Raw genomic sequence first — 54,360 nt, 5'->3', positions numbered from 1 at the left:
TCGACGTCGATGCCCTCGAAAGAGGCATCGGTCTTCTGGAAGCTGAAAGGCTTGTAGTCGCCCGGCGTGCAGATGCGCAGCACCGCGGCCTTCTGCACCGCGTCCAGGTGCGAGCTGGCCGCCGGCGTCGCCGCCTGTGGCATGGCGCAACCCGAAAGAACGGCGGCAGCCGCCGCGATGAAGGTCAGACCGATCGAAAACGTGCTGCGCATGCCGGGCTCCTGGAGCAATGAAGAGGCGCTTATTTTGCGGCGCTCAGCACGCCACGGCGCATCTGATCAAGCTCGATGCTCTCGAACAGCGCCTTGAAGTTGCCGTTGCCGAAGCCGTCGTCGCCCTTGCGCTGGATGAACTCGAAGAAGATCGGGCCGAGCTGGTTCTCGCTGAAGATCTGCAGCAGAAGGGCGTCCTTCTTGCCGTCGATCAGGATCTTGCGCTTCTGCAATTCGGCAACGCTCTCGCCGTGCTCCGGAATGCGCTTGTCGACCAGTTCGTAATACGTGTCGATGGTGTCGAGCAGCGTCACGCCCTTGGCGCGCAGCGCGTCGACGGTCGTGTACAGGTCGTCCGAGCCCATGGCGATGTGCTGGATGCCCTCGCCCTTGTACATGTCCAGGTACTCCTGGATCTGGCCGGCCTGCTCCTTGCCCTCTTCGTTGATCGGGATGCGGATCTTGCCGCAGGGGCTGGTCATGGCCTTGCTCTTCACGCCCGTCACCTGGCCTTCGATGTCGAAGTACTTGATCTCGCGGAAGTTGAAGAGCTTTTCGTAGAAGCCGGCCCAGACGTTCATGCGGCCGCGGTAGACGTTGTGCGTCAGGTGGTCGATGTAGGTCAGGCCGTTGCCGAACGGCGAAAGTGCCTGCTCAGGTGCAATGCCGGGCAGGGCCTCGAAGTCGACGTCGTAGAAGCCGATGTTGCCGATGTCGCCGGGCTTCGCGCCGTTCTTGCCGGGCCAGCGGTCCACCAGATAGATCAGGCTGTCGCCGATGCCCTTGATGGCGGGAATGTTCAGTTCGCCAGGGCCGGCCTTGTCGGCAAAGCCCCAGGCGCCGAGCGACGTGGCGCGTTCGTAGGCTTGCTTGGCGTCCTGCACGCGGAAGGCGATGGCGCACACGCTCGGGCCGTGCTCGCGCGCGAATTTCTGCGCAAAGGAATCGGGCTCCGCATTCAGGATGAAGTTGATCGTGCCCTGGCGGTACAGCAGCACATTCTTGTGGCGGTGCTTGGCCACGGCCGTGAAGCCCATGCGCTCGAACACCTTGCCCATGGCGACCGGGTCCGGTGCCGCGTATTCGATGAATTCGAAGCCATCGGTGCCCATGGGGTTGTCCCAGGGGGTGAAGGCGGGTGCGTCGGCTTGGCTCATGTGCGGTCTCCGAAAAGGTGGGGAATTTCAATGAATAAGGCGCGAAATCGGCCAGTGCTGCAATGTAGGGTGGATGGCTCTCAAGTTTTCAGCGTCTTTGGGCGCAAAGAGTGGCTCTCGCGCAGTAAAACTGCAAAAATAGCGAAATGGAAGCACTGGACAAGATTGATAGGCTCATTCTGCGCACGCTGCAAGCAGACGGGCGCGCCACCTACGACCAGCTCGCCGAGCAGGTCAGCCTGTCGCCCAGTGCCGTGCTGCGGCGGGTCAAGCGGCTCGAAGAAAGCCGCGTCATCGACCGCTATGTCGCCCTGGTCCAGCCCGAAGCCATCGGCCTGGGGCTGACCGCGTACCTCAACGTTCGGCTCGAAAAGCACACCGAGAGCCACAAGCGCAACCCGATGGACCTGTTCCGCGCCAGCGTGCAGACCTGGCCCGAGGTGGTCGAATGCGCCGCGCTCACCGGCGACATGGACTACCTGCTGCGCGTCGTGGTGGCCGACATGGCGCACTACAGCCGCTTCATCATGGACACCCTGCTCAAGCACCCCAGCGTGCAGGACTGCAAGACCAGCTTCGTGCTGGACCGTGTCAAGGCCACAACAGCTGTGCCCGTTTAGCCACAAAGCGGTTGCGCGGGCGCCACGGGCTCTGGTATTGAGTCACGAATGTGTCCTGGAAGTGTCCCTGCTGGCTTGTTGATTAAGGGAAAACCCTTACATTTGAGCCATGCTTACCGCCAAGACCCTTCTCAAAGCGTCTCTCGGCCTTGGCTCTTTCCTGAAAGCGCCAATGGTTGAGACCCAGCCACGCGCTACGCCTGCGCCCCAGCCCGTCATGGTGCCGATCCGCTCGATCGGCCCCCGTGAACGCGAGCGCATCGCGGCCCACCTGCTGGCGCTTACGCCGCACGACCGTTACCTGCGCTTCGGCTACGCAGCCGCCGACGAGCAGGTCCAGCGCTATGTCGACGGCCTGGACTTCGACCGCGACGAGCTGTTCGGCATCTACAACCGCCGCCTCGACCTGATCGCGATGGCGCACCTGGCCTTTGCGCCCAGCGACCAGCACAGCGATTGCGCTGAATTCGGTGTTTCCGTATCGGCGCACGCACGTGGCCGAGGCTACGGCGCCCGCCTGTTCGAGCGCGCCGTGGTCGTCGCCCGCAACGAAGGCGTGGGCATGCTCTTCATCCATGCGCTGAGCGAAAACGCCGCCATGCTCAAGATCGCCCGCAACGCCGGCGCGACCGTGGTGCGTAGCGGCTCCGAAGCCGAAGCCCATCTGCAACTGCCCAGCGCCACCTTCGACAGCCGCATGAGCGAGATCGCCCTGGAGCACTACGCCGCGGTCGATTTCCATCTCAAGAGCCGCGCCAAGCAGTTCTGGGCTTTCCTCGCGAGCGTGCAGGAAGTGCGCAGCGGCATCCGCGAAGCCCGCAACAAGTCGGCCCCCTGAGCGGCCGGACGGCCTATGCCGGCCGCGTGGTGGAGCCTGTCACACGCAATCCGGTATCCTTGCCCTTCCTCAACTCCGCCCTCCCGCAGTGGCCGACCCTCACCCTGAACGCGCACCCGTAGAACGGGAAGACAAGCGCGGCTTTCTCCAGAAGCTAGCCGAATTCATCCACCCCGGTCCCGACTCGCGCGACGAGCTGATCGAAACCCTGGCGGACGCCGAGGACAACGAGGTGATCGGCGCCGAGTCGCGCGTGATGCTCGAAGGCGTGCTGCGCATGGCCGACATGACGGCCGGCGACGTGATGGTCGCGGCGCCGCGCATGGATGCGATCAACATCGACGCGCCCTTCGACGCGCTGCTTCACCTCATCATCGACACCGCGCACTCGCGCTTTCCGGTGTACGAGGGCGAAAAAGAAAACATCATCGGCATCCTGCTCGCGAAAGACCTGCTCAAGCTGCAGCGCGCGCCGGGCCTGAACATCCGTGCGCTGCTGCGGCCCGCGACCTTCGTGCCCGAAAGCAAGGGCCTGAACGACCTGCTGCGCGAGTTCCGCGGCAACCGCAATCACCTGGCCATCGTCATCGACGAGTTCGGCCGCGTGGCGGGGCTCATCACCATCGAGGACGTGCTCGAGCAGATCGTCGGCGAGATCGAGGACGAGTTCGACATTGCCGAAGACGAGGGCGACATCTTCGGCCTGGCCGATCACACCTACCGCGTCTCGGGCGACACGCCCATCGAGCGCGTGGCCGAGGCCTTCGGCATCGTCTTCGACGAAGAACAACTGAGCGAAGACTTCGACACCATCGGCGGCCTGATCGCGCACGAGATGGGCCACGTGCCCAAGCGCGGCGAGCACCATGCGATGGGCGGCTTCGACTTCGTGGTGCTGCACACCAAGGGCGGCGCGGTGCGCTGGTTCAAGGTGTCGCCGGCCCGCGGCGGCGACGCGGCCGATTGATGCCGCTGTCCGCAGCGGCGACGCAACGCGTTTCGCCTTTCTCTCCCGTCAATCTGTTCCGCCTGCTGGGCTTCGGTATCGCCGGCCTGGCGCAGGCGGTTTCCATGGCGTCGCCAGTCGGGGGCAAGCCCCTGTGGTGGCTGCAGCTCCTGTCGCTGGGCGCATTCGTCTGGCTGCTCGACAGCCTGCGCGTCCAGGGCGCGGGCTGGCGCCGCGCCGGGCTGCATGGCTTGGTCTTCTCGACTGCCTGGCTCACCGGCAGCTTCTGGTGGCTCTTCATCTCGATGCACACCTACGGCGGGCTGCCTGCACCGCTGGCGGCCATCGCGGTGCTGGCACTGGCTGCCGCGCTCGGGCTTTATTACGCGGCTGCAAGTGCGTGGTTTGTCGTGCGCGGGCCGAAGGGGCGGGTGACGGGTGCGCTGGTCTTCGCGGCGCTCTGGACGCTGGCCGAACTCGTGCGCGGGAGCTGGTTCACCGGTTTCCCGTGGGGTGCCGGCGGCTACGCGCATGTGGAGGGCCCGCTGGCCGCGCTCGCGCCGTGGGTCGGTGTCTATGGCATCGGCGCCGCGGCCGCGCTGGTCGTTGCGCTGGTTGCATTGCATCGGCCTGTACGCGCCAGTGAGATCGCGCCGGGGCTGGTGCTGATCGCGCTGGTCTTCGTCGCGCCGAACCTCATCGCGCCGCTTCGTGCCGACGTGCAAGGCGTCAAGGGTTCGAGCGGCAATCTTCAGATCGCGCTCCTGCAGGGCAACATCCCGCAGGACGAGAAATTCGTTCCCGGCGGCGGCATCGAAACCGCGTTGCGTTGGTACGGCGAACAACTGCGCGATGCCAAGGCTTCGCTGGTGGTGACGCCCGAAACCGCCTTGCCCTTGCTGCCGCAGCAGTTGCCGGTCGGTTACCTCGAAGCAATCCAGGCGCGCTACAGCCAAGGCACGCAGGCCGCCATCGTCGGCTTGCCCATGAACGGGTCCGGCGGCCCGGGCACGTACAGCAACTCGGTGCTCGGCTTCCAGCCCGGTGCGTCTCGGGTCTACCAATACAGCAAGCACCACCTGGTGCCCTTCGGCGAATTCATTCCCACGGGCTTTCGCTGGTTCATCCAGATGATGAACATCCCGCTCGGCGACTTCGAGCGCGGCGGGCTCGCGCAGGCGCCCTTCCTCTGGCAGGGCCAGCGCATCGCGCCGAACATCTGCTACGAAGACTTGTTCGGCGACGAGATCGGCGCGAACTTCCGCGACGAGGCGACCGCACCGACCATCCTGCTCAACGTGAGCAACATCGCGTGGTTCGGCGACTCGGTCGCCATCGACGAGCACCTGTCGATCTCGCGCATGCGCGCGCTCGAATTCGCCCGGCCGATGGTGCGCTCCACCAACACCGGCGCAACCGTCGTCATCGATGCCGAAGGCCGCGTGACGCACGAACTGCCGCGCCTCACGCGCGGCGTGCTCGAAGCGAGCGTCGAAGGTCGTCGCGGCCTCACGCCTTATGCGCGCTGGGTGGCACAGTTCGGCCTGTGGCCGCTGTGGATACTGGCGCTCGCCATCGTGGCCGCCGCGTTCCTGCTGCGCCGCCGCCAAGGCTGAAGCCGCGCGCAGCGCTCGCAGTCAGGCAGTTACCGACTCGGCCTTCACAGGCCAGTCGCGCAACTTGCCGGGGTTCAGCAGCCCCAGCGGATCGAATCGCTTCTTCACCTCGATGACCTCCGGTGGCAGCGGCCCACCGGCCTTGCCGTCCTCGACGATGTTCACATGCGGGTTGTTGATGTGCACCTGGTGCGCGCGGTGGATGTCGATGATCTCCGCGAGCCGCTCTTCCGTGCTGAAGCGCACCAGCTGAAGCCCGCTGCAGGTCATCAGGCCTGCCACGTTGCGGATGAACTCGATGTGCATCATCACCTCGCCGCCCAGCAGTTGTTCCATCTCGATGATCTGCTCCACATGCTTGCCGGGGATGAAGCCGCTTTGCAGGTAGGTCAGTGAAGGATCGATCTTCAGCGCGTGCAGCGTCGTGTGGTTCCAGGTGAACTCCATCAGCGTGCGGTTGCTCTTCTGCACTTCGGCCGCCGTCTTGCGGTAGCCCACCGTGCCGCCATGCGCCTCGACCAGCTGCAGCAGCGCCGGCTCGCACGATTCGGCCGCCAGCGACAGCACCGTGTGGCAGCCCTTGGGCAGGTGCGCGGCCAACTGCGCCAGATGGTCGGAGATGGGCGCGGCAAAGAACGAAATCTCGCGCTTCACGATGCCCGGTGCGTTCGCGAGCTTGTCCGCGAAGTGCAGCGCATCGGTGAAGCTGTCGAAGGTCACCAGCGTTTCGAGCCACGGGTGCGCGGGCGCCAGTGCGATCTCCAGCTCCAGCACGAGGCCGTTCGTGCCCCACAGGTGGTGCATGCGCATTGCCTCGGCGCCGCGCAGCTCGACCACCTGGGGCTCGGCCTCGATGGTCATCGCGCGGATGCCGAGCACATTGCCCGGCGCGCCGAGCGGCCCGTAGTTGATCGAACCCACGCCGCCGAAGCCGCCGCCGAACAGGCCGCCCAGCGTGGCGCTGCGGTAGGTGGAGGGCACGCAGCGCATTTCCTGCCTCGAGGGTTTCGTCTGCTTTTCGAGTTCGCCCAGGCGGATGCCGGCCTGCGCGCGCGCCACGCCGGGCTGCACCCACAGGAAGGCGTTGTAGCCCGTCATGTCGAGCACCACGCCGCCGGCCAGCGGTGTGGTCTGGCCGTAGTTGCCGGTGCCGCTGCCACGAATGGTGATCGGCACGTTGCGCCGCGCGCAGGCGCCGACCACCGCGCGGATCTCGTCCTCGGTGCGCGGACGCACGACCACGTCGGCGCGCTTGTCCTTCAACTGGCGGTTGAGCACCGGGCTGAACCACGAGAAGTCTTGCGACAGCCGCGTCACGCGGCCCTCGTCGGTGATCCAGTCGAGGTCGGGCAATTCGAGCAGCAACTGCTCGATGGAAGAAACGGGAGCGTTCATGGTCAAGTTCAATCCTGGGAAAGTTCGCTCGCATGCCACGAGCCGAGCGCCACCTTGGTCAGCCACGCCATCAGCACGAAGAGCGCGACACCGGTCAATGAAATCAGCAGCAGCGCGGCGAACATGCGCGGAATGTTCAGCTGGAAGCCCGCCTGCAGGATCTGGTAGGCCAGCCCCGCGCCCGAGCCGCCCGTGCCCGCGACGAACTCCGCCACTACCGCGCCGATCAGCGCAAGGCCGCTGGAGATGCGCAGCCCGCCGAAGAAGTAAGGCAGCGCGCTCGGAATGCGCAGCCGCACCAACTGCTGCCAGCGCGTCGCGCGGTTGAGCTTGAAGTAGCTCTGCAGGTCGGGGTCGATGCTGCGCAGGCCCAGCGTGGTGTTGCTGATGATCGGGAACAGCGCCACCAGCGCCGCGCACACCGTCATCGCGGCCACCGGGTTCTTCACCCAGATGATGATGAGCGGCGCCACCGCGACGATGGGCGTCACCTGCAGCAGCACCGCATACGGAAAGAGGGCGGTCTCGATGCGCTTGCTCTGCACGAACAGGAACGAGATCAGCACGCCCGCCACCGTGGCCAGCGCGAACGACAGCACCGTGATCTTGAGCGTGACCAGCAGCGCGCTGCCCAGCGGCGCCCAGTCGGTCACCAGCGTCTGCATCATGAGGAAGGGCGAGGGCACCAGGTAGGGCGGCAGCTCCATCGCCACCACCAGCCATTGCCACAGCGCAACCAGCACCACGCCGATCAGCACCGGGTACAGCACGCGCTGCACGCGCGGCTGGTTCAGAAGGGGCGTGCGTTTCATCGCGTGGCCTCCTCGTCGGCATGGCTGCTGGCGCGCAGCAGGCTGTCCTGCAGCCGCTTGGCATGGCGGGCGAACTCGGGCGTCACCATGAAGTCGGCGCTGCGCGGATAGGGCTCGTCGATGTGGAACTGCTCGACCACGCGGCCTGGCCGCGCGGCCATCATCACCACGCGGCTCGACAGGAACACCGCCTCGTGGATCGAATGCGTCACGAAGATCACCGTGAGCTTCTTCTTGCGCCACAGCTCCAGCAGATCGGCGTCGAGCTTGTGGCGCGTGATCTCGTCGAGGGCGCCGAAGGGCTCGTCCATCAGCAGCAGGTCGGGTTGCGTGACGAGCCCACGTGCGATCGACACGCGCATCTGCATACCACCCGACAGCGCACGCGGCAGCGCGCCCGCGAACTTTTCAAGGCCGACCAGCGCGAGCGATTCCATCACGCGCGCGTCGGCCTCCTTGCGCGGCACGCCGGCCAGGTCGAGGGGCAGCCGCACGTTGGTCTGCACGCTGGCCCAGGGCATCAGCGTGGGCGACTGGAACACGAAGGACAGCTTGTGCGGGCAGTCGTGCAACTGCGCCACCGGCTTGCGCCACACCAGCAGCCGGCCGTCGCTGGGCTCCAGCATGCCGGCCACCATCTTGAGCAGCGTGCTCTTGCCGCAGCCCGATGGGCCCAGCAGCGTGACGAACTCGCCTTCGGCGATCGACAGGTCCACCGGCAAAAGCGCCTGCGTGCCGTTGGGATAAGTCTTCTCGGCCGAGAGCACTTCGACGGCGGGCACCGAAGGCGCGAGTTCAGGCGGTGGGGCCAGGGTGTGGGGTTCGATGCGATTCATGCGTGATGCCTTTCGAGAACGGCCGCAACGCGCGGCCGCCTGGTTTCAGGGCTGGAGGGGGTCAGGGCAAGACCTTGGCGTCTTTCACGAACTCGGTCGTGTAGGTCTTCGCCAGCTCGACCTTGGCGGGGTCGAGCAGCTTCGCGCTCACGAGGAAGTCGTAGCTCGCCTTGGAGCGCGCATCGGTCATCACGCCGATGCCCAGCTTGGCCGCGTCGCCGCCGGTGACCATGCCCATCTCCTTGAGCTTGGCCACGCTGTAGGCGAGCTGCTCGTCGGTCATGTTGGGGTTGTCTTTCTTGATCAGCGCATTGGCGGGCGCCGGGTCAGCCAGGTAGCTCTTCCAGCCTTCGGCCGATGCCTTCACGAAGGCGGCCACCTGCTTGTTGCGGTCTTTCAGCGTCTTCTCCATGCACGACACCGTGGTCGCATAGGCCGGGAAGCCGTGGTCGCTGAACATCAGCACCGTGCTCTTCACGCCGGCCTTCTGGATGGCGTAGGGCTCCGAGGTCAGGTAGCCCTGCTGGGCCGTGTTCTTGTCCGCCACGAAGGGCTGGATGTTGAAGGTGTAGGGCCGCGTCTGCTCGTCGGTGAAGCCGAACTTGGCCTTGAGCCACGGCCAGTAGCCGCGGTTGGCCTGCGCGCCGATCAGCAGCGTCTTGCCCTTCAGGTCCTCGAACTTCTTCACGTCGTCGTGCGCGATCAGCACCTGCGGGTCTTTCTGGAAGAAGGCCGCCACGTTGACCACCGGCACGCCGCCTTCGCGCACCTGCATCATCTGGATGTCGCTCGAACCCATGATGCAGTCGGCCTGGCCGGCCGCCATCATCTGCGTGATGTTGACCTGCGGGCCCCCCATCTTGATGGTCACGTCCAGGCCGTACTTCTTGTAGATGCCTTGCGCCACGGCCTGGTAGAAGCCGCCGTGCTCGGCTTGCGCGTACCAGTTGGTCATGTAGGTGAACTTGTCCTCGGCCTGCGCGGGCGCGGCGGCGGTGAGGAAGGCGATGGCGGCGGCGCCGGCCATGGACAGGGCGAAGGAGCGCATGAGAAGGTCCTCTCGAGGGGCTGGATTGAAAAAGGAAAAGGGTGAGCGCGTCGGTCGATGCAAGGAGCGGGCCGAAGCCAACTCAGGCCGGCACGAACGATTGCTGGATGAAGCCCTGCTGGTGCCCGCGCTCCCAGGTGGCTTCCTCGCGCACGACCCAGCGCAGCGCATGCAACTCGGTCAGCGCCTGCACCCAGCTGTCGGAGAGCGTGTCCAGGATCTCGTCGCCCTGTTCGCGCGTGGCGCTGGTCGGGTCGCCGATGACGCCGCTGGGGCCGAAGTCGCGCGCGGTCCAGGCGCAGGCCGGGCGGCCATCGGCCGACAGCAGCTTGATCGGAAAGGGCGGCGGAAAATTGGCCGCCGCGCGCTCCATGTGCACCGTGTCGGGCGCGAGCGCGAGCATCAGCGCGGTTTCGGAATGGCCGGCGTGCATCGACAGGCGCTTTTCTTGTTCGCCAATCTGCTTGCTCGATGCGTTCGGCAGGCGCGACACGCCATGCGGCACCACCACGAAGTCGCCATGCCGCAACCGCAGTTCGCGCGCGGCCATCTCCAGCACCTGCGGCTGGCCGCCGTGGCCGTTGGCGAACAGCAGCTTGCGAAAGCCCGCGCGGTAGACCGACTCGCCGATCTCGGTCACGGTCGACAGCAGCGTGGTGCCGGTCAGCGTCATCGTGCCGGGGAAGTGCAGGTGCTCTTCCGACTTGCCGTAGGTGATGGTCGGCAGCGCGAAGGCGCGCACCTCGGGCGGCAGTTTCTCGAGCGCCTTGCCCATCACGCCCGAGGCGATCACGCTGTCGACCGAGCAGGGCAGGTGCGGCCCGTGCTGCTCGATGGCGCCGCAGGGCAGCACGATGACCGTGTTCTCGCGGTCGGGCAGCGCGGCAATTTCGGTCCAGCTCAGGTAGGGCAGGAAGCGATGGGGCGGGATGTAGCCGTGGAGCATGGGAGTCCTTGCGTGTTCTTTACCGGGGGAAGAAAGGCGTTGCGTCGCCGTGCGTCACACGGCCGTCGCGCAGCACCACGCGGGTGGCGGTGCGCGAGGGCCAGCCGTGGCGGTCGGCCTGCGTGAACAGCACGAGGTCGGCCTTGGCGCCGATCAGCGTGGGCGTCGTCGTGGCAGGCGCGCGTAGCAGCCAGTCGCTGCGGCACAGCGCCTGCGACCAGTTGTCGAAAGGTTCGTCGAGCTGCGCCACCAGCGCGGCTGTGCCCAGCGCCTCGACCGGATCGAAGCTGCCGAGCCGGCAGAACGGGTCTTGCACGTTGTCGCTCGCGAACAGCAGCGGAATGCCGCGCTCGCGTATTTCCTTCACGAGCGTGATGCCGCGCATGCGTGGCGTGCGGCCCGTCACCGCGTCCTGCAACAGCAGGTTGGTGGCCGGCAGCGACACCACGGTGATCGGCGCACGCGCCACCGCATCGAGCGTGGCGAAGGCCTGCGCCTCGGGCTGGGCCGCGAGCGCGCAGATGTGGCCGCAGACCACGCGGCCTTCGTAGCCGATCTCGCGCAGGATGCGGGCCGTGGTCTGCAGGCCCACCGCCGAGGCGTTGAGTTCTTCGTCGACGTGCAGGTCGATGTCGAGGTCGCAGGCCTGCGCCGACAGCAGCAGGTTGCGCAGTGCGTTCTCGCTCCAGTTGGTGGAGTGCACGAAGCCGCCGAGCAGCGCATGCGGGCCCGTGGCCTTCACCTGCTTGGCCAGGCGCATCGCCTGCGCCGCGTCTTCGAACAGCGGCAGCTTGATCAGGCTGACCTGCTCCAGCTTCACCTTGCCGGCCCATTCCTGTGCGAGTTCGGCCATCACCGGCCAGGCCAGCGGCACCGCATCGGGCTCCCACCAGTCGGCGTGCGTGCGTACATGCGTGGTGCCGCATTCCCAGGCCCACTGCAGGCCGCGCGAGGCGCGCTCGTGCACGTCGGCGGGGCTCCAGTGAACGCGATCGGCCAGCATCGCGTCGATGGCGCCGAGCAGGCCGGGCTGCACCTGCTTCATGCGCGGCAGGGTGAAGGCTTTGTCGAGGTGCGTGTGGGCGTCGACGAAACCGGGCAGCACCAGCGTGCCGGCCAGGTCCCAACCAGCGGTGGGGCGTTCGGCGTGATCGGGCGCGGGGCGCACCGATGCCACGCGGCCGGCTTCGACGGCGATGCGTGCCAGCACCGGCACGCCATCGCGCTGGGGCCAGTCAGTGGGCAGCAGCCAACGCGGCAAACGCGCGTTGTCGAGCAGCACAGGCGCCTTCATGCGAAGCGCGCCATCGCCTGCCCCACACGCGCCATGAAGCGCTTGAGCTGGGGCTCGGTCGCCACGTTCATGTGGTAGTGGGCGTGGTAGTCCACCTTGGCGCGCTGGCCGGTGAGCCGCTTCATGTAGCGCGTGACGATCTTGCGCGGCGGGTCGCCCATGTACCAGGCCATCCAGCGTGGCCGGCCATAGGTGACCACGGCGCTGATGCGCTGGATGTGCGTGAGCATCGGCTTCACGTTCGCCGGGTCGCTGATGTCGAAGGCCACGCCCGGCATGAAGAGTCGGTCGAAGTAGCCCTTGAGCATCGCCGGCAGGCCGAAGCACCACGTCGGAAAGCAGAACACGATGCCTTCGGCCCACTGCAGCCGCTCCACATAAGGCTTCAGCGGCAACTGATTGGCCGGCACCTCGTGGTAGCCCAGCCGCTCCTCGCGCGACAGCACCGGGTTGAAGCCCTCGGCGTAGAGGTCGCAGTCGTCCACCTCGTGCCCGGCGGCGCGCAGGTTCTTCAGCACCTCCTGGTGCAGGGCGGCATGGAAGCTGGTTTCAACCGGATGGCAGTAGACGACGAGCACGCGCATGGTGTGTTTGACCGCTTAATCAGAGCAAGTGGTCAGGTTATGCAAATGACGTGCCAGTCTTGATGCACCGGATTGGATTGCAGTCGTGCGGGCGCAACGCGCGTGTCTTTACACGACCGATTCGTTACATAAAGGTACGTTTCTAAAGACTGTTAACTAAAATCAACATTTCCAAAGTTGTGCACTTTGGATCTACTTTGGCCCGTCAACTCATCCGAAACACCGAGAGTTCCTCTTGAAAAAACTACTTTTGATTGCAGCCATCGCAGGCGCCCTCCCTTTCGCTGCGCAAGCAGAGTCCAATTTCACGAGCGCGGCCTCGGGACAGTTGACCGCCACCGCGCGCCTGAACTTCACGGTGACGATTCCGCGCGTGATGTACCTGCAGGTCGGCACCGGCACCAACTTCACCACCGTGGGCTCGGTCGACGCCCTGACCTTCACGGTGCCGGGCGCATCGGTCGGCGCGGGCGGCACCATCGCCGGTACGAGCGGTGACCTGACCGGGGGCGCGGTCACGGTCCGCGTGCTCGGCAATGCCGGCAACCTGTCGCTCAACTCCGGCGTGACCGGCCAACTGAGCAACGGCTCCAGCACCATTCCCTGGAGCGCCATCACCGTGACGGCAGCGCCGCTCACCACGGGCACGACGGGCTTCACCAACGCGGCCATCACCCACCCCGCCTTCAGCACCACGACCGGCGCGGGCCCGACCCCGACGACCTTCACCGCCGTGAACACGGTGGTGCGCCAGGAAAGCAAGTGGACCTTCGCATACGACAACACCGGCGTCTACGCGCCCGGTACGTACGGTGCCACGGTGGCCAACAACGGTGTGGTGACCTACACGCTCACCTCGCCCTGACCCTGTGTCATCGCCACGGCAGGAAGGCGGCCTGGCGCCGCCTTTTTTCCGTCGCGGGAGAAGCCCCTTGAAATTGCGTCGTCCTTCGCTCGAACATCTCTGCTGCGCGGCCGCTCTCTACGCGCTGGCGCCTGCGCACGCCTACACGGTTGGCATCAGCTCTGCATCGCGTTCGCTGTACCTGCAGGTCGGCGTCGGCAACATGACGACCGGCAACGTCAACACCGCCGGCAACAACCCGACGCAAAACAACGTGACCGTGACCGTGCCCGTGGCAGCGCTGTTCACCGGCGCCGCACAGACGATGAACACCGACAGCACCGTCACCGCCAGCCCGATCGACGGCGCGGCCTACTGCACGCCCGCGGGGAAGGTCTATATCGGCAGCTTCTTCCGCACCACCGGCTCGTCCAACAACAGCGCCACGCTCACCGTGAGCACGCCAGCGAACCTGTCCAACGGCAGCGCCACCATTCCGTTCAGCACCATCGCGTGGACCAGCCCCGGCGCCGCGCCATACAACTCGGAGATTCCGGCCGGCTCGTTCAGCAGCACCTTGCTCACGCTGGTCACTGTCGCCAAGAACACCTGGTCGGAAAGCTGCCTGCTGTTCACCTACAGCAACCCGGGCATCATGCCGTCGGGCACTTTCACCGGCACCGCCACCTACACGCTGACGGCGCCATGACAAACGCATGCCGCTCGCTCGCGGTCGCCTTGCTGGCCCTGCTCGCCGTACAGGCAGGCGCCGCCACCTACCGCGTGGACGACACCGGCACCGTGGTCGGCCAGCCGGTCACGCCGATGCGCTGGCGCCAGCCCGTGCCTGGCCGCATCGCGGACAACACCGTGGACGGGCAGGTCTCCGTGGCGCTGCGCCTGAACCTGTCGCAATGGGTGATGCGCCAGGCCCGCATCTACATGCTGCTGGCCCCGACCGAGAACGACCGCCTGGTCGCCACCTGGCGCACCCAGGGCCGGCTGCTGCCGGGCACCATGCGCGGCGGCGGCCGTGTGCTGGTCTACGAGGGCGTGGTGCGCGAACCCTTCCTGCAGGAAACCATCCTGCTGAACCTCACGGCCGACGGCCGCGCCCTCGAGCGCGCCCAGTCGCTGCAATTCAACTTCGAGATCGAGATGACGCCATGACGCGCGCGATCGGACTTTCTTTTCGCCTGCTGCGCGCACTGGCGCTGGTGGCAATCCCCGCGTGGGCCGCTTTCGCCGGCACTGACGCGCAGGCCCAGTTCGCGCTGGCCGTCTCGCCCCCGCGCCTGGAGCTGACCGGCAAGCCCGGCGAACGCGTGCGCGACGTGATCGAGCTCACGCACTCGGATGCGCGCCAGGGCGAGTACACCTTCAAGACCGCCGACTGGACGCTCAAGCCCGACGGCTCGGTCGACTTCAGCGACGAGCTGGTGCCGGGCAGCTGCCGGCCCTGGGTGGCCATCGAGCGCCGCGAACTCAGCATCGCCGCCGGCAAGCCCTACCGCTATCGCTTCGAGGTGACGCCGCCGCCCGACACGCCGCCGATGGAGTGCCGCTTCGCCGTGCTGATCGAGGGCAAGGAACACGCCACCGCGCCCGGCACGCCGGTGGCGATGGCCGCGCGCATCGGCGTCATCGCCTATGTGGCGATCGGCGACGTGCAGCCCGTGCTCGATATCGCCGGCAGCGCCGTGAAGGCCGTGAACGGCCAAAACCAGCCGGTGCTGCGCATCCGCAATACCGGCACGGCGCACGGCCGGCTCGCAGGCTTTCTGAACGGCACCGACGCCAGCGGCGCGCGGCTCGAGTTCCAGCCCGCCACCACGCCGATCATGCCGGGCGAGACGCGCGACATCGCGCTCACGGCGACCCGGCCCGGCGACACGGATGCCGCCGTCGCTGTGCGCTTTCCGGTCACCGTGACCGGTTCGCTCGAATGGGGCAAGAGCGGCTCCTTCAAGGTCAACGAACGCTTCGCTCAATGAAGAGACGGGCCCTGCGAACCGCGCTCGGACTCTGCAGCGCAGGCACGGCCTTGGCCGGCGCCGGCGCGTGGGCCCAGGTGCCGGCCTCCGCAGGTGCTGCGCCAGCCGCCGCCTACGTGGACCGCGTGCTCGAAGAGGGCCCGGTGGTGCCCGAAGCCTCGCAGGTCGAAGAGCCCAGCACCGGCTGGCCGCGCGGCTGGAGCACCGAGCTGCAGTCCACCCAGCAGCACAGCGGCACCGTCAAGACCCAGAGCCAGACGCTGAATTTCTCGGGCTTTCTCGACACGCCCAACTACGGCGCCTTCTCCGCCAACCTCAACCTGAACCGCAACCCCGCGCCGGTGTACGGCTACGGCGTGTTCGGCAGCAGCGGCTCGCCCTACAGCGTCGTGCCCTTCAGCGCGAGCAACAACAGCACCTGGCGCATCGACCAGCGCGCGATGCCCTTCGACGGCGGCTGGTTCGGCAACAGCGCCATCGGCAACATCAACATGGCCAACACGCCGCTCGCGCGGGGCGTCGGCCGGGTGTTCCTGCCCAGCCTGCCGATCGAGGGCGCCTCGGTGAGCGTCGAGCAGCCGGGCCGCACGCAGCTCAATGCCTCGGCCGGCCGGCTCGGCTACTTCAACGGGCTGGCCTTCGAGGGTTTCTCGACCGGCCGCGGCACCGCCGCCAGCGTGGGCGCGCAGACGCAGATCGCCGGCGGCGACGGCCCGCTGGCACTGGGCCGCACCGACGCCGCGGTGCAGTTCGTCGAGGCGCGCAACGTCAACACCAACGGCGTGACCGGCTACGCGCGCGACACCCGCACGCTGTGGGGCGCCGTCTCGTGGCAGGGGCTTGCACCCTGGGCCGATGCGCTCGGCAGCGGCACGGGCGGCGTCGGCGACCGTGTCGGTGGCATGCGCGTGCAGGCCAACCTCGTGCACAGCGCGGGGCGGCCGTCGGACGCAACCTCGCAGGCCGCCTCCGACTCGGCCACCGGCGGCTGGCTCGACGCGGCATGGCGCACCGACTGGCTGCAGCAGAACGCCTCGGTGTTCTATTTCCAGCCTTCGCTGCGCTGGGGCTCGGACACGCTGCCCAACAACCTGCGCGGCGCCTCGTGGCGCGGCGACGTCTCCACCCGCCAGTGGCAACTGGGCGGCAATGTCGAGCTGAGCGACAGCGTGAGCGGTGCCCCGCAGCGCTCGCTCTATGCCAACGCGTTCGGCCGCTACCGCTTCGATTCGCGCGACGCCATCTCGGGCAACCTGGCGGTGCGCAGCGGCAGCTATGCCGCGCAGTCGGCCCAGGTGACGTGGGAGCACCAGTCCGACTGGGGCTACACCCAGTGGCGCACCGACGCGGCCCACGGCGTCGACCTGCGCGTGCTGCGCACCGGCGTCGATCACGCCTGGCGCGTCGGCGAAACGCAGACGCTCTCGACCTCGCTGGCCGTCGAGCAATCGAGCCGGTCGGGCACAAGCCTGCGCAGCGTGTACTGGGGCGTGCTCGGCACCACGCCGTTCGTGGCGGGCGCCCGGCTCGACCTGAGCCTGCGCGGCAGCAACGGCATCGGCGGCAACAGTTCGCGCTTTCTCAGTGCCAATGCGCGGCTGGCCTGGCCGCTGGGCAGCGGCTGGTCGTTCATCACGCAGGTCACCGCCTCGCGCGGGCAGGAGGCGCTCGACCCCACCGTGGTGTCGGCTCTCACCACCGCCACGCTGCAGCCGACGCTGATCGTGCCTTCCACCCGCTCCTTCATGCTGGTGCTGCGCTACGAAGGCCGAGCCGGCATGGCCAGCGCGCCCATCGGCGGCGCGCCGGGCGTGGGCGACGGCCGGCTCGAAGGCCATGTGTTCTTCGACCAGAACAACAACGGCCGGCGCGAAGCGAACGAAGGCGGCGTTGCCGGCGTCACGGTGCGCATCGACCGCCGCTACGTCACCCAGACTGACGCCCAGGGCTTCTACAGCTTTCCGTCGGTGGCCGGCGGCAGCCACGAGGTCGAGCTGGTCCAGGACAACCTGCCGCTGCCGTGGAGCAGCGCCGGCTCGCCCACCCAGCGCGTCGACATCCGCGTGCGCGGCACCGCCCTGGCCGACTTCGCGATCCAGAAGGACCGCTGAAACGGGCGCTGGCCCGCGCGCGCCCGGCGCCCTACACTTTTCCGCCTTGCTGCCGATATCCGGAGATCGGGTGCCCATGCCGCGCCCGAACCTCATGTTCTTACGGATCGGGCCTTATGACGGGAACTTGGCTTCAACCGGGCCGCGGCGCGTACCGTCGTGGTTTGCGGGGCTTTGCGGTCGCGCTGTGCCTGGCGCCGATGCTGTGCGTCGCCGAGTCGATGCACGGCGTCAACTCCGCGACCAGCCAGTTGCGCATCACCGTGATCGTGCCGCCCGTGTTCCGCGTGCTGCAGATCACGCCGAACGGCGAGGGCTACGACTACCGCGTGTGGACCAACATGAAGTCGGTCGTCCTGGGCGGGCGCGAATTCCGCTTCGACCGGATCGGAGAGACGACGCTGCATTTGCGCGCATCGCCGGACAACGTGTGGATGGTTCACGGGTTGTAGGTCCCGATCACGCTGGTCGAGGCCGGGGCTGACCAAGTTAAGTGCGCAACCGAACAGAACTCCCGGGCCCGGCGGGCTAGAGTGGCCCACGCGGTTCGTCCGCGTTCCATCACTCCAAAGGCCCCCGATGTCCGACGCTCCCTTCTTCCATGACGCCTCGGGCACAGTCCGCTTCTCGGTGACGGTGGAGGGCAATCCGGTCAGCGCCAGCATCGGCAGGGAAGCCTTGCGCTATCACTTTCGCACCGGAGAAAGCGCCGACCCGATGGAAACCTATGCCCAGCATGCCGATGAACTCGATGCCGCCGTCCGCCGGCGCATTGCCAAGGGTTCGATGGAACCCGTGATGCTGCGCGAGAACGACCTGCAGCCCGTGGCCTGAAGGCCCGCCGGTCGGCACCAGGTCAGGCGATCAGGTCCGCATAGCTCCTGCGATTGGCCCGGTAGCAGTCGCAAGCGGCGTTTTCCAGCCCCGCGCGATCCGTGATGGTGATGACGCCGCGGCGGTAGTCGATCAACCGGCGCGTGTGCAGCGCCGTCGCCGCATTGGTGATGCCGACCCGGCGCACACCCAGCATGCGGCCCAGCACTTCATGGGTCAGCGCCAGGTGCGGCGAATGCGCGCAGTCCTGCGTGGTCAGCAGCCAGCGCGCCAGGCGTTCTTCGATCTGGTGGAACTGGTTGCACAACCCCGAGCGGCCGAACTCCATCAGCAGCACGCAAACATAGCGATTCAGAACGCGCTTGAGCGTCGAGCTTTGCAGCAGCTCCTGCTCGAAGGACTGCGCGGTCAGGCGCCAGGCCAGGCCCGCGCCCTGCACGAGGGTTCGCAGCGGCGCGCTTTGCACGTCCAGCGAAAGCTCGTAGCCCAAGGCGCCTTCGTTGCCCACCATGCCGGTCTGCAGTCCATCGTGGCCGTCGGCGGTGGACACCAGCGACACAAAGGCGCTGGTGGGAAAGTGGATGTGCCGGATCGCGTCGCCTGGCTCGTACAGAACCTGCGTTGCCAACAGGGACACGCTCTCGCAGCGGTCGAGCAGGCGGGCCCTGTCCAGGATCGGCAGCGCCTCCAGAAGGCGGTTCAGAACGGGGGCGGTCGGCTCGGTGGTCACGGGTCCGCCTGTTGGGAAGAAAGCACGGCCGCACGAAAGTGCACGGACGGCGCATTGTTGCCGAGGGGGTTGCACGTGTCTGTGCGGCGGCGTACCGAGAGCGGTATGCCGTCGCCGTGCGATCAGGTCGCCAGCCGGTGCGGCAGCAGCCGGTCGGTCTCGCGCTTCACGACTTCATAGCATTCGCAGACCTGCCGCTCCAGCCCCGGGCGGTCCAGCACCGTGATGTGGCCGCGCGAATACTTGATGAGGTTCAGGCGCTGCAGCTTGCCCGCGGCCTCCGTCACGCCTTCGCGCCGCACGCCGAGCATGTTGGCGATGAGCTCCTGCGTCATCACCAGCTCGTTGCCGGGCAGCCTGTCGAGGCTCAGCAGCAGCCAGCGGCACAACTGCTGCTCCAGCGAATGGTGCCGGTTGCACACCGCCGTCTGCGACATCTGCGTGATGAGCGACTGCGTGTAGCGCAGCAGCAGGTGCAGCAGCGGCCCGCCCTTGTCCGTCAGTGCCTTGATGTGGCTTGCGCTCAGGCGATATGCATGGCCTGCGCTCTGCACCACCGCACGGTTGGGCGTGCTGCCCCCGCCCATCAGCAGCGACACGCCGACCATGCCCTCGAAGCCCACCACGGCGATCTCGGCCGATTGCCCGTTTTCCAACACATAGAGCAGCGACACGATGCAGTCGGTGGGAAAGTACACATGCAACTGGACCACGCCCGATTCGTAGAGCACCTCGCCCAGTTGCAGCGGCACCAGCTCCAGCAGCGGCTGCATGCCGTCCATCACCTGCGGCGGCATCGCCTCCAGGAGGCTGTTGCGCGCCGGGACTGCGCGCGAGGAAGACGAGGTTGGGGACGGTGCCATGACGGAGGGGAGAGTCCAAATTGCAGATCATTTTGCAACCGATACCCCTGCGTCTGTGCGGTGACGCACACATGAAGATGTCTATTTTTCCGATGCCAACGTGCGCCACCGAACGGTGGCCGCTGCCCATTGGCGCTAGCGTGAGTTTCCAGCCCTTCATCGGGCGGAGAAACACCATGACCCCCTTGATGAGTCCCTCAGAGCTTGCTGCCGACGTGCTGGTTCGCGCCTACCTGCACGGGCGCACGCTGCCCAAGATATTGCATGGCGCGGTGGTGTGGGTCGCGGAAACGCGGCTCAGTAGCGGCAAGCATCCCGTGCTCGACGCCACCTTGTGCGCCGACATCGACAACCAGGCCCTGCCGCCGTCGCAACCCGGCCCCGTGGCTGCCAAAGGAGCCTGAATGCCCATGGAACTGCTCGGAAGGTTGTGCTGCGCAAAGCTCCCGCTGCAGCTCGACGACCAGACCGACATCTACAAGTGCGACGTGCTTCGCACCGCGCAACTGATCGAGGCCGAACTGCCGCCAGTCTTGCATCAGCGTGGAAGCACCGTCTATTCGGGGCAGGCCACGGTGATGCGTGTCACGGCCAAGGGACTGTCGGTCGCGAAGCAGCACAGCGGCGGCGGCTGACCGACCGCCCCCTGCCCGCAAGGCGCCGGCGTCAGGCCTCTACCGGCGAGGCCGCAACCAGGTGCTCGGTGAGAAACCACACCTGAAGCTCGTTGGTGCGCAGCACATTGCTCACGAACACGTCGTTGCTGCCGGCATCGCCCGACTTGTCGACTTCCTCGGCCGCCTCGCGCGCCGCAATGATGATCTGCTCGTGCGCCTGCGCAAGCCGCCGCAGTTGCACCGCGGCCGGCTCGCGCCCGCGCGGCGGCCTTGCGATCTTCGTGGTCTCGGCAATGTCGGCGGCCATGGCCAGCGCGATGCCGCCCAGCAACTGGATGCGCTCGGCCACGATGTCGACCAGCAGCACCTGCCCTTCGTAGTGCTGGTCGTACATCAGGTGCAACTGGTTGAAGGTCGGCCCCACCACCTGCCAGTGGTGCTTCTTGTACATGTCGCGCAGGGTGATGGTGTCGGCCAGGCACTGGTTGAGCAGCGCCACGCTCTGCTTGCAGACTTTTTCCGAAAGACCGTTCGGCAGCTTGACGATCTCGCCGTAGCGCTGGGTCTCGTGGCTTTGCTGATGCAGGTCCGGCTGGACGTCCCGCTTCGACGGACTCGGCGGGGCGGGGACTTTGGATTTGCTGGCCATGTGTGTGCTCCTGGGTTGAGGAAAAGGGACGCGGAGAGAAAAAAGGAATTGAATTTCTAGCACCCGCACATCGCACCGCATGTAGGCGAGACGGCCCTGTTGTCGCGGTGCCGAACGCTTGTCCTACTCAGGGTCGCGCCCGTTGATCGCAGCTTCCCCGGCGCCCGGGTGTTGGGCTGAAAGGCAGCAACCCGGAACACGACCATGACCACACTCATCACCTACCTTGCCGAAGACAACGAGACGATCCGCGACAACCTGATCGAGACGCTGCGCGAAATTGCCGATGTGCGCGTTGTCGCCCACTCCGCCACCCAGGCCGAGACGAGCCAGTGGCTGACCATGCACGACGGCACCTGGCACCTGGCCATCGTCGATCTCTTCCTCAAGGGCGGCAGCGGCCTGGGCGTGCTGGCGGGATGCCGGCGCCGGGAGCCCCACCAGAAGGTCGTGGTGCTGAGCAACTACGCCACCCGCGAGATCCGCCTGCGGGCGGCCGAGCTGGGCGCCGACGCGGTCTTCGACAAATCCACCGAGCTCGACGAACTGCTCGCCTACTGTGCCGAGCAGACGCGCCAACTGGCACAGGACGAGGGCGCGCAGCCCTGACGCGAACAGGCTACGCGCCCGCGGGCAAACGTGCTGAAATGTCCCGGCGCACCCCTCAAGGAACCCAGGCCCCATCCATGCGCAGACTGCGCTTTCTCACCAGCCGCCACCGCGCGCCCTCCACCAACAGGGCGCTGGGGTTGCTGCTGGCCTTCAATGCCGGCGCGGTCAATGCAGGCGGGTTCCTGGTGCTTCACATGTACACCTCGCACATGACCGGCTTCGCGTCCCAGCTCGCCGACGGGCTGGTGCTGGGCAACACGAAGCTGCTGCTCAATGCGCTGGGTGCCGTGCTGGCGTTTCTCTCGGGCGCCGCGGTCTGCGCGGTCCTGGTGAACTGGGGCCGCCAGCATCATCTGCACAGCGTCTATGCATTGCCGCTGTTGCTGGAAGCGGCATTGATGTTCCCCTTCGGCCTCATGGGCGCCGTGACGCTGACCTGGGCCACGCCGTTCGCGGTGCCGCTCACCGTGCTGCTGCTCTCCTTCATCATGGGCCTGCAGAACGCAGTCGCCTCCAAGACCTCGGGCGGCAGCATCCGCACCACCCACATGACCGGCAACATCACCGACCTGGGCATCGAGCTGGGCAAGATGCTCTATTGGAACGGGCGGGCCGCGCCCGCAGCCTCGGCGGTTCGTCACGACCACGGCCGCATGCGAAGGGCCGCCGGGCTGATCGGCATGTTCGTGTTCGGTGGCGCCGTGGGAGCGCTGGGCTTCAAGTACGTCGGATTCGTCTGCGTGATCCCGCTCGCCGCGCTGTTGCTGGCGTTGTCGATTCCGCCATTCATGCGCGACATGCCGCGCTCCGGCCTTTTGTTGCGGCGGCAACCCCGAAGCTGACGCGCCTTCAGGTTGCGCTGCCCCAAGTCCAGTTGCGGATCTCGGGCATGTCTTGCCCATGCCGCACGATGTACTGCCGGTGCGCCGCCAGCTTGTCTTCGAGCTGCCGCCGCAGGTAGAGGCCCCGTTCGCCGGTCTGCGGCAGGCGGTCGATCACGTCCATCGCCAGGTGAAAGCGGTCGATCTCGTTGAGCACTGTCATGTCGAAGGGCGTGGTGATCGTGCCCTCTTCCTTGTAGCCGTGGACGTGGATGTTGTCGTGGTTGGCGCGGCGGTAGGTGAGTTGGTGAACCAGGCGTGGGTAGGCATGGAAGGCGAAGATCACCGGCCTGTCGCGCGTGAACAGCGCATCGAAAGCCATGTCCGTCAGGCCGTGCGGATGCTCGGTGTGCGGCTGCAGTTTCATCAGGTCGACGACATTCACCACGCGCAGCTTCAGCTCGGGCAGGTGCGTGCGAAGGATGGAAACCGCGGCCAGCGTCTCCAGCGTGGGCACGTCGCCGCAGCAGGCCATCACCGCATCGGGCGCCTCCTCGGGCGCGTTGCTGGCCCAGTCCCAGATGCCGATGCCGTCGGCGCAATGCCGCGCGGCGGCGTCCATCGTCAGCCACTGCGGCGCCGGGTGCTTGCCCGCGACGATCACGTTCACGTAATGGCGGCTGCGCAGGCAATGGTCCATCACCGACAGCAGGCAGTTGGCGTCGGGCGGCAGGTAGACCCGAACGACTTCGGCCTTCTTGTTGACGACCACGTCGATGAAGCCCGGGTCCTGATGCGTGAAGCCGTTGTGGTCCTGCCGCCAGACATGCGAGGCGAGCAGGTAGTTCAACGAGGCCAGCGGACGCCGCCACGGAATGCGCGAGGTGACCTTCAGCCACTTGGCGTGCTGGTTGAACATCGAATCGACGATGTGGATGAAGGCCTCGTAGCAGTTGAAGACGCCGTGCCGCCCGGTGAGCAGGTAGCCTTCGAGCCAGCCTTCGCACTGGTGCTCGCTGAGCATTTCCATCACCCGACCGGTGGGCGCGAGGAATTCGTCGCCGGGCACGGTCTGGGCGTTCCATTGGCGCTGCGTCACCTCGAACAGCGCCTCCAGCCCGTTGGAGAGCGTCTCGTCCGGCCCGAACACACGGAAGTTGCGCTGTGCGTCGTTGAGCTTCATCACGTCGCGCAGGAAGGCGCCGAGCACATGGGTGTCGCCGATGCCGCGCACGCCCGGCGTGGGCACGTCCACCGCGTAGTCGCGGTACGAGGGCATGCGCAGGTCGCGCAGCAGCAGGCCGCCGTTGGCGTGCGGGTTCGCGCCCATGCGCCGCTGACCCTGGGGCGCCAGCGCGGCGAGTTCCGCCGCAAGGCGGCCCTGGGCGTCGAAGAGTTCTTCCGGCCGGTAGCTTTTCATCCAGCTTTCCAGCAGCTCCAGGTGGCCCGGATGCGTGGACGGGTCGGAGATCGGCACCTGGTGCGCGCGGAACGTGCCTTCGATCCGCTGGCCATCGACCACCTTGGGGCCGGTCCAGCCCTTGGGCGATGCGAGCACGATCATCGGCCAGCGCGGCCGCTCGGTGCGGCCGTTCGTCCTGGCGCCATGCTGGAACGCGCGGATCTGCTCGATCGCCGCATCCAGCGCCGTCGCCATCGCCTCGTGCATGAGAGCGGGGTCGTCGCCTTCGACGAAGCAGGGCGTCCAGCCATAGCCGCGCAGGAGCTGGTCCAGTTCCTCGCGGCTGATGCGCGCCAGCACTGTCGGGTTGGCGATCTTGTAGCCGTTCAGATGCAGGATCGGCAGCACCGCGCCGTCGGTGACCGGATCGAGAAACTTGTTCGAGTGCCAGGCGGTGGCCAGCGGGCCGGTCTCGGCCTCGCCGTCGCCCACCACGCAGGCGACGACCAGCGCGGGGTTGTCGAACACCGCGCCGAAGGCGTGGCTGAGCGAGTAGCCCAGCTCGCCGCCTTCGTGGATCGAGCCGGGGCATTCCGGCGAGGCGTGGCTCGGAATGCCGCCGGGGTAGGAAAACTGAAGGAACAGCTTCTGCAGCCCTTCCGTGTCCTGGCTGATGTCGGGGTAAACCTCGCTGTAGCTGCCTTCGAGGTAGGTGTGCGCCACCACCGCCGGCCCGCCGTGGCCGGGGCCGCTGACATAGATCATGTCGAGGTCGTATTTCTTGATGACCCGGTTCAGGTGCGTGTAGATGAAGTTCTGCCCCGGCGTCGTGCCCCAGTGCCCGAGCAGCATGCGCTTGATGTCCGTCAGGGCCAGCGGGCGCTTGAGCAGCGGGTTGTTGCAAAGGTACATCTGCCCCACCGCGAGGTAGTTGGCGGCGCGCCAGTAGGCGTCGATCTGCTGCAGCGATGTGGGCGTGAGCGTGCGGGTGTGTGGCGTCATGACGGCAGTCTGGGCGCGTGCCCGATGCCCGTCCGTCCGTCAACGCACAGAGCGGGCAATCCGCTGCCTGCCCTGGACCTTTGCACCGGCGCCTGTCTGTTCGCTGGCGCACATCGGGTTTTTCCCGATCCCGATAAGGTTCCGCAGACTGGCTTCCCCCTGGAAGCGGCGGACTTCAAGCACCATGCCCAAGCTCACCATGCACACCGCGACCGTCACCATCAGCCTGCCGACCGACATCGGCCCGGACGATGAGATCGCCGCATTGCGCGTCGCCGGCATCCCCGTCGATGCGCTGGGCAACGCCCAGTTCGGATATCTCTTCGTGAGAAGTGGCGGTGGCAGCAACAGACGGAACATCTTCCGATGGTTCGCCGGCGTGCTGCCGCCAAAGCCGGTCTTGCCCTGAATGGCACTCCTCGCCAGGGACGGCGGCAAGCTTCCTTCCTAAGCCTTGATGCCGCAGCCGCCCAGCACGAACGCCACCAGTTCGCGCGCGATGGGTTCGCGCTCGATCGGTGCGTCGGGCGGCAGGCCGAGCATCACGCGCGTCTGTATCGCGTAGTCGGCGTAGCTCTGGGTCATGGCCCAGATGTGCATGAGCAGGATGCGCGCGTCGAGCGGACGCATCAGGCCGCGTGCGATCCAGCCGTTGATGACGTCCACCTTCTTCTGCGTCCAGGCCCGCGCGTTGGGCCAGTAGCGCTCGAGGTTGCGGCCGCCGTCGAGCACCTCGCGCGTGAAGATGCGCGAGATCTCGGGGTTGTCGAAGGCGTGGTCCAGCTTCTTGCGGATGTAGTCGCCGAGCACCGTGGCCGGGTCGCTGGCGTCCTCGAACGAGAACACCACCTTCCAGGCGTGCAGCACCTGCATCAGCAGTTCTTCGTACAGCTCTTCCTTGCCCGCGATGTAGTAGTGAAGCTGGGGCTTGGTGAGGCCGGCGCGCGCGGCGATCGCCTGCGTCGACGTGCCCTTCAGGCCATGCAGGCTGAACTCGGTCACCGCCGCGGTGCGGATCGCGGCCATGATGCGTTCGCGGCCCGGGCGTGCACGCGACAGCGGGCCGTCGGGTGCGGGCATTTCCTGGGCTGTCGAGGGGGTGAGGGCGGCGGGGTCGACGTTCATGGCGGTGAGGCGGGTGAGCCCGGCTGATGGTAATCCCTAGGGTGAATCGGCTTTCGAAGCAGCCCGCATGCATGCCGATTCGCCCCGGCGCATGACCGCATGCCTTGCCCGCATGCCGATGCCGTGCATGCGGGCACGGTTCATGTATCTTCCTCGCCGCCTCGAAAAATTTCCTCAAACCAAGGAGCCTTTCATGTACCTCTCTCCCCGTTTCCGTGCCTTCGCGGCCGGTGCCGCACTGCTCGCGGCCAGCGCCCTGGCGCAGGCCCAGCAGGCACTGCCCAATGTGGTGATTCTTGCCACCGGCGGCACCATCGCCGGCGCCGGCGCCTCGGCCGTCAACAGCGCCACCTACGCGGCCGCCAAGGTCGGTGTCGAGAAGCTGATCGCCGGCCTGCCGGAACTCTCGAAGGTCGCCAACGTGCGCGGCGAGCAGGTATTCCAGGTCGCATCGGAAAGCCTCACCAACGACAACCTGCTGACGCTGGCCAAGCGCGTCTCGGCGCTGTCCAAGCAGGCCGATGTGGACGGCATCGTCATCACCCACGGCACCGACACGCTCGAAGAAACCGCCTACTTCCTCACGCTGACCGTGCACACCAACAAGCCGATCGTGGTGGTCGGCTCGATGCGTCCGGGCACCGCGTTGTCGGCCGACGGCGCGCTCAACCTGTATGACGCCGTGAACGTGGCGGGCAGCAAGGACGCGATGGGCAAGGGCGTGCTGGTGACGATGAACGACAACATCGACAGCGGCCGCGACGTGAGCAAGAACGTCAACATCAAGACCAACGCCTTCTCCAGCCAATGGGGCGCGCTGGGCATGATCGTCGAGGGCAAGAACTACTGGTTCCGCGCGCCGGTCAAGCGCCACACCATGAACTCGGAGTTCGACATCGACAGCATCAATGCGCTGCCGCCGGTCGAGATCGCCATGGGCTACGAAGGCGTGTCGTCCATCGCCATCGACGCCATCGCCAAGAGCGGCGCCAAGGCGCTGATCCACGGCGGCACGGGCAATGGCTCGGTGGCCGACCGCATCGTGCCGAACCTGCAGAAGGCACGCGCCGATGGCGTGATCGTCATTCGCAGCTCGCGCGTGCCTGACGGCTTCGTGATCCGCAATGCCGAGCAGCCCGACGACAAGTACGACTGGGTGGTGGCGCACGACCTGCGCCCGCAGAAGGCGCGCATCCTGGCGATGGTCGCGCTGACGAAGACCAGCAACACGAAGGAACTGCAGCGCATCTTCTGGGAATACTGATCCGCCGCAGGCGATTTCAGCGACCTGAACAGGGCCGCGAGGGCATCAGCCTTCGCGGCCTTTTTGCTGGGCGAAGGCCCGGCTACCGCGTTCGGCGATGGTGCCGCGCGTACTCGATGCTCGCGATGCAGATCGCCAGCCACGCCCCGCCCGAGCACAGCCCCGCGAGCACGTCGGTCGGAAAGTGCGCCCGCACGAAGATGCGGCTGCTGGCCACTGTGACGACCACGGCTGTCGCAGCCATCACCGAGTGCACGCGCCAGCGCGGCGGCAGCATGCGCAGTCCCAGGTAGCCCAGCATGCCGTAGAGCACCATCGAGCCGGAGCTGTGGCCGCTCGGAAAGCTGAAGCCCGACACCAGCGCGAAGCCGTTCTCATGAATCGGCCGCGCACGCTCGAAGATGTGCTTGAGCACATGGTTCAGCCCCGCGTTGCCGACGCTGGCCGCCAGCCACCCGGCGGCAAAGCCGCGATGCCCGCGCAGCCACAGCAGCACGGCGACCACCACGCAGATCGAGCCCATGAACCACGGGTCGCCCAGGTGGGTGAGCCACATGAACACTTCGCGCACGGCCGCCGGCGTGTGGGCGCCGACCGCGTTGCTGATCGACTCGTCCAGCAGTCCCATCGGCCGGCCATTGCCCAGTCCTTCGGCCACCTCGGCGAACGCATGCGCCAGCCCGAGCACCGCGACAAGGCCGATGGCCAGTCCGCCGAACACCAGGCGCGCGCCCGGTTCGGGCTGCGCCGCATGCCGGCGCCGAAGGTGCTCGAAACCCCAGGCCGCGAGGCCGGCGCCGGCGGTCAGCACGGCCAGCAACACCAGGAAACCGGGCCAGGCCTGGGCGCCGATGCGCTCGCCCAGGGCGGTCAATGCGGTGGGATCAACGGGCATGGAAGAAGGAAACGGGTGGCAGGGGCAGGCGAATCACGATGTAGCGGTGGCGGTTCCAAAAGGGGCATCGAGCATAGCGGTGCGTTCCTGACCGCCCACTGCCTCGTAAAATAGCCGGTTCGTTGCGCCGCGGGGTTCTCCCACCGGGCGGCCGCCTTCACGCAGAGCCATGCTGACCTTCCAACAAATCATTCTCAAACTGCAGTCGTACTGGGCCGACCAAGGCTGTGCGCTGCTGCAACCGTACGACATGGAAGTGGGCGCGGGCACCTCGCACACCGCCACCTTCCTGCGCGCCCTCGGCCCGGAACCCTGGAAGGCCGCCTACGTGCAGCCCAGCCGCCGGCCCAAGGACGGCCGCTACGGCGAGAACCCCAACCGCGGCCAGCACTACTACCAATACCAGGTGGTGCTCAAGCCCGCGCCGTCCAACATCCTCGAGCTGTACCTCGGCAGCCTCGAAGCCCTGGGCTTCGACCTGAAGAAGAACGACATCCGCTTCGTCGAAGACGACTGGGAGAACCCCACGCTCGGCGCCTGGGGCCTGGGCTGGGAAGTCTGGCTCAACGGCATGGAAGTGACGCAGTTCACCTACTTCCAGCAGGTCGGCGGCCTCGACTGCAAGCCGATCACCGGCGAGATCACCTACGGCCTCGAACGGCTGGCGATGTACCTGCAGGGCGTGGAGAACATGTACGACCTGGTGTGGACCGAAGGCCATGGCGGCAGCAAGCTCAGCTATGGCGACGTGTTCAAGCAGAACGAGGTCGAACAGTCGGCCTACAACTTCGAGCACAGCGACGCCGAGTTCCTGTTCACCGCCTTCAATGCGCATGAAAAGCAGGCCAAGCACCTCATGACCGAGCAGCTCGCGCTGCCGGCCTACGAGCAGGTGCTGAAGGCTGCACACAGCTTCAACCTGCTCGACGCGCGCGGCGCGATCAGCGTGACCGAACGCGCGGCCTACATCGGCCGCATCCGCAACCTCGCGCGCAGCGTGGCGCAGAGCTACTACGAAAGCCGCGAGCGTCTCGGCTTCCCGATGGCGCCGCGCGAATGGGTCGCGCAGATGCCGCCGAAGAAGGCCGCCTGACCCTGCCGAGCGCCAGCCCGCCATGCCAACGATCTTCACCCACGTCGCCGTCCCCGTCTGCGCAGCCATTGCGCTGGGCACGCGGCGCGTGCCGGTGGCGGCGTTGCTCGTGGGCATGCTCGCGGCCATCGTGCCGGACTTCGACGGCCTGGCCTTCAAGCTCGGCATTGCCTACGGCGGCATGAGCGGCCACCGCGGCTTCACGCACACGCTGCTGTTCGCATTGGTGTTCGGCCTCGTCGGCTGGTGGCTGGCGCCGCGCTGGGGCATGCGCCGCGCGACCGGCTGGGCGTGGATCGCGCTGTGCACCGTGTCGCATCCGCTGCTGGACATGCTGACCAACGGCGGCATCGGCATCGCCTTCTTCTGGCCATTCAGCGACCTGCGCTACTTCAGCCCGTGGCGGCCGATCGAGGTGTCGCCGATCGCGCTCAAGCGCTTCTTCTCGCCGCGCGGCGCGCAGGTGCTGCTGAACGAGATGTTCACCGTCTGGGCGCCGCTGCTGGTGGTGGCGGTGCTCGCGCTCGTGGCGCGCCGCAGCGTGGAGCGGCGCAACGACGCCGTTGCCGCATGAACCGTTTTTCTTTTTCTTCTTTCCCTTCCACGGTGCCGCATCGCTGCGTGCCCGTGACCGGCGCCGCTTGCGGTGCAGTTTTCGTCCTATCCCTCTGAGCCATGTCGTCTGCCAGCCTTCTTGTCGAACTGTTTGTCGAGGAATTGCCACCCAAGGCTTTGAAGAAGCTCGGTGACGCCTTTGCCGGCGTGCTGCGCGACCAGTTGGTGGCGCAGGGGCTCGCCGAAGCGGGTGCGGTGCTCACCGCCTACGCTTCGCCGCGCCGCCTTGCCGCGCACCTCACGCATGTGGCCGAGCGCGCTGCCGACAAGGCCGTGTCGCAAAAGCTCATGCCCGTGGCCGTGGGCCTCGATGCCTCGGGCCAGCCCACGCCGGCGCTGCTCAAGCGCCTGGGTGCGCTCGGTGCCGACGCCTCGGCCGTGCCGGGCCTCAAGCGCGCGATGGACGGCAAGGCCGAAGCGCTGTTCTACGAAAGCACCGCCAAGGGCGCGACGCTGGCCGAAGGCCTGCAGAAGGCGCTGGCCGAGGCCATTGCCAAGCTGCCGATTCCCAAGGTCATGACCTACCAGCTCGAAGAAGGCAGTGAGCTGCCCGGCTGGACCAGCGTGAGCTTCGTGCGCCCCGCGCACGGCCTCGTCGCGCTGCATGGCGATGCCGTGGTGCCCATCGAGGCGCTGGGCCTGAAGGCCGGCCGCGAGACGCACGGCCATCGCTTCGAGGCGGTGGTCGATCCGGTCGTGCTGCGCGATGCCAACAGCTATGCGCTGCAACTGCAGGACGACGGCGCGGTCATCGCGAGCTTCGAGGCGCGCCGCGCCGAAATCGCTCGCCAGTTGGCGGCGGCTGCAGTGAAGGTCGGCGGTGGCTCCGTGCCCATCCATGACGACGCGCTGCTCGACGAAGTGACCGCGCTGGTCGAGCGCCCCAACGTGCTGGTCTGCAGCTTCGAGCGCGAGTTCCTCGAAGTGCCGCAGGAATGCCTGATCCTCACGATGAAGGCCAACCAGAAGTACTTTCCGCTGCTCGACGCACAAGCCAGGCTCACCAACCAGTTCCTGGTGGTCAGCAACATCAGCCCCGACGATGCGAGCGCGGTGATCGGCGGCAACGAACGCGTGGTGCGCCCGCGCCTGGCCGATGCCAAGTTCTTCTTCGACCAGGACCGCAAGAAATCACTGGCCTCGCGCGTCGAGTCGCTGGGCAAGGTGGTCTATCACAACAAGCTCGGCACGCAGGGCGAGCGTGTGCAGCGTGTGATGCACATCGCGCGCGGCATCGCCGAAAAGCTGGGCGATGCAAAGGTCGCCGCGCAGGCGACGCAGGCCGCGCAACTGGCCAAGGCCGACCTCGTGACCGACATGGTGGGCGAATTCCCAGAGCTGCAAGGCATCATGGGCCGTTACTACGCACTGCACGACGGCCTCGACGCCGCGGTGGCCGATGCCATCGAAGACCACTACAAGCCGCGCTTTGCCGGCGACGAGCTGCCGCGCAACACCGTCGGCCTCGTGGTCGCGCTGGCCGACAAGCTCGAAACGCTGGTCGGCATGTTCGGCATCGGCAACCTGCCCACCGGCGACCGCGACCCGTTCGCGCTGCGCCGCCATGCGCTGGGCGTGATCCGCATGCTGATTGAAAAAGACCTGCCGCTGGGCCTCGACGCGTTGCTGCAGGACGCCGCCGCGCAGTTCAAGGACATCGCCGGCTTCGAGAGCAGCAAGGCCACGGTCGAGCTGCAGGACTTCATCCTCGACCGCCTCGCCGGCAGCCTGCGCGAGCAGGGTGCCAGCGCGCAGGAAGTCGATGCCGTGCTGGCACCGCGCCCGCAGCGCCTGGGCGAAGTGCCCAAGCTGCTGGCGGCCGTGCGCGCCTTCGCGGCACTCCCCGCCGCCGCCGCGCTGGCCGCTGCCAACAAGCGCATCGGCAACATCCTCAAGAAGGCGCCCGAGGCCGACGCGCATGTCAGCGAACTGCTGCTGCAGGAGCCCGCCGAGAAGGCGCTGCACGCAGCCATGGCGCAGGTCGTGCCCGCCGCCAATGCGCAGTTCGACGCCGGCGACTACACCGCCTCGCTGCAGACGCTGGCCGCGTTGCGCGAGCCGGTCGATGCCTTCTTCGACGGCGTGATGGTCAATGCCGAGCAGGCCGACCTGCGCCTGAACCGGCTGGGCCTGCTGATGTCGCTGCACGCCGCGATGAACCGCGTGGCGCAGCTCGAGCGGCTGGCCGTCTGATCTTCCGGACAAGCTCACCATGGGTGGTTCTGCCATGAAACTCGTCATCCTCGACCGCAACGGCACGATCAACGTGCACCGCGAAGATTTCGTCAAGAGCGACATCGAGTGGACGCCGTTGCCCGGCGCGCTGGAGGCGGTGGCGCGGCTCAACCATGCGGGCTGGCACGTGGTGATCGCGTCCAACCAGTCGGGCCTGGGGCGCGGCCTGTTCGACATGGCTTCGCTCAACGCCATGCACGCCAAGATGCACAAGATGCTCGCGGCCGTGGGCGGCAAGATCGACGCCGTGTTCTATTGCCCGCACAGCCCCGACGAAGACTGCGACTGCCGCAAGCCGAAGTCGGGCCTGTTCCTGCAGATCGGCGACCGCTACGGCATCGATCTGAAGGGCGTGCCGACGGCCGGCGACAGCCTGCGTGACCTGCAGGCCGGCGCCGCCGCCGGCTGCGAGCCGCACCTGTTGCTCACGGGCATGGGCGCGGCCTGCATCGGTGTCGATCCGCTGCCACCCGAATATCCGGCGAACACGATGGTTCACGAGAGCCTCGCCGCCTTTGTCGACTTCTTGCTTGTGCGCGAAGCACAGGCTGCACTGCAGGTAGCTGTCTGATGGCGTTTTTCCGTTCCGTTCTCCACGCGCTGTGGATGTTCGTCACCGTCGTGCCCTGGGGCATCATCATGTGCGTCAGCTCGATCTGGAAGCGCGGCATTCCGCTCTACTGGATGGCCGAGCGATGGCTCAGTTGGGCCATCGGCGGCGCGCGCGTGCTGCTGGGCATCAAGACCCGCGTGACCGGCATGGAGAACCTGCCGACCGACCAGCTCGCGGGCGCGGTGCTGCTGGTCAAGCACCAGTCCACGCTCGAAACTTTCTTGATGCCCACGCTGATGCCGCACCCGCTGGCCTACGTGTTCAAGAAGGAACTGATCTACGTGCCCTTCTTCGGCTGGGCGATGGCGCGGCTGGACATGATCCACATCGACCGCAGCCAGCGTGCGCAGGCTTTCAACAAGGTGGTCAACCAGGGCCGCAAGCTGCTGGCGCAGGGCATCTGGATCATCATGTTTCCCGAAGGCACGCGCATTCCGCGCGGCCAGAAGGGCACGTACAAGAGCGGCGGCACGCGGCTGGCCTGCGAGACGGGCGTGCCGGTGATCCCGATTGCCGTGACCTCGGCCAAGGTCTGGCCGCGCAAGGCATTCATCAAGCGCCCGGGCGTGGTCGATGTGTCCATCGGCCCGGCGATCTCGAGCGTGGGCCGCAAGCCCGATGAGCTGATGCGCGAGGTCGAAGCCTGGATCGAGGCCGAGATGCGCCGCCTCGACCCCGAGGCCTACGTCGACAGCCCACAGCAGCCGCAATCACTCCCGTCATCGCCATCGGATGCGCGCTGAACAAGGAATCCGACATGCAGGGGCTGCTGCAGTTCACGATGGACCTGTTCGAGGGGCTGGGGAGCGAGTTCGCGCCGCAGCCGCCCGCCGCGCCCAAGCGGGTGAGAAAGTCCAAGCCGCCTGCGTTGCCACCCGTTGCCGCACCGTTCGTGCCGCCTGCACCCATGACGCAGGCCGACAGGGACGCACCGCCAGCGGTCCCGTTGTCCGACACCCTGACCCTTGCGAACTTCGCGCACCCGCAGGCCACGCGCGAAGTGGTGTTGGGCTCGGCACGCGTGGCGTATGAATTCAAGCGCGGCAAGCGCAAGACCATCGGCTTCCTGGTGGGCGCCGAAGGCCTGTCGGTGCGTGCGCCGCGCTGGGTCGCGTTGCGCGACGTCGATGCCGCGATCCGCGAGAAGGCCGACTGGATCCTGCGCAAGCTCACCGAGACACAACAGCGCCACGCGCGCGTCGAGGCCACGCGCATCGAGTGGAAGAACGGCGCCGAATTTCCCTTCATGGGCGAGCCGGTCGTGATCCAGCTCGATCCGAAGCACGGCTTTGCGAGCGTCGGCGGCACGCTCGACGCGGCCGTGGGCGACGGGCCGCGCACCCTGCGGCTGGCGGTGGCGCAGAACGCCGAGCCCTCGCAGATCCGCGATGCAGCGCAGGCCTGGCTCATGCGGCAGGCGCGGCGCCTGTTCATCGAGCGGCTCGATCACTTCGCGCCGCGACTGGGTGTCAGTTGGCAGAAGCTGTCGCTGTCGAATGCGGCAACGCGATGGGGCAGCGCGAGCGCAGACGGATCGATCCGCCTCAACTGGCGGTTGATCCATTTCGGGCTGCCGGTGATCGACTACGTGGTCGCGCACGAGCTGGCCCACCTGCGGGTGATGGACCACTCGCACCGCTTCTGGGAAACGGTCGAGAGCGTGGTGCCCGACTACGACGTCCTGCGGCAGAAGCTGAAGGACGAAGCCGTCCCTCGCTGGTCGTAGAAGAAGAAAGAAAGCCTCAGCGGGCGTGCGTGACGCCGCCGTCGACCACCAGCGTCGAGCCCATCACGTAATCACCAGCGCGCGACGCCAGGTAGATGGCGGCGCCGGCCATGTCTTCGGGCACGCCGATGCGCCCGGCCGGAATGCGTTCCTTGACCTCGTCCGCGTGGTCGCGCGCCACCTTGTTCATGTCCGAGGCAAACGCACCGGGTGCGATCGCGCTCACCACGATGCGGTCTTGCGCGAGGCGCAGCGCCATGCGCCGCGTGAGCTGGATCAGCCCGGCCTTGCTGGCCGCATAGGAGTAGGTCTCCTGCGGGTTCACCGAGATGCCGTCGATCGACGCGATGTTGATGACCTTCGACAGATGGTCGGTCGCGGCCTTCTTGAGCATCGGCGTGAGCGCCTGGGTCAGGAAGAAGGGCGTCTTCAGGTTCAGGTCGACCACCTTGTCCCAGCCGCTTTCCGGAAACTCCTCGTACGGTGCGCCCCAGGCCGCACCGGCGTTGTTGACGAGGATGTCGAGCGAGCCTTCATGCTTGGCATAGGCCTCGACCAGCGCCTGTGCGCCTTCCACCGTGGACACGTCGGCCGGCAGCGACACGCAGTGGCCGAAGGCCGACAGCTCCTTGGCGGTCTGGTCGCAGGCCGCGGCCTTGCGCGCCGAGATGTACACGCGCGCGCCCTGCGCCAGGAAGCCCTCGGCGATCATGCGGCCGATGCCGCGCGAGCCGCCGGTGATCAAGGCGCTGCGGCCCTTCAGCGAGAAGAGTTGGGTGGTGTCCATGGTGCAGGTGTCTCCTGAATGAGAAAGAAGGGTTTCAGGAAACGAGCTTAGTGCGCGGCGCGTCCGCGCTGCGTCACCTTGGTGCCAGCGACAGGCTGCGGAGGCTCGTGAAACTGCGCAGGTCGCCGGTGATCGGGTCGAGAAAGGCCACTGACTTGGCCAGCAACTGCAGGGGCTTGTCGAAGTCGTCGGTGTTCTCGGGCAGCAGCGTGGGGTAGATCGGGTCGTTCACGATCGGCATGCCCAGTGCCATGCAGTGCACGCGCAACTGGTGCTTGCGGCCGGTGACCGGCGAGAGCTTCAGCAGCGCCTGGCCGTCGCGCGCCTCTTGCAGCACGATGCGGGTTTCGGAGTTGGGCTCGCCCGCTTCTTCCTTCACACGCATGAAATGCTCGTCGTCGACCAGCCGGCTGCGATAGACCTCGGGCACCGACGACACGCCGTCGTGCCACGGCACCACCGCCTCGTAGTGCTTGGCGATGCGGCGCTCGGGAAACATCGCCTGGTAGGCGCCGCGCGTTTCGGGGCGCACCGAGAACAGCACCAGCCCCGAGGTGCTGCGGTCGATGCGGTGCAGCGGCACGAGGTCGTCGATCTTCAGCTTGCGCTTCAGCCGCACCAGCAGGCTTTGCTGCAGGTACTTGCCGGTGGGCGTGACGGGCAGGAAAGGGGGCTTGTCCACGACCACGAGCTGGTCGTCCTGGAACAGCACCTGCTCCTCGAACGGAATGGGCACCTCGGCATCGAGCGTGCGGTAGTAGTAGACGCGCAGCGGCGATTGATAGCGGCGGTCGGTGGTCACCGGCACATGGTGTTCGTCGATCACGTCGCCGGCCGCGATGCGTTCGAGCCAGGCCTCGCGCGTGATGGCGGGAAAGCGCTCGATCAGGAATTCGGCGATGGTGGGCCAGGGGCCTTGCGACAGACCTACGCAGCTCGGGCCGACGCCGTCGCGCGTGGGCAGCGGCAGCCGGGGGCTTGTCATTGCGCGAGTTCTCGCTGCAGCAACGGCAGGGCTTCGGCGAACGAGGGGCGCGTTGCCACGTCGGGGTGCATGCAGCGGTCTTTCAGTACCACCACGGCTTGCGGCGGTGCATCGCTGCAGCGTTCGAGCAGTTCTTCCAGCAGGCAGCCGAAGGCGCGCATCTCCAGGCGTTGCAATGCCAGAGCCTGTTCGGCATGGAGCGAGCGAGTCATCCAGCCCGCGCCGAAGTCGCCGAGCCGTCCGCCGCCTTGTGCGTTCCACAGGATGTTGTGCGCGTACAGATCGCCGTGCAGGATGCCTTGCGCGTGCAGGTGCTGCATGGCCGAGGCGATGTCGTGTGCGATGCGCAGGGCCACGTTCGAAGACCAGCGCGCGTCGCCTGCATAGACATCGCGCGTGCACGACGCCAGGCTCGGCGGCCCTGCGAGCGTGATGAACGATGGATCGACCAGCGCCATCACCAGCCCTTCCGTGCCATCGGGATGCCCGTCGATGCGGCTCTGCGCGGCGATCAGCGTGGGGTGCTCGCCAGCCGCGATGCAGGCGGCCATTTCGCTGTGTGGCCATCCGTCGCTGGTGACCGCACCCTTGAACAGCTTGACTGCCACCTGCTGCTGCGCCGCGCCCAGCGTCGCCTGGTGGATCACGCCCGAGGCGCCTTCGCCCAGCTTCCTGCCGAGCGTCAGCTCGCGCCAGTCGACATGCGGCACCGATTGCGCGGTGATCGCTGCATCTTCCGTCTGCGTGTCGAAGGGATTGCCCGCGGCAGCGAGCCACGACAGGCGCGGCAACGAGAGCAGCCATTCGGGCAGCGCCTCGAAGCGGTTGGCGGAAATGCGCAGCAGTTCGAGCTGCCGGCAGGCTGCCACCGATTCCGGCAGCGCGCGCAGGCGATTGCCCGCCAGCATCAGCTTCTGCATCCGCGTGCACTGGCCGAGCGTGTCGGGCAGTTCCTCGATCTGGTTGTCGGTGAGGATCAGCCAGCGCAGAGAAGCCGGTAGCGCTGCCGCCGGCACGCTGCGGATGCGGTTGGCCTTGAAGCCGACGATGTCGAGTTCGCGGCACTGGCCGATGGATGCGGGCAGCTCCGTGAAGCGGTTGTCCGAGCAGAACAGCACGCGCAGCCGGTGCAGCCGGCCCAGGTCGCCGGGCAGCGCGCTCAGCGCATTGCCCGAGAGGTTCAGTGTTTCGAGTGAATCGGAAAGGTCGAAAAGCTCGCGCGGAAACTCGGTGAGTCCGCACGAGAGATCGATTCGTTTTGCGCCTGCCAGCCGGCCTGCGCGCAGCTGAGCCAGCGTGTCGTCCATCCGGCGAGTCTAAATCGCCAGGCGGTGGTGCTTCAGGCGCCGAAGCGGTAGATGCCGTCTTTCCCCAGCTCGCGCTTGACCTGGCCCGAGAACCACAGCAGGTGCAGGTGGGCCACCGTCTCGCCCATCGCGAAGGTCATCTGGTGCAGGTCGAGTTCGCGCTTGAACAGGATCGGCAGGCCTTCGGCGGCGGTCAGCGGGCGCACGGTGCAGGCTTCGAGCAGTTCGGCCAACCGGTCGCGGTGGTGCTCCTGGAGCTGGTCGACGCGGCGGTGGATGCCGGTGAACGGCTTGCCGTGCGAGGGCAGGCCCAGCGTGTCGGCCGGCAGCGCCTTGAACTTGTCGATGCTGTCGAGAAAGAGCCGCAGCGAGTTGGCCTCGGGCTCGCCCGCGTGCACGCTCACGTTGGTGGAAATGCGCGGCAGCATCATGTCGCCGCCCAGCAGCAGCTTCAGTTCGTCGCAGTACAGCGCGATGTGTTCCGGCGCATGGCCGTAGCCGCTGATGCAGCGCCAGGCGTGGCCGCCGATCATGACGGTGTCGCCATCGAGCATGCGCGTGAAGTTGTCAGGCACCGAAGGCACCATGCCCGCGTAGTAGTTGGTGCGCGCGCGGATCTTGGCGACGGCTTCGGGGTCGGTCAGGCCGTGGGAGGCGAAGAACTTGGCCGCCAGTTCACCGCCCGCCGCGCTGTCGCCGGCGGTGGTCAGCACGCGCGCCACGTGGTAGTCGGTCGAGCTGATCCACAGCGGCGCATTCCAGCGCGTGCAGAGCCAGTCGGCCAGGCCGATGTGGTCGGGGTGCATGTGGGTGACGATCACGCGCAGGATCGGCATGCCCTGCAGCTGCGTCTTGAACACCTGCTCCCACTGCGCGCGCGCTTCGTCGCGCGCGATGCAGCAGTCGACCACCGTCCAGCCCTCGACGCCATCGATGGTGTCGCGCAGCAGCCAGAGGTTGATGTGGTCCAGCGCAAAGGGCAGCCGCATGCGGATCCAGCGCACGCCGGGTGCCACTTCCAGTGCGGTGCCGGGCTCGGGCAGGGTGTCGCCCATCGGGTAGTGGAGTTCGCGTTCGAGGAGGTTCATGTAAGATTGACGTTTACGTAAACGTCATGTGTGGATGGCATCATTGTAGGGAGCGCGGCAAGAAGCTGCTGTCGCCCCCGTAACGCCCCTCCCGACGTTCCCGAGCCGTCCTGCCACCGATGCCCACGCAAACCTTCACCATCAGCGAGCTCGCGAAGGAGTTCGACCTCACGACGCGGGCCATCCGCTTCTATGAGGACATGGGCCTGCTCACGCCCGAGCGCGCCGGCCTGCAGCGCGTGTACAGCGCGCGCGACCGGGCGCGGCTCACGCTCACGCTGCGCGCCAAGCGCCTCGGCCTGAGCCTGACGGAGGCCAAGGACATCCTCGACATGTACGACAGCCCGCAAGACACGGTGCCGCAACTGCAGCGGTTCCTGGGGGTGCTGGGCGCGCACCGGGCGCAGCTCGAAGCGCAATTGGCCGAGCTGCAGGCCAATATCGCGGAAGTGCGCGCTCACGAAAAAAAGGGCCGGGCCACGCTGGCACGTGCCCAGAAGGCGGCCAAGGCGGCCTGAAAGCCGGGCCAGAAACACGACTCACCGACAATAGGTTCCTATGTCCGACAACCTCGACGACCTCTTTGCCCACAACCGTGCCTGGTCAGCACAGATGGAACGCGACAGGCCCGGCTTCTTCACCGGCCTGGTGAAGCAGCAGACGCCACGCTACATGTGGATCGGCTGTTCCGACAGCCGCGTGCCTGCCAACCAGATCACCGGCCTGGAGCCTGGCGAGGTGTTCGTTCACCGCAACGTCGCCAACATCGTGGTCCATTCGGACCTGAATGCGCTGTCGGCGATCCAGTTCGCGGTCGAACACCTGAAGGTCGAGCACATCATGGTGGTCGGCCACTATGGCTGTGCCGGCGTCAAGGCAGCCCTCAGCGGCAAGCGCATCGGCCTGGCCGACAACTGGATCCGCCACATCCAGGACGTGCGCGACCGCCACAGCGTGATGCTCGAAACCCTGCCTGAAGACGTGCGCGCCGATGCCCTGTGCGAGCTCAACGTGGCCGAGCAGGTGGTCAACGTAGCGGTCAGCACCGTCATGGTCGATGGCTGGGCGCGCGGCCAGAAGGTCCGCATCCATGGCTGGACCTTCGGCGTGCACGACGGCCTGTTGCAAGACCTGGGCTTGAGCGTCGACGGCGACAAGCCGCTCGACGCCATCTACAAGGCCGCGGTGCAGCGCATCCGCTACAAATGGAGCAAGCCGCAGGGCCTGTCGCCCAGCGCGCTGGCCGGGGCCGACGGAACCGAAGGCAGCGAAGAAAAAACCGGCTGAGTCCATGTTCCCGCAGCGCCTCGATTCGCCGCTGGCCTACGACATCGCCAAGGCGATGATCGACGGATTCAACCGGCACTACCGGTTGTTTCGCGCCGAATCGGCGCGTGCCAAGCACCGTTTCGAGACCGCTGACTGGCATGGCCAGCAGCGCGCGCAGCGCGAGCGCATCGAGTTCTACGACCTGCGCGTGAACGAGGCCGTGGCCCGGCTCGAAAAAGAGTTCAAGGCCGGCGACCAGCCGATGGACGTGTGGCACCAGGTCAAGCTGCACTTCATCGGCTTGCTGGTGGACCACCACCAGCCCGAGCTGGCCGAGAGTTTTTTCAACTCGGTCACCACCAAGATCCTGCATCGCGCGTACTTCCAGAACGACTTCATCTTCGTTCGCCCCGCGATCAGCACCGAGTACATCGAGCCGCGCGGCGCGCCCACCTACCGCCCGTACTACCCCGCGCACGACACGCTGGCCGACACCATCGAGCAGATGCTCGATGACTTCGCGCTGCAGGGCAGCTATGCCAACAAGCGGCGCGATGCCGAGCGCGTGGCGCACGTCATCCTGAACCGCTTTCACCAGGTCAAGCTGCGCGCCAACTTCCAGTTGCAGGTGCTGTCGGGCCTGTTCTTTCGCAACAAGGGCGCCTATGTGGTCGGCCGCATCCTGAACGGCTTTACCGAGATTCCGTTCTCGCTGCCGATCCTGCACGACAGCCACGGCAGGTTTTATATCGACGCCGCGCTGTTCGGCGAAGACGACCTGCAGATGCTGTTCAGCTTTGCGCGCGCCTACTTCATGGTCGATATGGAAGTGCCCTCGGCCTGCGTGCAGTTTCTGCGTTCGCTCATGCCGCGCAAGCCGCGCGCCGAGATCTACAACGCGCTCGGCCTGGCCAAGCAGGGCAAGACGCTGTTCTACCGCGACTTTTTGTCGCACCTGAACTACTCGAGCGACCGCTTTCGCATCGCGCCCGGCATCAAGGGCATGGTCATGCTGGTGTTCGACCTGCCGTCGTTCCCGTTCGTGTTCAAGGTCATCAAGGACTTCTATCCACCGCAGAAGGACACCACGCGCGAGCAGATCAAGGGCAAGTACATGCTCGTGAAGCAGCACGACCGCGTGGGCCGCATGGCCGACACGCTGGAGTACAGCGACGTGGGTTTTCCGCTCGACCGCTTCGAGCCCGAGCTGATCGAGGAGATCCGCAAGTTCGCGCCCAGCCAGCTGGAGATTGGCGACCGCGACGGCAACGGGGAGATGGAGCTGGTGGTCAAGCACGTCTACATCGAGCGCCGCATGATCCCGCTCAACATCTACCTGCAGGAAGCCTTCGACACGCTGGCGCACCCCGAGAGCCCGGCGCACGCCCGGCGCGCGAAAGACCAGCTCGAACACGCGGTGGTCGAGTACGGCAACGCCATCAAGGACATGGTGGCCGCCAACATCTTTCCGGGCGACATGCTGTGGAAGAACTTCGGCGTCACGCGCGGCGGCAAGGTCGTGTTCTATGACTACGACGAGATCGAATACGTCACCGACTGCAAGTTCCGCAAGGTGCCCACGCCGCGCAACGAAGAGGACGAGATGAGCGGCGAGGTCTGGTATTCGGTCGGCCCGAAGGACGTGTTTCCCGAGACCTTCGAGCCCTTTCTGCTTGGCAACAGCGACGTGCGCGCGGCCTTCATGGCGCACCACGCCGACCTGCTCGACGCTGCCTTCTGGCAGCACCACAAGGAACGCATTCAGGCCGGCCAGATGCTCGATGTGTTCCCGTACGAAGAATCGCAGCGCTTCCAGCACGAGGGGCACGCGACGCATTTCTGACACTGGCCGCGGCACGCGCCGCGGCCGACTGCTTCAACGTCAACGCTTTTTGCTTTCACATTCCAGAAGGAGACCTCCCATGTCCGAATCCATCGTCATCGTCGGCGCCGCCCGCACCCCCATGGGTGGCTTTCAAGGCGACTTTTCTTCCCTCTCCGCGCATGACCTGGGCGGTGCCGCCATCAAGGCCGCCGTCGAGCGCGCGGGCATTGCACCCGAGAGCGTGGGTGAAGTGCTGTTCGGCAACTGCCTGATGGCCGGCCAGGGCCAGGCGCCGGCGCGCCAGGCGGCCTACAAGGGCGGCCTGCCCGACAGCGCGGGCGCCGTCACGCTCAGCAAGATGTGCGGCTCGGCCATGAAGGCCGCGATGCTCGCGCACGACCTGCTGCTGGCCGGCACGCACGACGTGATCGTGGCGGGCGGCATGGAAAGCATGACCAACGCGCCCTACCTCATGCTCAAGGGCCGTGGCGGCTACCGCATGGGCCACGACAAGATCTATGACCACATGATGCTCGACGGCCTCGAAGACGCCTACCAGCCGGGCCGCTCGATGGGCACCTTCGGCGAGGACTGCGCGGCCAAGTACAAGTTCACCCGCGAGCAGCAAGACGCCTTTGCCATCGCCAGCGTGCAGCGCGCCAAGGCCGCGACCGAATCCGGTGCGTTCAAGGAAGAGATCGTGCCCGTCACGGTGAAGGGCCGCAGCGGCGACACCGTGATCTCCATCGACGAAGGCCCGGGCAAGGTCAAGCTCGACAAGATCCCCACGCTCAAGCCCGCGTTCAAGAAAGAGAACGGCACCATCACCGCCGCATCGAGCTCGTCGATCAACGACGGCGCCGCCGCGCTGGTGATGATGACCGAGTCGCACGCCAAGAAGATCGGCGCCAAGCCCATCGCCCGCATCGTCGGCCATGCCACGCACGCGCAGCAGCCCGAGTGGTTCTCCACCGCGCCCGTCGGCGCCGTCGCCAAGCTGTTCAAGAAGACCGGCTGGACCGTGAAGGACGTCGACCTCTGGGAAGTGAACGAAGCCTTCGCCGTGGTGCCGATGGCGCTGATGCATGAACTCGACGTGTCGCACGACATCGTCAACGTGAACGGCGGCGCCTGCGCGCTGGGCCATCCGATCGGCGCGAGCGGCGCGCGCATCATGGTCACGCTCATTCATGCGCTGAAGGCGCGCGGCAAGAAGCGCGGCGTGGCCACGCTGTGCATCGGTGGCGGCGAAGGCACTGCCGTGGCACTCGAATTGCTATAAAGGCAATGGCTGGGAGCGTCCGAGCATGGGCGCTCGCCAGCTTTTTTCGTTCAGACACTCAATTCCAATAAATGCGTAGAGCAGGAGATTTCATGCGCCCATCCATCCACCGTACCGCCCTTGCCGCCTTGCTGGCCACCGCCTTCCTGGCGCCTGCCGCCAGCTGGGCCCAAAAGCGCGACAACGTGCTGTTCCAGGCTGCCACCGACGAGCAGCCCGCGGTGATCAAGACGCTCGAAAAGCTCGTCAACATCGAAACCGGCACCGGTGACGCCGAAGGCATTGCCGCCGCCGGCACGTACCTCGAAGGCGAGCTCAAGAACCTGGGCTTCACCGTCACGCGCAGCAAGTCGGCCGGCATCGTGGTGGGCGACAACATCGTGGGCAAGATCAAGGGCCGTGGCGGCAAGAACCTGCTGCTGCTCTCGCACATGGACACCGTGTACCTGAAGGGCATCCTGGCCAAGGCGCCGTTCCGCGTCGAGGGCGACAAGGCCTACGGCCCCGGCATCGCCGACGACAAGGGCGGCAACGCCGTCATCCTGCACACGCTCAAGCTGCTCAAGGACTACGGCGTGCGCGACTACGGCACCATCACCGTGCTGTTCAACACCGACGAAGAAAAAGGCTCCTTCGGCTCGCGCGACCTGATCCAGGAAGAAGCCAAGCTGGCCGACTACGTGCTCTCGTTCGAGCCCACCAGCGCCGGCGACGAAAAGCTCTCGCTCGGCACCTCGGGCATTGCCTACGTGCAGGTCAACATCACCGGCAAGGCCTCGCATGCGGGCGCCGCGCCCGAGTTGGGCGTGAACGCGCTGGTCGAGGCCTCCGACCTCGTGCTGCGCACCATGAACATCGACGACAAGTCGAAGAACCTGCGCTTCAACTGGACCATCGCCAAGGCCGGCAATGTGTCGAACATCATCCCCGCCAGCGCCACGCTGAATGCCGACGTGCGCTATGCGCGCAACGAAGACTTCGACGCCGCCATGAAGACGCTGGAAGAACGCGCGCAGCAAAAGAAGCTGCCCGAGGCCGACGTCAAGGTGCTCATCACGCGCGGTCGCCCGGCCTTCAATGCCGGCGAAGGCGGCAAGAAGCTGGTCGACAAGGCCGTGGGCTACTACAAGGAAGCGGGCGGCACGCTGGGCGTGGAAGAACGCACCGGTGGTGGCACCGACGCAGCCTATGCGGCGCTGTCGGGCAAGCCCGTGATCGAAAGCCTGGGCCTGCCGGGCTTCGGCTACCACAGCGACAAGGCCGAGTACGTGGACATCAGCGCGATTCCGCGCCGCCTGTACATGGCCGCGCGCCTGATCATGGACCTGGGCTCGGGCAAGTAAGCACGCCCACCGCAAGAAGAAAAGACAGGAGACACGCCATGCTGCTCAGTGCCGACCAGGAAGCCATCCGCGACGCGGTGCGCGATTTCTCGCAAGCCGAACTGTGGCCCAACGCCCCGAAGTGGGACCGCGAGCACAGCTTTCCGAAAGAGGCCCACCAGGGCCTCGCGGCGCTGGGTGCCTACGGTATCTGCGTGCCCGAAGAGCATGGCGGCGCGGGCCTGGACTACCTCACGCTCGCGCTGGTGCTCGAAGAAATCGCGGCCGGCGACGGCGGCACCAGCACAGCGATCAGCGTGACCAACTGCCCGGTCAACGCCATCCTCATGCGCTACGGCAACGCGCAGCAGAAGAAGAAATGGCTCGAGCCGCTGGCGCAGGGCCACATGCTCGGCGCCTTCTGCCTCACCGAGCCGCAGGCCGGCAGCGATGCGTCGAGCCTGCGCACCACGGCGCGCAAGGAAGGCGATGCCTATGTGATCGACGGCGTGAAGCAGTTCATCACCAGCGGCAAGAACGGGCAGGTGGCCATCGTCATCGCCGTCACCGACAAGGGCGCGGGCAAGCGCGGCATGAGCGCGTTCATCGTGCCGACCGACGCGCCCGGCTACGCCGCGACGCGCCTCGAAGACAAGCTCGGCCAGCACAGCAGCGACACCGCGCAGATCAACTTCGACAACTGCCGCATCCCGGTGGAGAACCTCATCGGCGCCGAAGGCGAGGGCTACAAGATCGCGCTCGGCGCGCTCGAAGGCGGACGCATCGGCATCGCCGCGCAGAGCGTCGGCATGGCGCGCAGCGCCTTCGACGTGGCGCTGGCCTACGCCAAGGAGCGCCAGGCTTTCGGCGGCGCGATCTTCGACCAGCAGGCCGTCGGCTTTCGCCTTGCCGAATGCGCCACGCAGCTCGAAGCCGCACGCCAGTTGATCTGGCACGCAGCAAGCCTGCGCGATGCCGGCTTGCCCTGCCTGAAGGAAGCGGCCATGGCCAAGCTCTTCGCGAGCGAGATGGCCGAGCGCGTGTGCAGCGCCGCGATCCAGACGCTGGGCGGCTACGGCTATGTGAACGACTTTCCGCTGGAGCGCATCTACCGCGACGTGCGCGTGTGCCAGATTTATGAAGGCACGTCGGACATCCAGAAGCTGTTGATTCAACGCGCGCTGGCGTGAGCGGGCGCGGCGGACGTCCCTGGGCTCGGATCGGCGCGGCACTTGTGCTGGCGGCGCTGGCCGTCTGGGGCTTCGTCATCGAGCCGCGCTGGGTCGCGGCGCGCGTCGAGCCGTTGAGTTCGGCCGCGTGGACCGCGCCTGCGGGCCTGAAGGTCGCGGTCGCGGGTGACTGGCATCTCAGCACGCGGTCGGCGTGGCGCATCACCAGCGTCGAGCGGGCCGTGCAGATCGTCGAGAAGATCAATGCCGTGCAGCCCGATGTGATTCTTCTGCCCGGAGACTTCCTCGCGGGGTCGGGCGACGACGAGGCGCTGTCCATCGAAGAGATGGCCGCCGTGCTCGGCCGCCTCCAGGCACCGCAAGGCGTGTACGCCGTGCTGGGCAATCACGACTGGTGGCACGACGGCAAGCGCACGGCCGAGGCCTTGTCTGCGCAGGGCATCCACGTGCTGGAGAACGCCTCGGTGCGGCTGCCCGGTCATGAGATCTGGGTGGTCGGCATCGGAGACCACTCGACCGGCCATTCGCAACCGGACAGGGCTCTGGCAGGCGTGCCGGCCGGCGCTGCGACGCTGGTCATGATGCACGACCCCTTCAGCTTCGCGACCATGCCGCGCACGCAGGGGCTGGTGGTGGCCGCGCACACGCACGGCGGGCAGATCAACGTGCCCGGTCATGGCGCGCTGGTGATGCCCGGTGCCGCGCCGCGCGAATGGGCTTATGGGTGGATCGCGCACAAGAACAGGCGCATGTACGTCACCAGTGGGCTCGGCGTGAGCATCCTCCCGGTGCGCTTCAACATGCGGCCAGAGTGGGTGATGTTCCAGTAGCCGATGCGCCTTCCTGTCATCGGTTTCGATGACAGACAACCCGGGTGCGCGGGCGCACCATGGCCGCCTCATTCATCGAGGCCATCGCCATGACCGTTTCCAGATTCATCTCTCGCGCCGCACGGCTGGCGGCACTGCCGTTCGTCGCGGTGCTCGGCGCGTCCGCGCAAGCGCAACCCGCCGCACCCGACATCGCCACGCTGACCGCGAGCCAGGCCGTGCAACAGCTCTGCGCCGGCACGGTGACCAGCGAGCAACTGGTCACGGCCTACATCGCGCAGGCCAAAGCCAAGGCGAACCTCAACGCGATCATCACGCTCGACGAAGCGGGTGCGCTGAAGGCGGCGCGTGCGGCCGATGCGCAGCGCAAGCGCGGAGGCGCATGCAAGCCGCTCGCGGGGCTGCCGGTGCTCATCAAGGACAACATCCAGGTCAAGGGCCTGCCCGCAACGGCCGGCACGCCCGCGCTCAAGGGTTTCGTGCCGGACACCGACGCGCCGGTGGTCGCCAAGCTGCGCGCGGCCGGCGCCGTCATCCTTGGAAAGTCGAACATGCACGAGCTGGCCTTCGGCGTGACCGGCTACAACCCGGCGTTCCAGACCGGGCCTGAAGTGGGTGTGCGCGACGCCTACGACGCGAGCCGTATCGCAGGCGGATCGTCGTCGGGCAACGGTGCCGCGCTCGGCGCGCGCATGGCGCCAGCCGCACTGGGCACCGACACCGGCGGCTCGGTGCGCATTCCCTGTGCCTTCAACGGCTGCGCGTCGCTGCGGCCCACCATGGGGCGCTATTCGCAGCAAGGCATCGCACCGATCTCGCACACGCGCGACACGGCAGGGCCGATGGCGCAGTCGATGGCCGACGTGGCGCTGCTCGACCGCGCGATCGCCGGCGGCACGCCGCTCAAGCCCGCCGACCTGAAGCGCGTGCGTCTCGGCGTGGTGCAGGCCTTCTACGCCAACCTCGACGCGGACACGCGCGTCGCCACCGATGCCGCTCTCGCCAAGCTGCGTGCAGCCGGCGTCACGCTGGTGGATGTGGAAATGCCGAAGCTGATGGAGCTGAACGGTGCCATCGGCTTCCCGCTCGCGCTCTACGAAGCGCACGACGACATGGCGGCGTACCTTGCGAAGTACCGCACCGGCATCGACATCGCTCAGCTCGCGGCAGGCATCGCCAGCCCCGACGTCAAGGGCACCTTCGATGCCTTCGTGATCCCCCGCAAGCTGCCGGCACCTAACGGCGTGGTCGATGCAAAGCCGGTCTATGACAACGCCATGCGCGTCGCCCGGCCGGCCTTGCAGAAGCTCTACCGCGACACCTTCGCGAAGAACAAACTCGACGCGCTGGTGTTCCCCACGGTGCCGCGCGTGGCGCTGGCAGCCGCGCCCGAAGCCAGCAGCCCCGAGAACTTCGGCGCGCTGATCCAGAACACCGACCCCGGTAGCAACGCCGGCATTCCCGGCGTGCAGTTGCCTTCGGGCCTGGGCGCGACCAGCGGCTTGCCGGTGGGGCTGGAGCTGGACGGCCCCGCAGGCAGCGACCGTCAACTGCTGGCCGTGGGCCTGGCGATCGAAGGCGTGCTCGGCCGCCTGCCTGCACCGAAGTGATGCCCGATCAGCGCGCCGGCGTGCCCCAGCCCGCCAGCGCCGAACGGCGCTCGATGCCCAGCTTGTCGAAGATGCGCCGCAGGTAGGTGCGCACGGTGGGCACGCCCACCGCCATGCGCCGCGCGATCTCCTTGTCGGTCAGCCCTTCGCGCACGCAACAGGCGACCTCTTGTTCGCGCGTGCTCAGCAAGGCCCAGGCGGCTTCGCGGTCGCCACCGCGAAGGGCGGGCAGTGCCAGCGACGCCGCGCGCTGCGCACGTTGCAGCGCGCCCGCGAAGGCCGGCTCGATCAGGTCGAGCAGCGCCTTCTCGTGATCGCCGAAATCGCCGCGTCCCTTGCGGCGCCAGATGCGCAGGTCGCCCAGTGCGCGCTCGCCCTCGAAGGCATGCAGGTTCATGCCCCAGTGCAGTCCGTCGCGCGAGAGAAAGTCGGTGAAGAACGCGGTGCGCATCAGCGCGCGCTGCGGCATCACGTCGGTCACGCGCGTGGCGCGGCGGTGCGACTGCAGCACGAAGGTGATCGGGTCGTGGTGCTGGTGCCACTGTGCATAGCGGTCGAGGTTGGTGGGGTCCATGTTGAGCGCCACCCGCGCGCCGAAGCTGCCGCTGTCCGCGTCCCACACGAAGGAGGCGAACTGGTCCGCATGCAGCAGGTCGAGCAGCGCCCAGCCCAGTTGCTCGCGAATCTCGCGCTCGTTGCGGTCTTGCGCCAGCAGCGTGAAAACGCCGCGCAGCGCGTGCTGTTCAGAGCCTGTCAGGTACATCGCCGCCTCGCTCTTTCATGTGCCGGAGTAAGGCTAACGTTTAGCAAGCGCCGCGCCAATGGTGGATGTCCGCAGGGGTGGCCCGGCGTCATGCAATACGCGCAAAATCATGGGTCGGCTTCTGCTCATGCGTTCATCCACTTCCAGCCCCGTCCGCAAGCCCTCCATGGGGCTGTTCCTGCGGCGCATACGCGACTACTGGGTCGAGTCGCCCAATGCCAATCCGCTGGTCGACCAGAGCCTGGCGCGGGCTTTCGTGATCGACACCTTCGACACGCCGCTGATGGCCGCCACCGTCGCCGCGATCTTCTGGATTACTTTTCTCGTACTCACCGGCGACCCGGGCACGCTGGTCTGGGGCGTGCTGGTGCACACCTCGCAGTGGCAGCGGCACCGCCATCTGCGCCGCTTCGATGCGGCCAGCATCGACGTCGCCACGGCCGTGCAGACGCGCCGGCGGCTGGAGCTGCGCATGCTGGTGCCGGGGCTGATCTGGGCGCTGGCGCCGTGGCTGTTCTTTCCGCACGACAACCTCGCGCTGATCCTGCTGATGTACTTTTTCATCAGCGGTGTTTCGGGCGTCGTCATCGCGGCGCTGGCGCAGTGGTGGCTGGCGGCCGTGTGCTTCAGCGTGCCGATGTTCATGGGCATGGCGCTGCGGCTGGTGGTCGAGCCGGGCAGCGTGCAGCTCATCATGGGCTGCCTGGTGGTCTCGCAGATGTTCGCGGCGCTCTACTACGCGCGCAAGCAGAACCGGCTGATCGTGGGCGCCATCGAGGCCGGCTTCGAGAAAGCGCGGCTGGCCGATGCGCTGGCACGCCAGCTCGACCATGTCGCGCACCTGGCGGCGCAGCGCGCGCGCATCTTCGCGGCCGCCAACCACGACCTGCGCCAGCCCATGCATGCGCTGGCGATCTTTGTCGACGCACTCAACACCCGCACCGCGCCCAGCGCCGACAACCTGCGCTTCATGCGCGACAGCGTCGATGCGCTGCGCGGTTCCATCGACGCGCTGCTCGACATCGCGCAGCTCGACGGCGGCGTTGCGCCGGTGCGGCTGGAGCCCCTGTACCTGGACACGGTCTTCGAGTCGCTGCACGGGCGTTTCGGGGCTCTGGCAGACGCCAAGGGGCTGGCACTGCGCGTGCGCCCCACCGAGGCCGTGGTGCGGGCCGACGCGCGCATGCTTGCGCGGGTGCTGGGCAACCTGATCGACAACGCCATCAAGTACACGCCCAGCGGCACGGTCTTCGTGTTCGCGCGGCGGCTGCAGCGTCCGCGCAATGGCGTGCCGGCCTGGCGCATCGAGGTGCGCGACTCGGGCGTGGGCATCGAGGCGCAGCACCAGGATCAGGTGTTCGAAGAGTTCTTCCAGGTCGACAACCCGGGGCGCGACCGCAGCCGGGGCCTCGGGCTGGGCCTGTCGCTGGTGGCGAGCATGGCGCAGGTCATGGGCTCGCGCATCAAGGTGCGCACCGCGCCGGGCCGTGGCAGCACCTTTTCGCTGGAGCTTGAGGAAGCGCCCGCACCGACCGTGGATCCGGATGCAGCCGCGGGCAGCGCGCAGGCCGGACCCGCTGAACCCGGCGTGCCGCTGCCGCCCGTTCGCATCCTCGTGCTCGACGACGAGCAGCCCGTGCGCGAGGCGATGCGCTCGCTGCTGTGCGGCTGGGGCCACGAAGTGGCGCTGGCCGCCAACCCGCGCGAAGCCCTGCAGCACGGCGGCGTGTTCGACCTGATGCTGAGCGACCTGCGGCTGGGCAGCGGCCTCTCGGGGCTGGCCGCCGCGCAGGCGCTGCAGGCGGTCGGCAAGGTGCGCAACGTGGTCATCCTCACGGGTGAAACCGCCCATTCAACGAGGACCGAAGTCGAGCGCGCGGGCTATGCGCTGATCTACAAGCCGGCGCAGGCACAGGCCTTGCAGGAAGCCATCGCCGGCAGCCGCCGGACATAGCTTCGGGCTTGCCCCATCGGCACCTCGCCCGCGAGGTGTTCCAATAGCGGTCTTCATGAGCGCCATCGATCCCACCACCGGACCTTGCCCCTGCGGTCGCACCGACCGCCGAGACAAGCCCATCGGCTACGCCCTGTGCTGTGGCCGCTATCTCGACGATTTCGAGAACACACCCGCCCCCGACGCCGAATCGCTGATGCGTTCGCGCTATTCGGCCTTCGTGCTGGAGCGGGCCGAATACCTGCTCGCCACCTGGCATGCGTCGAAACGGCCGGCCTCGATCGAATTCGAGCCGGGCGTCAAGTGGCTGGGGCTGGACATCCGCTCGCGCTCCGTGCTCGATGCGGACCATGCCGAGGTCGAGTTCGTCGCCCGCCAGCGCAGCGCTGCCACGGGCGCCGCCACGCGCCTGCACGAGCGCAGCCGCTTCGTGCGGGAAGACGAGCGCTGGTACTACCTCGAAGGCGACTTGCAGCAGCCCCTGGGTTGACGCACCGGCCCGAGGCTCGCACAATCGGCCTCGCTCCGGGGTGCACACATGTGGTGTGCTGAGATGGCAAAGCAGCCGACCCGCGAACTTGATCCGGGTCATACCGGCGTAAGAAGAGCTGCACTCCCTGACTTCGGTCCGTTCGTCACCCCCCTTCCGTGACGGCCCGAAGGCCCACCGAGCGATTGCGGAGCACCCTTTCCCTCAACAAGGAGTGCCCCGATGAATGCCCCCGACAAGTTCACCTCTTTGCTCTCGCTCACGCGCGAGCCCTTTCCCGCGTCCCACAAGTGCCTGATTCCGGGCAGCCGGCCCGACCTGAACGTGCCGGTGCGGGACGTGCTGCTCACCAACGGCGAAACCGTATCGCTCTACGACACCTCGGGCCCGTACACCGACGCCAAGGTCGACATCGACGTGCGCCGTGGCCTGCCCGACGTGCGCGGCGCCTGGGTTCTGGAGCGCAATGACACCGAAAGTTACGAAGGCCGTTCGCACCAGGCGTTGGACGAAGGCCTGAAGCACGCCCAGGACCACGACGCCCAGCGCCTGGCCGAACTGCGCGCCGGTGCGGCGGCCCTGCAGCGCACGCCGCGCCGCGCCAAGTCGGGCGCCAACGTCACGCAGATGCACTACGCGCGCCGCGGCATCGTCACGCCCGAGATGGAATACGTGGCCCTGCGCGAAAACGGCAAGCGCGAGTGGATGGCCGAGTACCTCGCCAACGAGGAGCGCGCCAAGCGCGTGGCCGGCAACCCGATGGGCGCGAGCATTCCGCGCATCATCACGCCCGAGTTCGTGCGCGACGAGGTGGCGCGCGGCCGCGCGATCATTCCGGCCAACATCAACCATCCTGAAGTGGAGCCGATGGCCATCGGCCGCAACTTCAAGGTGAAGATCAACGCCAACATCGGCAACTCGGCCGTCACTTCCAGCATCGAGGAAGAGGTCGAAAAGCTCGTGTGGGCGATCCGCTGGGGCGCCGACAACGTGATGGACCTGTCGACCGGCAAGAACATCCACACCACGCGCGACTGGATCGTGCGCAACTCGCCCGTACCGATCGGCACCGTGCCCATCTATCAGGCGCTTGAAAAGGTGGGCGGCGTGGCCGAAGACCTGACCTGGGAAATCTTCCGCGACACGCTGATCGAGCAGGCGGAGCAGGGCATCGACTACTTCACCATCCACGCCGGCGTGCGCCTGCCGTTCATTCACCTGACGGCCGACCGCATGACGGGCATCGTCTCGCGCGGCGGCTCGATCATGGCCAAGTGGTGCATTGCGCACCACAAGGAGAGCTTTCTCTACGAACGCTTCGAAGACATCTGCGACATCATGAAGGCGTACGACGTGAGCTTCTCGCTCGGCGACGGCCTGCGTCCCGGCTCGGGTGCGGATGCGAACGACGAGGCGCAGTTCGCCGAGCTGCGCACGCTGGGCGAGCTGACCAAGATCGCATGGAAGCACGACGTGCAGACCATGATCGAAGGCCCCGGCCACGTGCCGATGCACATGATCCAGGCCAACATGGACGAGCAGATCAAGCACTGCCACGAGGCGCCGTTCTACACGCTCGGGCCGCTGACCATCGACATCGCGCCGGGCTACGACCACATCTCCAGCGCCATCGGCGCCGCGATGATCGGCTGGGCCGGCACCGCGATGCTGTGCTATGTGACGCCCAAGGAGCACCTGGGCCTGCCCGATCGCGACGACGTGAAGCAGGGGATCATTGCCTACAAGATCGCCGCGCATGCGGCCGACGTGGCCAAGGGGCACCCGGGTGCGCGCTCGCGCGACGATGCGCTGAGCAAGGCGCGCTTCGAGTTCCGCTGGCAAGACCAGTTCAACCTGGGCCTGGACCCCGACACGGCGCGTGAATTCCACGACGAGACCCTGCCCAAGGATTCGAGCAAGGTGGCGCATTTCTGTTCGATGTGCGGCCCCAAGTTCTGCTCGATGAAGATCACGCAGGAAGTGCGCGAGTACGCGGCCAAGAAGGGCGTGGCCGAGGCTGCGGCCGTGGCGGCGGGCATGGAGGAAAAGTCGAAGGAATTCATGGCCGGCGGCGGCGAGATGTACATCCCGATCCGTTCGGTTTCCTGAGCGGGCGCCCCGGCGGCGCCGGGGTCATTGCTACCATGGGGCACTCCCTTCGAATTTCCCCAGTGCAATGACCTCATTCCCTTTCGCCGCAGTCCTGTTCGACTGCGACGGTGTTCTCGTCGATTCCGAGCCCATCACCAACCGCGTCCTGGCTGAAATGCTGGGCGAACTCGGCTGGCACCTGACGACGGAAGAGTCGATGAACACCTTCACCGGCAAGGCCGTGAAGGACGAGGCCGCGCTCATCGAATCCAGGACGGGCGTGGCCATCACCGACGAGTGGCTCAAGGCTTTCCGTGCCCGCCGCAACGAAGCGCTGGAACGCGACCTGGTCGCGATTCCCAACGCGCCCGCCGCCATCCGCGAGATCTATACGAAGCTCAAGGGCCGCATTGCCTGCGCCTCGGGCGCCGACCGCCACAAGGTCGAACTGCAACTGGCCAAGGTCGGGCTGCTCGACTGCTTCCAGGGCCGCATCTTCAGCGGCCATGAAATGCCCCGCTCCAAGCCGCATCCCGACGTGTATCTGGCGGCCGCCGAAGCCCTCGGCGTGGACCCGCGCCGTTGCGCCATCGTCGAAGACACGGTCACCGGCGCCATGGCCGGCGTGGCCGCTGGCGCCACGGTGTTCGGCTACAGCACGGGCGATTCCGGCCACAGCGGCCCCGGGCCGCTGCTGGCCGCGGGCGCGGTGCAGGTGTTCAGCGACATGGCCGAATTGCCGGCGTTGCTATCGGCCTACCGGCTGCAGGCCGCCTGAGTTTCTGGTGCAATGGCGCGACCGACGGCCGCGCCGACGACAGACCCGAACCAGGAGCCCGCCCCATGACGTCCGAATACAAGACCGAGCAACCCGACCGCAGCGAGATCGATGCCCTGAAGGGGCCGGCGGTGGTCGAGTTCGGCACCAACTGGTGCGGCATCTGCAAGGCCGCGCAGCCGAACATTGCCGAGGCCTTTGCCAAGTACCCGGACATCCCGCGCATCAAGGTCGAGGACGGCAGCGGGCGCCCGCTGGGCCGCTCGTTCAACGTGCGGCTGTGGCCCACGCTGGTGTTCATGCGTGATGGGCAGCAGGTTGCGAAGCTGGTGCGGCCTGAAGACAGCCAGTCCATCGCAGATGCGCTAGCGTCGATCTCGCAGCCGGCCTGAGGCGCGCACGGCGCCCGTTGCCGCGCCTGCTGCTTTCATGAAAATCTG

At 67.0% G+C, this 54,360-nt stretch carries 56 protein-coding genes and 1 riboswitch (1 of these 57 cut by a window edge); of the genes, 36 read left to right on the top strand and 20 right to left on the bottom strand.

From position 1 onward, the window contains the following. Positions 1-212: the start of a transporter substrate-binding domain-containing protein gene (locus ACSFB7_RS22545; protein ID WP_435474111.1), read on the bottom strand. It extends 589 nt beyond the left edge of the window; only the first 212 of its 801 coding nucleotides appear in the window; its start codon is at positions 210-212; the stop codon falls past the left edge of the window. Positions 213-241: 29 nt separating this feature from the next. Then, complete coding sequence (hppD, locus tag ACSFB7_RS22540) at positions 242-1,369, bottom strand: 4-hydroxyphenylpyruvate dioxygenase (protein WP_435474109.1); 1,128 nt, start codon at positions 1,367-1,369, stop codon at positions 242-244. A 146-nt stretch (positions 1,370-1,515) separates the two neighbouring features. On the opposite strand from hppD, the gene ACSFB7_RS22535 reads away from it, so the two are divergent. The 4 genes from ACSFB7_RS22535 to lnt all read left to right on the top strand — a co-directional run bounded on the left by ACSFB7_RS22535 (position 1,516) and on the right by lnt (position 5,389). Continuing rightward, positions 1,516-1,989, top strand: a complete 474-nt coding sequence (locus ACSFB7_RS22535; protein ID WP_435474107.1) for an Lrp/AsnC family transcriptional regulator — start codon at positions 1,516-1,518, stop codon at positions 1,987-1,989. Positions 1,990-2,098: 109 nt separating this feature from the next. Beyond that, positions 2,099-2,827 (top strand): GNAT family N-acetyltransferase, encoded by a 729-nt coding sequence (locus ACSFB7_RS22530; protein WP_435474105.1) that lies wholly within the window; start codon positions 2,099-2,101, stop codon positions 2,825-2,827. A gap of 88 nt (positions 2,828-2,915) precedes the next feature. Then, a complete protein-coding gene (locus ACSFB7_RS22525) occupies positions 2,916-3,794 on the top strand; it encodes an HlyC/CorC family transporter (protein WP_435474103.1) in 879 nt (292 codons plus the stop codon). Continuing rightward, positions 3,794-5,389 carry an apolipoprotein N-acyltransferase gene (gene lnt, locus ACSFB7_RS22520; RefSeq protein WP_435474101.1) on the top strand — a complete coding sequence of 532 codons (1,596 nt, stop codon included), beginning with the start codon at positions 3,794-3,796 and terminating at the stop codon, positions 5,387-5,389. Before ACSFB7_RS22525 ends, lnt begins: the two co-directional genes overlap by 1 nt. Before the next feature lie 21 nt (positions 5,390-5,410). Here lnt and ACSFB7_RS22515 read toward each other — a convergent pair whose 3' ends face one another. The 7 genes from ACSFB7_RS22515 to ACSFB7_RS22485 all read right to left on the bottom strand — a co-directional run bounded on the left by ACSFB7_RS22515 (position 5,411) and on the right by ACSFB7_RS22485 (position 12,304). Further along, entirely contained in the window at positions 5,411-6,784 is a 1,374-nt protein-coding gene (locus tag ACSFB7_RS22515) for an FAD-binding oxidoreductase (RefSeq protein ID WP_435474099.1), read from the bottom strand. A gap of 8 nt (positions 6,785-6,792) precedes the next feature. Further along, on the bottom strand, positions 6,793-7,596 hold the full coding sequence (locus ACSFB7_RS22510) for an ABC transporter permease (RefSeq protein WP_093246519.1): 804 nt from the start codon (positions 7,594-7,596) through the stop codon (positions 6,793-6,795). Further along, a complete protein-coding gene (locus ACSFB7_RS22505) occupies positions 7,593-8,432 on the bottom strand; it encodes an ABC transporter ATP-binding protein (RefSeq protein ID WP_435474097.1) in 840 nt (279 codons plus the stop codon). The genes ACSFB7_RS22510 and ACSFB7_RS22505 overlap by 4 nt, the downstream gene beginning before the upstream one ends. Positions 8,433-8,493: 61 nt before the next feature. Then, positions 8,494-9,480 (bottom strand): ABC transporter substrate-binding protein, encoded by a 987-nt coding sequence (locus tag ACSFB7_RS22500; RefSeq protein ID WP_435474095.1) that lies wholly within the window; start codon positions 9,478-9,480, stop codon positions 8,494-8,496. 82 nt (positions 9,481-9,562) lie between these two features. After that, positions 9,563-10,426, bottom strand: coding sequence for a creatininase family protein (locus tag ACSFB7_RS22495; RefSeq protein ID WP_435474093.1), 864 nt, complete (start codon positions 10,424-10,426; stop codon positions 9,563-9,565). A gap of 19 nt (positions 10,427-10,445) precedes the next feature. After that, positions 10,446-11,720, bottom strand: a complete 1,275-nt coding sequence (locus ACSFB7_RS22490; RefSeq protein WP_435474091.1) for an amidohydrolase family protein — start codon at positions 11,718-11,720, stop codon at positions 10,446-10,448. Further along, positions 11,717-12,304 (bottom strand): NAD(P)H-dependent oxidoreductase, encoded by a 588-nt coding sequence (locus tag ACSFB7_RS22485; RefSeq protein ID WP_435474089.1) that lies wholly within the window; start codon positions 12,302-12,304, stop codon positions 11,717-11,719. Before ACSFB7_RS22485 ends, ACSFB7_RS22490 begins: the two co-directional genes overlap by 4 nt. Positions 12,305-12,539: 235 nt before the next feature. Between ACSFB7_RS22485 and ACSFB7_RS22480 the strand changes: the two genes are divergently transcribed. The 7 genes from ACSFB7_RS22480 (at position 12,540) to ACSFB7_RS22450 (ending at position 18,087) form a co-directional block, all read left to right on the top strand. Then, a complete protein-coding gene (locus ACSFB7_RS22480; RefSeq protein WP_435474087.1) occupies positions 12,540-13,169 on the top strand; it encodes a hypothetical protein in 630 nt (209 codons plus the stop codon). Positions 13,170-13,236: 67 nt separating this feature from the next. Next, positions 13,237-13,857 (top strand): hypothetical protein, encoded by a 621-nt coding sequence (locus ACSFB7_RS22475; RefSeq protein WP_435474085.1) that lies wholly within the window; start codon positions 13,237-13,239, stop codon positions 13,855-13,857. Continuing rightward, positions 13,854-14,318 (top strand): hypothetical protein, encoded by a 465-nt coding sequence (locus tag ACSFB7_RS22470; RefSeq protein WP_435474083.1) that lies wholly within the window; start codon positions 13,854-13,856, stop codon positions 14,316-14,318. Before ACSFB7_RS22475 ends, ACSFB7_RS22470 begins: the two co-directional genes overlap by 4 nt. Beyond that, the gene (locus ACSFB7_RS22465) at positions 14,315-15,142 is read left to right on the top strand and encodes a COG1470 family protein (RefSeq protein WP_435474081.1); all 828 of its coding nucleotides are present in this window, start codon (positions 14,315-14,317) and stop codon (positions 15,140-15,142) included. The genes ACSFB7_RS22470 and ACSFB7_RS22465 overlap by 4 nt, the downstream gene beginning before the upstream one ends. After that, complete coding sequence (locus ACSFB7_RS22460; protein ID WP_435474079.1) at positions 15,139-17,253, top strand: SdrD B-like domain-containing protein; 2,115 nt, start codon at positions 15,139-15,141, stop codon at positions 17,251-17,253. The genes ACSFB7_RS22465 and ACSFB7_RS22460 overlap by 4 nt, the downstream gene beginning before the upstream one ends. Positions 17,254-17,369: 116 nt before the next feature. Further along, on the top strand, positions 17,370-17,705 hold the full coding sequence (locus ACSFB7_RS22455; protein WP_435474077.1) for a hypothetical protein: 336 nt from the start codon (positions 17,370-17,372) through the stop codon (positions 17,703-17,705). A gap of 127 nt (positions 17,706-17,832) precedes the next feature. Next, positions 17,833-18,087, top strand: coding sequence for a DUF1488 family protein (locus tag ACSFB7_RS22450; RefSeq protein ID WP_435474075.1), 255 nt, complete (start codon positions 17,833-17,835; stop codon positions 18,085-18,087). A 22-nt stretch (positions 18,088-18,109) separates the two neighbouring features. On the opposite strand, the gene ACSFB7_RS22445 is transcribed toward ACSFB7_RS22450, so the two are convergent. Both ACSFB7_RS22445 and ACSFB7_RS22440 read right to left on the bottom strand, forming a co-directional pair. Then, the gene (locus tag ACSFB7_RS22445) at positions 18,110-18,817 is read right to left on the bottom strand and encodes a Crp/Fnr family transcriptional regulator (protein WP_435474074.1); all 708 of its coding nucleotides are present in this window, start codon (positions 18,815-18,817) and stop codon (positions 18,110-18,112) included. A 122-nt stretch (positions 18,818-18,939) separates the two neighbouring features. Next, positions 18,940-19,680, bottom strand: coding sequence for a Crp/Fnr family transcriptional regulator (locus tag ACSFB7_RS22440; RefSeq protein ID WP_435474072.1), 741 nt, complete (start codon positions 19,678-19,680; stop codon positions 18,940-18,942). Positions 19,681-19,856: 176 nt separating this feature from the next. Between ACSFB7_RS22440 and ACSFB7_RS22435 the strand changes: the two genes are divergently transcribed. Together ACSFB7_RS22435 and ACSFB7_RS22430 are read left to right on the top strand one after the other, a co-directional pair. Continuing rightward, positions 19,857-20,084, top strand: a complete 228-nt coding sequence (locus ACSFB7_RS22435; RefSeq protein ID WP_435474070.1) for a hypothetical protein — start codon at positions 19,857-19,859, stop codon at positions 20,082-20,084. Beyond that, positions 20,085-20,315, top strand: coding sequence for a hypothetical protein (locus ACSFB7_RS22430; protein WP_435474068.1), 231 nt, complete (start codon positions 20,085-20,087; stop codon positions 20,313-20,315). Positions 20,316-20,346: 31 nt separating this feature from the next. On the opposite strand, the gene ACSFB7_RS22425 is transcribed toward ACSFB7_RS22430, so the two are convergent. Continuing rightward, the gene (locus ACSFB7_RS22425; RefSeq protein WP_435474066.1) at positions 20,347-20,946 is read right to left on the bottom strand and encodes a Dps family protein; all 600 of its coding nucleotides are present in this window, start codon (positions 20,944-20,946) and stop codon (positions 20,347-20,349) included. A 204-nt stretch (positions 20,947-21,150) separates the two neighbouring features. Here ACSFB7_RS22425 and ACSFB7_RS22420 point away from each other — a divergent pair, with 204 nt between their 5' ends. Both ACSFB7_RS22420 and ACSFB7_RS22415 read left to right on the top strand, forming a co-directional pair. Continuing rightward, positions 21,151-21,555 carry a response regulator gene (locus ACSFB7_RS22420; RefSeq protein ID WP_435474064.1) on the top strand — a complete coding sequence of 135 codons (405 nt, stop codon included), beginning with the start codon at positions 21,151-21,153 and terminating at the stop codon, positions 21,553-21,555. 77 nt (positions 21,556-21,632) lie between these two features. Then, positions 21,633-22,400, top strand: a complete 768-nt coding sequence (locus ACSFB7_RS22415) for a YoaK family protein (RefSeq protein ID WP_435474062.1) — start codon at positions 21,633-21,635, stop codon at positions 22,398-22,400. 7 nt (positions 22,401-22,407) lie between these two features. Here the strand turns inward: ACSFB7_RS22415 and ACSFB7_RS22410 are convergent, their stop codons facing one another. Next, positions 22,408-24,783 (bottom strand): phosphoketolase family protein, encoded by a 2,376-nt coding sequence (locus ACSFB7_RS22410; RefSeq protein ID WP_435474060.1) that lies wholly within the window; start codon positions 24,781-24,783, stop codon positions 22,408-22,410. A gap of 184 nt (positions 24,784-24,967) precedes the next feature. Here ACSFB7_RS22410 and ACSFB7_RS22405 point away from each other — a divergent pair, with 184 nt between their 5' ends. After that, positions 24,968-25,192 carry a hypothetical protein gene (locus ACSFB7_RS22405; RefSeq protein WP_435474058.1) on the top strand — a complete coding sequence of 75 codons (225 nt, stop codon included), beginning with the start codon at positions 24,968-24,970 and terminating at the stop codon, positions 25,190-25,192. A gap of 38 nt (positions 25,193-25,230) precedes the next feature. On the opposite strand, the gene ACSFB7_RS22400 is transcribed toward ACSFB7_RS22405, so the two are convergent. Beyond that, positions 25,231-25,908 carry a TetR family transcriptional regulator C-terminal domain-containing protein gene (locus tag ACSFB7_RS22400; protein ID WP_435474057.1) on the bottom strand — a complete coding sequence of 226 codons (678 nt, stop codon included), beginning with the start codon at positions 25,906-25,908 and terminating at the stop codon, positions 25,231-25,233. A gap of 193 nt (positions 25,909-26,101) precedes the next feature. Between ACSFB7_RS22400 and ACSFB7_RS22395 the strand changes: the two genes are divergently transcribed. Further along, positions 26,102-27,172, top strand: coding sequence for an asparaginase (locus ACSFB7_RS22395; RefSeq protein ID WP_435474055.1), 1,071 nt, complete (start codon positions 26,102-26,104; stop codon positions 27,170-27,172). 82 nt (positions 27,173-27,254) lie between these two features. Here the strand turns inward: ACSFB7_RS22395 and ACSFB7_RS22390 are convergent, their stop codons facing one another. Further along, positions 27,255-28,067, bottom strand: coding sequence for a phosphatase PAP2 family protein (locus ACSFB7_RS22390; RefSeq protein WP_435474053.1), 813 nt, complete (start codon positions 28,065-28,067; stop codon positions 27,255-27,257). A 169-nt stretch (positions 28,068-28,236) separates the two neighbouring features. Between ACSFB7_RS22390 and glyQ the strand changes: the two genes are divergently transcribed. The 6 genes from glyQ to ACSFB7_RS22360 all read left to right on the top strand — a co-directional run bounded on the left by glyQ (position 28,237) and on the right by ACSFB7_RS22360 (position 34,349). After that, entirely contained in the window at positions 28,237-29,160 is a 924-nt protein-coding gene (gene glyQ / locus ACSFB7_RS22385; RefSeq protein WP_435474051.1) for a glycine--tRNA ligase subunit alpha, read from the top strand. 22 nt (positions 29,161-29,182) lie between these two features. Continuing rightward, entirely contained in the window at positions 29,183-29,734 is a 552-nt protein-coding gene (locus ACSFB7_RS22380) for a metal-dependent hydrolase (protein WP_435474049.1), read from the top strand. 101 nt (positions 29,735-29,835) lie between these two features. Further along, positions 29,836-31,968: a glycine--tRNA ligase subunit beta gene (gene glyS / locus ACSFB7_RS22375; protein ID WP_435474047.1), complete on the top strand. Its 2,133-nt coding sequence runs from the start codon at positions 29,836-29,838 to the stop codon at positions 31,966-31,968. 19 nt (positions 31,969-31,987) lie between these two features. Then, positions 31,988-32,581: a D-glycero-beta-D-manno-heptose 1,7-bisphosphate 7-phosphatase gene (gene gmhB, locus ACSFB7_RS22370; protein WP_435474045.1), complete on the top strand. Its 594-nt coding sequence runs from the start codon at positions 31,988-31,990 to the stop codon at positions 32,579-32,581. Next, on the top strand, positions 32,581-33,366 hold the full coding sequence (locus tag ACSFB7_RS22365) for a lysophospholipid acyltransferase family protein (protein WP_435474043.1): 786 nt from the start codon (positions 32,581-32,583) through the stop codon (positions 33,364-33,366). Before gmhB ends, ACSFB7_RS22365 begins: the two co-directional genes overlap by 1 nt. A 14-nt stretch (positions 33,367-33,380) precedes the next feature. Then, positions 33,381-34,349, top strand: coding sequence for a M48 family metallopeptidase (locus ACSFB7_RS22360; RefSeq protein ID WP_435474041.1), 969 nt, complete (start codon positions 33,381-33,383; stop codon positions 34,347-34,349). Between the two features lie 16 nt (positions 34,350-34,365). Here ACSFB7_RS22360 and ACSFB7_RS22355 read toward each other — a convergent pair whose 3' ends face one another. From ACSFB7_RS22355 to ACSFB7_RS22340, 4 genes are all read right to left on the bottom strand, one after another. Next, positions 34,366-35,136: an SDR family oxidoreductase gene (locus tag ACSFB7_RS22355; protein ID WP_435474039.1), complete on the bottom strand. Its 771-nt coding sequence runs from the start codon at positions 35,134-35,136 to the stop codon at positions 34,366-34,368. 73 nt (positions 35,137-35,209) lie between these two features. Beyond that, positions 35,210-36,121 carry a pseudouridine synthase gene (locus tag ACSFB7_RS22350; protein ID WP_435474037.1) on the bottom strand — a complete coding sequence of 304 codons (912 nt, stop codon included), beginning with the start codon at positions 36,119-36,121 and terminating at the stop codon, positions 35,210-35,212. Continuing rightward, positions 36,118-37,428, bottom strand: a complete 1,311-nt coding sequence (locus ACSFB7_RS22345) for a leucine-rich repeat-containing protein kinase family protein (protein WP_435474035.1) — start codon at positions 37,426-37,428, stop codon at positions 36,118-36,120. The genes ACSFB7_RS22350 and ACSFB7_RS22345 overlap by 4 nt, the downstream gene beginning before the upstream one ends. A gap of 32 nt (positions 37,429-37,460) precedes the next feature. Then, positions 37,461-38,516, bottom strand: coding sequence for an MBL fold metallo-hydrolase (locus ACSFB7_RS22340; protein ID WP_435474033.1), 1,056 nt, complete (start codon positions 38,514-38,516; stop codon positions 37,461-37,463). A gap of 119 nt (positions 38,517-38,635) precedes the next feature. Between ACSFB7_RS22340 and ACSFB7_RS22335 the strand changes: the two genes are divergently transcribed. The 8 genes from ACSFB7_RS22335 (at position 38,636) to iaaH (ending at position 47,844) form a co-directional block, all read left to right on the top strand. Then, a complete protein-coding gene (locus ACSFB7_RS22335; protein WP_435474031.1) occupies positions 38,636-39,034 on the top strand; it encodes a MerR family transcriptional regulator in 399 nt (132 codons plus the stop codon). 40 nt (positions 39,035-39,074) lie between these two features. After that, complete coding sequence (gene can, locus ACSFB7_RS22330; protein ID WP_435474029.1) at positions 39,075-39,803, top strand: carbonate dehydratase; 729 nt, start codon at positions 39,075-39,077, stop codon at positions 39,801-39,803. Between the two features lie 4 nt (positions 39,804-39,807). Next, on the top strand, positions 39,808-41,628 hold the full coding sequence (gene aceK / locus ACSFB7_RS22325; RefSeq protein WP_435474027.1) for a bifunctional isocitrate dehydrogenase kinase/phosphatase: 1,821 nt from the start codon (positions 39,808-39,810) through the stop codon (positions 41,626-41,628). Between the two features lie 79 nt (positions 41,629-41,707). After that, a complete protein-coding gene (locus ACSFB7_RS22320) occupies positions 41,708-42,892 on the top strand; it encodes an acetyl-CoA C-acyltransferase (RefSeq protein WP_435474025.1) in 1,185 nt (394 codons plus the stop codon). A 92-nt stretch (positions 42,893-42,984) separates the two neighbouring features. Then, on the top strand, positions 42,985-44,235 hold the full coding sequence (locus ACSFB7_RS22315) for a glutamate carboxypeptidase (protein ID WP_435474023.1): 1,251 nt from the start codon (positions 42,985-42,987) through the stop codon (positions 44,233-44,235). Positions 44,236-44,273: 38 nt separating this feature from the next. Further along, positions 44,274-45,404: an acyl-CoA dehydrogenase family protein gene (locus ACSFB7_RS22310; protein ID WP_435474021.1), complete on the top strand. Its 1,131-nt coding sequence runs from the start codon at positions 44,274-44,276 to the stop codon at positions 45,402-45,404. Next, positions 45,401-46,234: a metallophosphoesterase gene (locus ACSFB7_RS22305; RefSeq protein WP_435474020.1), complete on the top strand. Its 834-nt coding sequence runs from the start codon at positions 45,401-45,403 to the stop codon at positions 46,232-46,234. Before ACSFB7_RS22310 ends, ACSFB7_RS22305 begins: the two co-directional genes overlap by 4 nt. An 89-nt stretch (positions 46,235-46,323) precedes the next feature. Beyond that, on the top strand, positions 46,324-47,844 hold the full coding sequence (gene iaaH, locus ACSFB7_RS22300; protein WP_435474018.1) for an indoleacetamide hydrolase: 1,521 nt from the start codon (positions 46,324-46,326) through the stop codon (positions 47,842-47,844). Between the two features lie 7 nt (positions 47,845-47,851). Here the strand turns inward: iaaH and ACSFB7_RS22295 are convergent, their stop codons facing one another. After that, the gene (locus ACSFB7_RS22295) at positions 47,852-48,607 is read right to left on the bottom strand and encodes a helix-turn-helix transcriptional regulator (RefSeq protein WP_435474016.1); all 756 of its coding nucleotides are present in this window, start codon (positions 48,605-48,607) and stop codon (positions 47,852-47,854) included. Positions 48,608-48,734: 127 nt separating this feature from the next. On the opposite strand from ACSFB7_RS22295, the gene ACSFB7_RS22290 reads away from it, so the two are divergent. The 5 genes from ACSFB7_RS22290 to ACSFB7_RS22270 all read left to right on the top strand — a co-directional run bounded on the left by ACSFB7_RS22290 (position 48,735) and on the right by ACSFB7_RS22270 (position 54,312). Beyond that, a complete protein-coding gene (locus tag ACSFB7_RS22290; protein WP_435474014.1) occupies positions 48,735-50,561 on the top strand; it encodes a hybrid sensor histidine kinase/response regulator in 1,827 nt (608 codons plus the stop codon). A gap of 55 nt (positions 50,562-50,616) precedes the next feature. Further along, entirely contained in the window at positions 50,617-51,051 is a 435-nt protein-coding gene (locus ACSFB7_RS22285; protein ID WP_093246551.1) for a YchJ family protein, read from the top strand. A 26-nt stretch (positions 51,052-51,077) separates the two neighbouring features. Next, a riboswitch (TPP riboswitch) is annotated at positions 51,078-51,183 on the top strand. Between the two features lie 90 nt (positions 51,184-51,273). After that, entirely contained in the window at positions 51,274-53,160 is a 1,887-nt protein-coding gene (gene thiC, locus ACSFB7_RS22280) for a phosphomethylpyrimidine synthase ThiC (protein WP_435474012.1), read from the top strand. A 67-nt stretch (positions 53,161-53,227) separates the two neighbouring features. Beyond that, positions 53,228-53,920 (top strand): HAD family hydrolase, encoded by a 693-nt coding sequence (locus ACSFB7_RS22275; protein WP_435474010.1) that lies wholly within the window; start codon positions 53,228-53,230, stop codon positions 53,918-53,920. Positions 53,921-53,985: 65 nt separating this feature from the next. Next, the gene (locus ACSFB7_RS22270) at positions 53,986-54,312 is read left to right on the top strand and encodes a thioredoxin family protein (RefSeq protein ID WP_435474009.1); all 327 of its coding nucleotides are present in this window, start codon (positions 53,986-53,988) and stop codon (positions 54,310-54,312) included. The last annotated feature ends 48 nt before the right edge of the window (positions 54,313-54,360 follow it).

It is taken from the genome of Variovorax raffinosi (assembly GCF_051216615.1).
Lineage (GTDB): Bacteria > Pseudomonadota > Gammaproteobacteria > Burkholderiales > Burkholderiaceae_C > Variovorax.
The sequence above is the reverse complement of the archived record's forward strand: the minus strand, read 5'-3'. Positions and strand labels throughout refer to the sequence as shown.

Excerpts from the sequence above, each read along its gene's own strand:
- ACSFB7_RS22490 (WP_435474091.1), bottom strand. The coding sequence starts at position 11,720 with ATGAAGGCGCCTGTGCTGCTCGACAACGCGCGTTTGCCGCGTTGGCTG.
- ACSFB7_RS22510 (WP_093246519.1), bottom strand. The coding sequence starts at position 7,596 with ATGAAACGCACGCCCCTTCTGAACCAGCCGCGCGTGCAGCGCGTGCTG.
- ACSFB7_RS22460 (WP_435474079.1), top strand. The coding sequence starts at position 15,139 with ATGAAGAGACGGGCCCTGCGAACCGCGCTCGGACTCTGCAGCGCAGGC.
- ACSFB7_RS22355 (WP_435474039.1), bottom strand. The coding sequence starts at position 35,136 with ATGGACACCACCCAACTCTTCTCGCTGAAGGGCCGCAGCGCCTTGATC.
- ACSFB7_RS22435 (WP_435474070.1), top strand. The coding sequence starts at position 19,857 with ATGACCCCCTTGATGAGTCCCTCAGAGCTTGCTGCCGACGTGCTGGTT.
- ACSFB7_RS22465 (WP_435474081.1), top strand. The coding sequence starts at position 14,315 with ATGACGCGCGCGATCGGACTTTCTTTTCGCCTGCTGCGCGCACTGGCG.
- ACSFB7_RS22285 (WP_093246551.1), top strand. The coding sequence starts at position 50,617 with ATGAGCGCCATCGATCCCACCACCGGACCTTGCCCCTGCGGTCGCACC.
- ACSFB7_RS22315 (WP_435474023.1), top strand. The coding sequence starts at position 42,985 with ATGCGCCCATCCATCCACCGTACCGCCCTTGCCGCCTTGCTGGCCACC.
- ACSFB7_RS22500 (WP_435474095.1), bottom strand. The coding sequence starts at position 9,480 with ATGCGCTCCTTCGCCCTGTCCATGGCCGGCGCCGCCGCCATCGCCTTC.
- ACSFB7_RS22505 (WP_435474097.1), bottom strand. The coding sequence starts at position 8,432 with ATGAATCGCATCGAACCCCACACCCTGGCCCCACCGCCTGAACTCGCG.
- ACSFB7_RS22340 (WP_435474033.1), bottom strand. The coding sequence starts at position 38,516 with ATGAACCTCCTCGAACGCGAACTCCACTACCCGATGGGCGACACCCTG.
- ACSFB7_RS22420 (WP_435474064.1), top strand. The coding sequence starts at position 21,151 with ATGACCACACTCATCACCTACCTTGCCGAAGACAACGAGACGATCCGC.
- glyQ (WP_435474051.1), top strand. The coding sequence starts at position 28,237 with ATGCTGACCTTCCAACAAATCATTCTCAAACTGCAGTCGTACTGGGCC.
- ACSFB7_RS22390 (WP_435474053.1), bottom strand. The coding sequence starts at position 28,067 with ATGCCCGTTGATCCCACCGCATTGACCGCCCTGGGCGAGCGCATCGGC.
- can (WP_435474029.1), top strand. The coding sequence starts at position 39,075 with ATGTCCGACAACCTCGACGACCTCTTTGCCCACAACCGTGCCTGGTCA.
- ACSFB7_RS22470 (WP_435474083.1), top strand. The coding sequence starts at position 13,854 with ATGACAAACGCATGCCGCTCGCTCGCGGTCGCCTTGCTGGCCCTGCTC.
- hppD (WP_435474109.1), bottom strand. The coding sequence starts at position 1,369 with ATGAGCCAAGCCGACGCACCCGCCTTCACCCCCTGGGACAACCCCATG.
- ACSFB7_RS22395 (WP_435474055.1), top strand. The coding sequence starts at position 26,102 with ATGTACCTCTCTCCCCGTTTCCGTGCCTTCGCGGCCGGTGCCGCACTG.
- ACSFB7_RS22345 (WP_435474035.1), bottom strand. The coding sequence starts at position 37,428 with ATGGACGACACGCTGGCTCAGCTGCGCGCAGGCCGGCTGGCAGGCGCA.
- ACSFB7_RS22425 (WP_435474066.1), bottom strand. The coding sequence starts at position 20,946 with ATGGCCAGCAAATCCAAAGTCCCCGCCCCGCCGAGTCCGTCGAAGCGG.
- ACSFB7_RS22440 (WP_435474072.1), bottom strand. The coding sequence starts at position 19,680 with ATGGCACCGTCCCCAACCTCGTCTTCCTCGCGCGCAGTCCCGGCGCGC.
- ACSFB7_RS22335 (WP_435474031.1), top strand. The coding sequence starts at position 38,636 with ATGCCCACGCAAACCTTCACCATCAGCGAGCTCGCGAAGGAGTTCGAC.
- ACSFB7_RS22485 (WP_435474089.1), bottom strand. The coding sequence starts at position 12,304 with ATGCGCGTGCTCGTCGTCTACTGCCATCCGGTTGAAACCAGCTTCCAT.
- ACSFB7_RS22455 (WP_435474077.1), top strand. The coding sequence starts at position 17,370 with ATGACGGGAACTTGGCTTCAACCGGGCCGCGGCGCGTACCGTCGTGGT.
- ACSFB7_RS22450 (WP_435474075.1), top strand. The coding sequence starts at position 17,833 with ATGTCCGACGCTCCCTTCTTCCATGACGCCTCGGGCACAGTCCGCTTC.
- ACSFB7_RS22350 (WP_435474037.1), bottom strand. The coding sequence starts at position 36,121 with ATGACAAGCCCCCGGCTGCCGCTGCCCACGCGCGACGGCGTCGGCCCG.
- ACSFB7_RS22535 (WP_435474107.1), top strand. The coding sequence starts at position 1,516 with ATGGAAGCACTGGACAAGATTGATAGGCTCATTCTGCGCACGCTGCAA.
- ACSFB7_RS22405 (WP_435474058.1), top strand. The coding sequence starts at position 24,968 with ATGCCCAAGCTCACCATGCACACCGCGACCGTCACCATCAGCCTGCCG.
- ACSFB7_RS22495 (WP_435474093.1), bottom strand. The coding sequence starts at position 10,426 with ATGCTCCACGGCTACATCCCGCCCCATCGCTTCCTGCCCTACCTGAGC.
- ACSFB7_RS22275 (WP_435474010.1), top strand. The coding sequence starts at position 53,228 with ATGACCTCATTCCCTTTCGCCGCAGTCCTGTTCGACTGCGACGGTGTT.
- ACSFB7_RS22310 (WP_435474021.1), top strand. The coding sequence starts at position 44,274 with ATGCTGCTCAGTGCCGACCAGGAAGCCATCCGCGACGCGGTGCGCGAT.
- ACSFB7_RS22290 (WP_435474014.1), top strand. The coding sequence starts at position 48,735 with ATGCGTTCATCCACTTCCAGCCCCGTCCGCAAGCCCTCCATGGGGCTG.
- gmhB (WP_435474045.1), top strand. The coding sequence starts at position 31,988 with ATGGGTGGTTCTGCCATGAAACTCGTCATCCTCGACCGCAACGGCACG.
- ACSFB7_RS22365 (WP_435474043.1), top strand. The coding sequence starts at position 32,581 with ATGGCGTTTTTCCGTTCCGTTCTCCACGCGCTGTGGATGTTCGTCACC.
- ACSFB7_RS22400 (WP_435474057.1), bottom strand. The coding sequence starts at position 25,908 with ATGAACGTCGACCCCGCCGCCCTCACCCCCTCGACAGCCCAGGAAATG.
- ACSFB7_RS22380 (WP_435474049.1), top strand. The coding sequence starts at position 29,183 with ATGCCAACGATCTTCACCCACGTCGCCGTCCCCGTCTGCGCAGCCATT.
- ACSFB7_RS22270 (WP_435474009.1), top strand. The coding sequence starts at position 53,986 with ATGACGTCCGAATACAAGACCGAGCAACCCGACCGCAGCGAGATCGAT.
- ACSFB7_RS22530 (WP_435474105.1), top strand. The coding sequence starts at position 2,099 with ATGCTTACCGCCAAGACCCTTCTCAAAGCGTCTCTCGGCCTTGGCTCT.
- aceK (WP_435474027.1), top strand. The coding sequence starts at position 39,808 with ATGTTCCCGCAGCGCCTCGATTCGCCGCTGGCCTACGACATCGCCAAG.
- ACSFB7_RS22410 (WP_435474060.1), bottom strand. The coding sequence starts at position 24,783 with ATGACGCCACACACCCGCACGCTCACGCCCACATCGCTGCAGCAGATC.
- thiC (WP_435474012.1), top strand. The coding sequence starts at position 51,274 with ATGAATGCCCCCGACAAGTTCACCTCTTTGCTCTCGCTCACGCGCGAG.
- ACSFB7_RS22515 (WP_435474099.1), bottom strand. The coding sequence starts at position 6,784 with ATGAACGCTCCCGTTTCTTCCATCGAGCAGTTGCTGCTCGAATTGCCC.
- ACSFB7_RS22415 (WP_435474062.1), top strand. The coding sequence starts at position 21,633 with ATGCGCAGACTGCGCTTTCTCACCAGCCGCCACCGCGCGCCCTCCACC.
- ACSFB7_RS22295 (WP_435474016.1), bottom strand. The coding sequence starts at position 48,607 with ATGTACCTGACAGGCTCTGAACAGCACGCGCTGCGCGGCGTTTTCACG.
- ACSFB7_RS22320 (WP_435474025.1), top strand. The coding sequence starts at position 41,708 with ATGTCCGAATCCATCGTCATCGTCGGCGCCGCCCGCACCCCCATGGGT.
- lnt (WP_435474101.1), top strand. The coding sequence starts at position 3,794 with ATGCCGCTGTCCGCAGCGGCGACGCAACGCGTTTCGCCTTTCTCTCCC.
- iaaH (WP_435474018.1), top strand. The coding sequence starts at position 46,324 with ATGACCGTTTCCAGATTCATCTCTCGCGCCGCACGGCTGGCGGCACTG.
- glyS (WP_435474047.1), top strand. The coding sequence starts at position 29,836 with ATGTCGTCTGCCAGCCTTCTTGTCGAACTGTTTGTCGAGGAATTGCCA.
- ACSFB7_RS22360 (WP_435474041.1), top strand. The coding sequence starts at position 33,381 with ATGCAGGGGCTGCTGCAGTTCACGATGGACCTGTTCGAGGGGCTGGGG.
- ACSFB7_RS22430 (WP_435474068.1), top strand. The coding sequence starts at position 20,085 with ATGCCCATGGAACTGCTCGGAAGGTTGTGCTGCGCAAAGCTCCCGCTG.